The organism is Limnobacter sp. MED105, assembly GCF_000170915.1.
Classification (GTDB): domain Bacteria; phylum Pseudomonadota; class Gammaproteobacteria; order Burkholderiales; family Burkholderiaceae_B; genus Limnobacter.
The window spans coordinates 1-41,586 of sequence record NZ_ABCT01000020.1; the positions used below are offsets into that span (position 1 = coordinate 1).

31 protein-coding genes and 5 pseudogenes are annotated in these 41,586 nt (G+C 50.6%); 16 read left to right on the top strand and 20 right to left on the bottom strand.

What is annotated here, in order from left to right; translation table 11 throughout:
* The 9 genes from LMED105_RS14085 to rpsB all read right to left on the bottom strand — a co-directional run.
* Positions 1–421, bottom strand: a 421-nt coding sequence (locus LMED105_RS14085; protein ID WP_040513616.1) for a POTRA domain-containing protein, incomplete at its 3' end; no start/stop codon positions are given.
* A gap of 51 nt (positions 422–472) precedes the next feature.
* The gene (gene rseP / locus LMED105_RS14090) at positions 473–1,816 is read right to left on the bottom strand and encodes an RIP metalloprotease RseP (RefSeq protein WP_008252544.1); all 1,344 of its coding nucleotides are present in this window, start codon (positions 1,814–1,816) and stop codon (positions 473–475) included.
* Positions 1,817–1,829: 13 nt separating this feature from the next.
* Positions 1,830–3,023, bottom strand: a complete 1,194-nt coding sequence (dxr, locus tag LMED105_RS14095; RefSeq protein ID WP_156799713.1) for a 1-deoxy-D-xylulose-5-phosphate reductoisomerase — start codon at positions 3,021–3,023, stop codon at positions 1,830–1,832.
* Positions 3,024–3,037: 14 nt separating this feature from the next.
* Positions 3,038–3,880: a phosphatidate cytidylyltransferase gene (locus LMED105_RS14100; protein WP_008252548.1), complete on the bottom strand. Its 843-nt coding sequence runs from the start codon at positions 3,878–3,880 to the stop codon at positions 3,038–3,040.
* Positions 3,881–3,904: 24 nt separating this feature from the next.
* Positions 3,905–4,693: an isoprenyl transferase gene (locus tag LMED105_RS14105; RefSeq protein WP_008252551.1), complete on the bottom strand. Its 789-nt coding sequence runs from the start codon at positions 4,691–4,693 to the stop codon at positions 3,905–3,907.
* A gap of 7 nt (positions 4,694–4,700) precedes the next feature.
* Positions 4,701–5,261: a ribosome recycling factor gene (gene frr, locus LMED105_RS14110; RefSeq protein ID WP_008252553.1), complete on the bottom strand. Its 561-nt coding sequence runs from the start codon at positions 5,259–5,261 to the stop codon at positions 4,701–4,703.
* 66 nt (positions 5,262–5,327) lie between these two features.
* Positions 5,328–6,038 carry a UMP kinase gene (gene pyrH / locus LMED105_RS14115; protein ID WP_008252555.1) on the bottom strand — a complete coding sequence of 237 codons (711 nt, stop codon included), beginning with the start codon at positions 6,036–6,038 and terminating at the stop codon, positions 5,328–5,330.
* A 115-nt stretch (positions 6,039–6,153) separates the two neighbouring features.
* Positions 6,154–7,044: a translation elongation factor Ts gene (tsf, locus tag LMED105_RS14120; RefSeq protein ID WP_008252557.1), complete on the bottom strand. Its 891-nt coding sequence runs from the start codon at positions 7,042–7,044 to the stop codon at positions 6,154–6,156.
* 80 nt (positions 7,045–7,124) lie between these two features.
* On the bottom strand, positions 7,125–7,880 hold the full coding sequence (gene rpsB, locus LMED105_RS14125; protein WP_008252558.1) for a 30S ribosomal protein S2: 756 nt from the start codon (positions 7,878–7,880) through the stop codon (positions 7,125–7,127).
* Positions 7,881–8,075: 195 nt separating this feature from the next.
* Here rpsB and map point away from each other — a divergent pair.
* Positions 8,076–8,897, top strand: a pseudogene (gene map / locus LMED105_RS14130) (type I methionyl aminopeptidase); the annotation flags it as partial.
* A gap of 49 nt (positions 8,898–8,946) precedes the next feature.
* Positions 8,947–11,507, top strand: a pseudogene (locus tag LMED105_RS14135) ([protein-PII] uridylyltransferase).
* Positions 11,508–11,538: 31 nt separating this feature from the next.
* Here LMED105_RS14135 and LMED105_RS14140 read toward each other — a convergent pair.
* The 5 genes and pseudogenes from LMED105_RS14140 to smc form a co-directional block, all read right to left on the bottom strand.
* Positions 11,539–12,285, bottom strand: a complete 747-nt coding sequence (locus LMED105_RS14140; RefSeq protein WP_008252566.1) for an S-methyl-5'-thioinosine phosphorylase — start codon at positions 12,283–12,285, stop codon at positions 11,539–11,541.
* 3 nt (positions 12,286–12,288) lie between these two features.
* Positions 12,289–13,164, bottom strand: a complete 876-nt coding sequence (gene galU / locus LMED105_RS14145) for a UTP--glucose-1-phosphate uridylyltransferase GalU (protein ID WP_008252567.1) — start codon at positions 13,162–13,164, stop codon at positions 12,289–12,291.
* Positions 13,165–13,225: 61 nt separating this feature from the next.
* Positions 13,226–15,219: pseudogene (ligA, locus tag LMED105_RS14150) on the bottom strand (NAD-dependent DNA ligase LigA).
* Positions 15,220–15,293: 74 nt separating this feature from the next.
* Positions 15,294–16,376, bottom strand: a complete 1,083-nt coding sequence (locus LMED105_RS14155; RefSeq protein ID WP_008252572.1) for a hypothetical protein — start codon at positions 16,374–16,376, stop codon at positions 15,294–15,296.
* Positions 16,373–19,900 carry a chromosome segregation protein SMC gene (smc, locus tag LMED105_RS14160; RefSeq protein ID WP_040513618.1) on the bottom strand — a complete coding sequence of 1,176 codons (3,528 nt, stop codon included), beginning with the start codon at positions 19,898–19,900 and terminating at the stop codon, positions 16,373–16,375. Before smc ends, LMED105_RS14155 begins: the two co-directional genes overlap by 4 nt.
* A gap of 194 nt (positions 19,901–20,094) precedes the next feature.
* On the opposite strand from smc, the gene queF reads away from it, so the two are divergent.
* The 6 genes and pseudogenes from queF (at position 20,095) to LMED105_RS14190 (ending at position 25,801) form a co-directional block, all read left to right on the top strand.
* Entirely contained in the window at positions 20,095–20,514 is a 420-nt protein-coding gene (gene queF, locus LMED105_RS14165) for a preQ(1) synthase (protein WP_040513619.1), read from the top strand.
* A gap of 68 nt (positions 20,515–20,582) precedes the next feature.
* The gene (gene dapC / locus LMED105_RS14170; protein WP_008252576.1) at positions 20,583–21,767 is read left to right on the top strand and encodes a succinyldiaminopimelate transaminase; all 1,185 of its coding nucleotides are present in this window, start codon (positions 20,583–20,585) and stop codon (positions 21,765–21,767) included.
* A gap of 27 nt (positions 21,768–21,794) precedes the next feature.
* Positions 21,795–22,606, top strand: a pseudogene (gene dapD / locus LMED105_RS14175) (2,3,4,5-tetrahydropyridine-2,6-dicarboxylate N-succinyltransferase).
* Positions 22,607–22,622: 16 nt separating this feature from the next.
* A complete protein-coding gene (locus LMED105_RS14180; RefSeq protein ID WP_008252583.1) occupies positions 22,623–22,967 on the top strand; it encodes an ArsC/Spx/MgsR family protein in 345 nt (114 codons plus the stop codon).
* Entirely contained in the window at positions 22,964–23,878 is a 915-nt protein-coding gene (gene prmB, locus LMED105_RS14185) for a 50S ribosomal protein L3 N(5)-glutamine methyltransferase (protein WP_008252585.1), read from the top strand. The genes LMED105_RS14180 and prmB overlap by 4 nt, the downstream gene beginning before the upstream one ends.
* 9 nt (positions 23,879–23,887) lie before the next feature.
* Positions 23,888–25,801, top strand: a complete 1,914-nt coding sequence (locus LMED105_RS14190; protein WP_008252587.1) for an ABC-F family ATP-binding cassette domain-containing protein — start codon at positions 23,888–23,890, stop codon at positions 25,799–25,801.
* 15 nt (positions 25,802–25,816) lie between these two features.
* Here LMED105_RS14190 and LMED105_RS14195 read toward each other — a convergent pair whose 3' ends face one another.
* Positions 25,817–27,415 (bottom strand): hypothetical protein, encoded by a 1,599-nt coding sequence (locus LMED105_RS14195; RefSeq protein WP_156799710.1) that lies wholly within the window; start codon positions 27,413–27,415, stop codon positions 25,817–25,819.
* A gap of 122 nt (positions 27,416–27,537) precedes the next feature.
* Between LMED105_RS14195 and LMED105_RS14200 the strand changes: the two genes are divergently transcribed.
* Both LMED105_RS14200 and LMED105_RS14205 read left to right on the top strand, forming a co-directional pair.
* On the top strand, positions 27,538–28,182 hold the full coding sequence (locus tag LMED105_RS14200) for a glutathione binding-like protein (RefSeq protein ID WP_008252591.1): 645 nt from the start codon (positions 27,538–27,540) through the stop codon (positions 28,180–28,182).
* 76 nt (positions 28,183–28,258) lie between these two features.
* Complete coding sequence (locus LMED105_RS14205; RefSeq protein WP_008252593.1) at positions 28,259–29,938, top strand: long-chain fatty acid--CoA ligase; 1,680 nt, start codon at positions 28,259–28,261, stop codon at positions 29,936–29,938.
* Between the two features lie 57 nt (positions 29,939–29,995).
* Here the strand turns inward: LMED105_RS14205 and LMED105_RS14210 are convergent, their stop codons facing one another.
* Entirely contained in the window at positions 29,996–30,721 is a 726-nt protein-coding gene (locus LMED105_RS14210; RefSeq protein ID WP_083797220.1) for an NYN domain-containing protein, read from the bottom strand.
* 228 nt (positions 30,722–30,949) lie between these two features.
* Between LMED105_RS14210 and LMED105_RS16535 the strand changes: the two genes are divergently transcribed.
* The 3 genes from LMED105_RS16535 (at position 30,950) to LMED105_RS14225 (ending at position 33,521) form a co-directional block, all read left to right on the top strand.
* The gene (locus LMED105_RS16535; protein WP_198006865.1) at positions 30,950–31,342 is read left to right on the top strand and encodes a GIY-YIG nuclease family protein; all 393 of its coding nucleotides are present in this window, start codon (positions 30,950–30,952) and stop codon (positions 31,340–31,342) included.
* A 210-nt stretch (positions 31,343–31,552) separates the two neighbouring features.
* A complete protein-coding gene (locus LMED105_RS16850; protein WP_156799712.1) occupies positions 31,553–32,122 on the top strand; it encodes a hypothetical protein in 570 nt (189 codons plus the stop codon).
* A gap of 82 nt (positions 32,123–32,204) precedes the next feature.
* Positions 32,205–33,521 carry an MFS transporter gene (locus tag LMED105_RS14225; protein WP_008252601.1) on the top strand — a complete coding sequence of 439 codons (1,317 nt, stop codon included), beginning with the start codon at positions 32,205–32,207 and terminating at the stop codon, positions 33,519–33,521.
* Between the two features lie 22 nt (positions 33,522–33,543).
* Here LMED105_RS14225 and serS read toward each other — a convergent pair whose 3' ends face one another.
* The 4 genes from serS to LMED105_RS14245 all read right to left on the bottom strand — a co-directional run bounded on the left by serS (position 33,544) and on the right by LMED105_RS14245 (position 39,318).
* A complete protein-coding gene (gene serS / locus LMED105_RS14230) occupies positions 33,544–34,833 on the bottom strand; it encodes a serine--tRNA ligase (protein WP_008252602.1) in 1,290 nt (429 codons plus the stop codon).
* Positions 34,834–34,917: 84 nt separating this feature from the next.
* Complete coding sequence (locus tag LMED105_RS14235) at positions 34,918–36,270, bottom strand: replication-associated recombination protein A (protein WP_008252604.1); 1,353 nt, start codon at positions 36,268–36,270, stop codon at positions 34,918–34,920.
* Positions 36,267–36,869 carry an outer membrane lipoprotein chaperone LolA gene (gene lolA / locus LMED105_RS14240; RefSeq protein WP_198006866.1) on the bottom strand — a complete coding sequence of 201 codons (603 nt, stop codon included), beginning with the start codon at positions 36,867–36,869 and terminating at the stop codon, positions 36,267–36,269. Before lolA ends, LMED105_RS14235 begins: the two co-directional genes overlap by 4 nt.
* A gap of 136 nt (positions 36,870–37,005) precedes the next feature.
* A complete protein-coding gene (locus LMED105_RS14245) occupies positions 37,006–39,318 on the bottom strand; it encodes a DNA translocase FtsK (RefSeq protein ID WP_008252607.1) in 2,313 nt (770 codons plus the stop codon).
* Positions 39,319–39,426: 108 nt separating this feature from the next.
* Between LMED105_RS14245 and trxB the strand changes: the two are divergent.
* The 3 genes and pseudogenes from trxB to LMED105_RS14260 form a co-directional block, all read left to right on the top strand.
* A pseudogene (gene trxB / locus LMED105_RS14250) lies at positions 39,427–40,390 on the top strand (thioredoxin-disulfide reductase).
* 31 nt (positions 40,391–40,421) lie between these two features.
* Positions 40,422–41,063 carry a Smr/MutS family protein gene (locus tag LMED105_RS14255; RefSeq protein WP_008252614.1) on the top strand — a complete coding sequence of 214 codons (642 nt, stop codon included), beginning with the start codon at positions 40,422–40,424 and terminating at the stop codon, positions 41,061–41,063.
* Between the two features lie 26 nt (positions 41,064–41,089).
* Positions 41,090–41,586, top strand: a 497-nt coding sequence (locus LMED105_RS14260; RefSeq protein ID WP_008252616.1) for an alpha/beta fold hydrolase, incomplete at its 3' end; no start/stop codon positions are given.

Consider the following 41,586-nt stretch of genomic DNA (forward strand, 5'->3'; position numbering starts at 1 on the left):
CGAGTAGTGATTTGTCAAAAATAAGTGACTCACCGATACCCACGCCTTTCAGCGCCTCTTTCAAGGTTTCTTTGTCGAATTCCTTGGTGCCATTAATTTCTACGGAGGCGATCGCCGGGCGTTCTACCACGGTTACAACCAGCACGTCACCCTTCGCCGAAATTTTGACGTCTTCAAAAAAACCGGTTGCAAACAGTGAACGAATGGCCTGCAGAGCCTTTTCATCGGTAAATGTATCACCCACGCGAATGGGCAGGTAGCTAAATACCGTGCCCGCTTCAGTGCGGCGCAATCCTTCCACCTCAATGTCTTTCACCACAAACTGGGTTGCCTGGGCATGTACAACGCCCACCGACAAAGCACAGGTGGCCACGACTGGGTAAACCAAGCGCGCTGGAAACAGAGTACTTCTTATTGTCATTCAGATCGTTCCTACCAGCCCCGTCAGGCTGGAACCAATATATGAAGGCCTTTAGAAAATTAGCCTTTGAATATCATTAAAAAAAGCAACACTGGTCAATATGCCAATCAGCAAAATACCCAGTTTTTGACCTCGAATTTGCCAAACTTCATCAACTGGCTTGCCTCTGACGATTTCGGCCAAATAATACATCAAGTGCCCACCATCCAAGAGAGGGATTGGCAAAAGATTCAAAATGCCTAGGCTAACAGAAACCATGGCTAGAAAACCGAAAAAAGGAAGAATCCCAAGGCTTGATGATTCACCGGCAGCCGATGCAATGGACACTGGCCCGCTGAGGTGGTTCCAGGACAAATCGCCTGTCACCATTTTACCCAACGCGGCCAGCGAGAATACGCTGACTTCAATCATTCGGCCGGTACCCTCAACGATCGATTCAAACGGATTCAGGGGGTTATTCACGATCACCGACTCGCCGCCAATCGATAAACCCAATCTACCAATGGTTTCGCCATTTTCAAGCTGGGTTTTTTCAGGTAATGCCAACAGGCTGATGTCTTCATCATTCCGGCGAATGCGAACAGTGGTCTCCAGCGCCGGACGTTCTTTGATCAGGCTTGTAAATTGGGCCGATGTTTCAACAGGAATACCATCAACACTGAGCAACTGGTCATTGGCCATAAAACCGGCGACCGCAGCCGCACTGCCTTCACTCACTGCTCGAACCAATACGCTTTTCTCGACCGGAGAAAAACCAAGCTCACGCGTCAGGGCGGGCCCCAGCTCTGCATCTACCTCAGAGGATTGAACCGGCTCAAGGAATAACTCATATCCACCACGATTTACTTTAATCGAGAGGTCGTCGCGGAAGAGCCGAGCTTTGATCAACGCCCAAGACACTTCATTCCAGTTTTTGGTGCGATCGCCGTTTACCTCGGTAATTTCATCGCCGCCCATCAAGCCCGCATTTGCAGCAACTGAATTGGGGATTGGCTCTGAAACCTGGGTTGCAAGGCCCATGGGTTGCATGTAAGCCAAAAAGCCGTAAATAAGGGCAGCAAGGATAAGGTTGGCCAAGGGGCCAGCCAATACAATGGCAATGCGTTGACCAACTGGTTTGCGATTGAACGCCTCGGAAAGCTCAATGTCATGGCCTTTGAGACTGTCTGGGTCTCGCTCATCCAGCATTCGGACATAACCGCCCAAGGGAATCCATGAAACAGTCCATTCCACTTTGGTTTTGCGGTTAATCCACCTGAATATGGGTTTTCCAAAACCCACAGAAAACCGAATTACGCGCACGCCGTAGAAGCGGGCCACAGAGTAGTGGCCATATTCGTGAATGAAAACCAGAATGCCCAAGGCAATCAGGAATGAAACAATTGAATTCAGCATTTAAATCCTGTGTTTAAAACTTTTCAGCGCTTTCGGTTGCAAAAGCGCGCACTTCGCTGTCCAACGCAAAGGCGTCATCCAGATTCGCAATGGACGACAACGCAAAGCGGGACATACACATTTGCGTCAACTTCACAATGTCCATATAAGCAATCTTTTCATTCAAAAACAAGTCTACTGCCATTTCATTGGCCGCATTAAACACAGGGGCCATGGTGTCGGGTTTCTCAAGCACATCGAAAGCCAGTTTTAGCATCGGGAAACGACTTAAGTCGGGTTCCTCGAAGTCGAGCTTGCCCAAGGCAGCCAAATTCAAACGGGGTGAGCCTGATTCAATTCGGTCTGGTAAACCCAAAACGTGAGCGATCGGCGTTCTCATGTCAGGACACCCCAGTTGTGCCAGCATGCTACCGTCTTTGTACTCCACCAGTGAATGAACAATGGATTGAGGGTGAACCAGTACCGAAAGTTGTTTGGCGGGTAGACCAAACAGCCACAGCGCTTCGATCAATTCCAGTCCTTTGTTCGCCATGGTGGCGCTGTCTACTGAAATTTTACGCCCCATCACCCAGTTCGGATGCGCAATCGCTTGGGCAGGACTGACCTGAGAAAGTTCCGCGAGACTTTTGTTTCTGAAAGGGCCGCCAGACGCGGTTAAAACCAATCTTTCTATGCCGAATTCATTTGCTCTGCTGAGATCATAATTCGCGGGTAAGCACTGGTAAATCGCATTGTGTTCCGAATCGACCGGCAAAATTGTGGCGCCTGAACGCAAGCAAGCCTGGATCATGAACTGCCCTGCAAGTACCAAGGATTCCTTGTTGGCAAGCAGCACCCTTTTCCCGGCTTGTAATGCACTAAGCGTGGGTTTTAGCCCGGCAGAGCCAACTATTGCGGCGACAACAATATCAACTTGTGCGCTTTGACACAGCTCTTCAAGATCAGCCTGCCCCCCAATGTCGGGCATATAACCCAGTTTCTCGCGAAGTTTCGCGCTGAAACCCAAGGCGTGCCACTGTTCCAGTGCTGTGGTGTCACAGATAATCAAGGCCTTGGGGCGGTGCGCACAGGCCTGTGAGTACAACAATTCAATGTTTTTTCCTGCAGCCAGGCCGTACACCTGAAAACGATTCGGGTGCCTTGCGATCACGTCAAGGGTGTTGACACCAATGGTGCCAGTGGCACCCAAAATAAGTAACTTCTGCAAATTCATTGTTCGACTCAGGCCACCACTGCACTAACCAGTAAAATTGCAAGGGGCAGTACGGGCAACTGTGCATCAATCCGGTCTAGAACGCCACCATGGCCCGGCAATAATTGACTGCTGTCCTTTAGCCCAGCCCTGCGTTTAAGCATCGATTCAAACAAGTCGCCCACCACACTGTAAGCGCTCAATACCACCAGCCAGAATGTGAACACGATTGGGTGCCAACGTTCAAAGGCCATGGCCTGCCAAGTGTTCTTCAGTTCAGGATAGGAGGCTGCCAGCAAAACAACCAACCAACTGAGTGCCACCACACTGAACGCCCCTCCGATTGCACCTTCCCAGCTTTTGCCTGGAGAGATTCGGGGCGCAAGCTTGCGTTTGCCGAAGGTTTTACCGAAGAAGTAGGCAAAAATATCTGCAGCGAAGCAAATCGCGATGGTGCTGAGCAGGAAAACAATACCGTAGGTTTTTGTGATGACCAAGGCCAAACCCGCTGCGGCAACCAGAATGAAGCCAACCAGGCCGTAAAGCGTTTTGTTGGCCATAACACCCACGGATACATTTCTGAGGCACCAGGGGGCAAAAGCGACCCAGAATACGCTGGCCAAGGCAAGCAAAGGAAAGGCTTGGGTTTGTAGATTGACCGAGCGCTCTATTACGACACACAGAGCGCCCCCCGCAACTGCATAGGCGACGGCTTTTACTGGCTCATACAAACCAAGGCGAGCCCACTCCCAGAATGCACCCACAAGTACTGTCAAAACGAAAAGATTCCAGCCGATTTCGCCGCCATACAACAGAACCACAAGCAACACGATCAGCAGGATCACAGCCGTGATCACACGCGTTCTAAGCATGATATGTCTCGATTGAGAACTGAATCACTGGGCGGATTGCCGAACATTGGCCACTGGGGGCTGAATTTGCTCGGAGGTTCGACCAAAGCGTCGTTCTCTGTTGTTATAGGAATCAATGGCCTCAAGCAGCATCGGCTTGCCGAAATCAGGCCAAAATTTATCTGTGAAATAGAACTCAGTGTACGCCAACTGCCACAACAGGAAATTGGATACTCGTTGCTCGCCACCAGTACGGATGAAAAGGTCTGGCTCGGGGCTGCCTTGCAGGCACAAATGTCTGGAAAGATCAGTTTCCGAAATTTGATTCGGATTGTTGGCCAACTCAGGATTGCATTTCAGCATGCTTTTTGTCGCTTGGAGAATATCCCAGCGGCCGCCGTAATTGGCTGCAATGTTTAAAAACAGGCGGGTGTTGTTTTTGGTGAGTTCTTCGGCGGAGGAGATGGCCGCCTGCAGCTCGGGCTCAAACGCGGTGGTGTCGCCAATAATTCTCAGGCAAATATTTTCACGGTGCATGGCTTCCACGTCTTTGCGCAGCACTCGTATAAACAGGCGCATTAGCAGGCTGACCTCTTCTTCGGGCCGGCGCCAGTTCTCAGACGAAAAAGCAAAGAGTGTAAGGTGCTCAACGCCTAGTTCACAACAAGCCTGGACTGTGCGCTTGACAGCGTCTACGCCACGCTTGTGTCCCGCAAATCGGGGCATAAGGCGGCTTTTTGCCCAACGGCCATTTCCATCCATCACGATTGCAACGTGCTTTGGAATGTTGGATGTGCAGGGCACATCCAATGTTGAGCTAGTGTAGACGGTCATAACCGACTTAAACCGTCATGATTTCGGCTTCTTTGGACTGCAAAACCTGATCGACTTCGGATACGAACTTGTCGGTCAATTTTTGGATGTCTGCCTGCGCTCGACGCTCATCGTCCTCTGAAATTTCCTTGTCGTTCACCAAGCGCTTCAGCGCCTCGTTGGCATCACGGCGCAGGTTACGAATAGCAACTTTGGTTTGCTCACCTTCGCCTTTGATGAATTTGGTCAACTCTTTGCGCCGCTCTTCAGTCAAGGCAGGCATTGGAACACGAATGGTTTCACCCATTGACGCGGGGTTCAGACCAAGGTCTGATTCGCGAATGGCCTTTTCCACAGCATTGGCCATATTTTTTTCCCACGGCTGAACGACAATGGTCCGCGCATCAGCCAGACTCAGGTTTGCAACCTGCGATATTGGCACCATGGAGCCGTAATAATCGACTTGTACGTGATCCAAAATGCCTGTGTGGGCGCGTCCGGTGCGTACTTTCTGCAAATCGGTTTTCAGGGATTCGATGGATTTCACCATCTTTTCTTCGGTCGTTTTACGAATGTTTGCAACGCTCATGATTAAATTCTCACTGCCTTATTGGATTAATTAGTGGATTAATTAGTCGGTTGGATGGTCAGTTAGTTACATGTGCACCAAGGTGCCCTCGTTCTCACCAGCAACTGCGCGGTGCAATGCGCCGGGCTTGTTGATGGAAAATACTCGAATTGGAAGCTTCTGATCGCGGCACAAAGCGAATGCAGTGGCGTCCATGACTTCGAGGTTTTTTGAAATTGCTTCGTTGAACGAAATTCTCTCGTAACGGGTTGCAGTGGGATCTTTATTGGGGTCAGCGGTGTAAATGCCATCTACTTTCGTGGCTTTGAGCACAACCTCAGCGCCAATTTCAGAGCCGCGCAATGCCGCCGCGGTATCGGTTGTAAAGAACGGATTCCCGGTTCCTGCTGCAAATATAACAACTTTGCCTTCTTCAAGGTATCGAATGGCTTTGGGTCGGATGTAAGGCTCAACAACCTGCTCAATGTTGAGCGCAGATTGAACCCTTGCCTCAACGCCAGCACGCCGAAACGCGTCCTGCAATGCCAGTGCGTTCATTACAGTGGCCATCATGCCCATGTAGTCCGCTGTGGCCCTGTCCATCCCGGCTGCGCCAGGGGCTATTCCCCGGAAAATATTGCCGCCACCAATAACAACTGCCAATTCCACTCCTGATGCGGAGACTTCTGCAACTTCAGCAACCATTCTTTCAATGGTTTGACGGTTGATGCCGTAGGAGTCTTCACCCATCAGGGCTTCGCCTGACAATTTGAGTAACACACGTTTGTATGCTGACATTCAAGCCTCTTGTTGGATCATTGTCAGGATTCTATAACGTAAAGCACAGAACTTCGTAGACGTGCAAATAAAAAGGGGCTTCCCGAGTCGAGAAACCCCTCTTCAAATAAAGGAATTAACGGCCTGCGGCGGCGGCTGCAGCTTGTGCGGCAACTTCAGCGGCGAAATCGTTTACCTTCTTTTCAATGCCTTCACCGACGATGAACAGGTCGAAGCCATTTATTTCGCTACCCTTGCTCTTCAACATTGCTTCAACGGTCAGCTTGTCATCTTTAACAAAAGGCTGAGACAGCAGGGCAACTTCTTTCAAGAATTTCTTGATAGAACCTTCAACCATTTTCTCTGCGATGTCGGCTGGCTTGCCAGACTCTTCTGCTTTGGCTTTGGCCACTGAACGCTCGCGGTCAATGTCTTCCTGTGGCACGCCGCTTTCATGCAAGGCCTTTGGTTTTGTCGCAGCGATGTGCAAAGCAACGTCTTTACCCACGTTTTCATCGGGGCCAGTGTAGTCAACCAGCACGCCAATTTTGCCACCATGGATGTACGAGCTCAGGCTGCCTTTTGCTTCAACGCGCTTAAAACGACGTACGGACATGTTTTCGCCAATCTTGCCGATCAAGGCTGCACGAACCGTTTCAACTGTACCTTCGCCCAAAGGCAACGCTGACAGTGCTTCTACATCAGCCGGGTTGTGGTCAGCAATCAACTTGGACACATTGGCCACAAAAGCCAGGAAGTCGTCGTTTTTCGCCACGAAGTCAGTCTCGCAATTGACTTCAACAATCGTTCCCAAATTACTGGAATCATTGATATAAATGCCAACCAAGCCCTCAGCGGTCACTCGGGCGGCGGCCTTGCCGGCTTTGCTACCCAGCTTGACGCGCAAAATTTCTTCTGCCTTTTCCATGTCGCCAGCGGCTTCAGTCAGGGCTTTTTTGCATTCCATCATCGGCGCATCAGTTTTCTCGCGCAGTACTTTAACCATTGCTGCTGTAATTTCAGCCATTGATTTTCTCCTAAAGTCGGATTCTGAATTAGATAAAAAAAAGGGGCGACTGATCGCCCCATCGGAAGGCAAAGGCTTGGTTAGCCTTCAGCTCCCTCTTCAGACACTTCAACGAAATCGTCGCCGCCTTTGATGGCTTCAACCACATCGTTTACAGCCTGGTCACGGCCTGCCAATACGGCGTCGGCTACTGAACGGGCGTACAAACGGATGGCGCGGGCCGAGTCATCGTTACCAGGAATGATGTAGCTAACACCAGCTGGAGAGTGGTTGGTATCCACAATACCTACCACTGGAATGCCAAGCTTTTCGGCTTCAGTAATGGCAATTTTGTGGTAACCCACGTCGCACACGAAAATGGCGTCAGGCAGTGTAGGCATGTCTTTAATGCCACCAATTGACTGGTTCAGCTTTTCAAGTTCACGGGCGAACATCAAGGCTTCTTTCTTGGACATGCGCTCAGTACCGCCGTCGGCGATGATGGCTTCCATGTCTTTCAGGCGCTTGATGGATGTTTTTACTGTTTTGAAGTTGGTCAACATGCCACCCAGCCAGCGCTGGTCAACATAAGGCATGCCACAACGCTGTGCTTCTTCAGCGATGATTTCTTTGGCCTGACGCTTGGTACACACAAACAGGATGTTGCCGCGGTTGGCTGACAGGCGCTTTACGAATTTCAGCGCGTCGTCGAGCATAACAACGGTTTTTTCCAGGTTGATAATGTGAATTTTGTTACGATGGCCGTAAATGTAAGGGGCCATTTTTGGGTTCCAGAAGCGAGTTTGGTGGCCAAAGTGGCAACCAGCTTCCAGCATTTCGCGCATTGATGCTGCCATGAATTTCTCCAGTATAGACAGGGTTAAATGGGTTTGTACTGGGCCAACATCGGGTTAATAAACCAACAATTGCTAGCACCCTGTCGCACAAACCATTAAATTTACTCTTAAGCGTCAACTAACTAAGTCAGTTAGCCATAGCGCCAGAGCAGCCCGAGATTATACTCGGTTAAAATACGTTAGCTCAAGCAGGAATTAAACAAAACCATGGATATTGTGATTAAAAACGAGCACGACATTGAAAAAATGCGTGTTGCCGGCCGTTTGGCCTCAGAAGTGCTGGATTTTATCGGCCCACACGTGGTCGCCGGCATTACTACCGAAGAACTCGATAAACTTTGCCACGATTACATGGTGAATGTGCAGGGAACCATTCCCGCGCCATTGAATTATGCGCCGCCAGGTTACACGCCCTACCCCAAATCAATTTGTACATCGGTCAATCATCAAATTTGTCACGGCGTACCTGGACCCAAAAAACTTAAAAACGGCGACATCATCAACATAGACATCACGGTCATCAAAGACGGTTACCACGGTGATACCAGTCGCATGTTTATCGTGGGCGAAGGTTCACTGGCGGCGCGGCGTTTGTGCGAGATCACCTTCGAGGCCATGTGGATTGGCATTGAGCAGGTGCGGCCAGGTGCCACGCTGGGCGATGTGGGCGCAGCCATTCAAAAATTTGCAGAAGGTTTCGGTTATTCAGTAGTTCGGGAGTTTTGTGGCCATGGAATTGGCACCAAGTTTCATGAGGAACCGCAGGTGTTGCACTATGGTAAACCCGGTACCGGTGTAAAACTGCAAGAAGGCATGATTTTCACAATTGAACCCATGCTGAATGCGGGTCGACGGGAAATTAAGGAAATGCCCGATGGCTGGACCATTGTGACCAAAGACCACAGTTTGTCAGCGCAGTGGGAGCACACGGTTTTGGTTACAGCCGATGGCTACGAAATTTTGACTCAGTCGGCTGGCACACCAGCCAATCCACGTTTGAAAACACAGGCGGCTTGACTTGAGCGAAAAACCGGCGACCACGGTGAATAAATCGGCTGCACTTGACTTGAATGTGGTGCGAGTGAGTATCAAAACCCATTTGAAAAACCAAGCCCATCAATGGCTCACGCCTTTTGATCAAAACACGCCTGCATCTGCGGTGGAAGCAGTTTTGAAAAAGCGTTGCGAGAGTGTGGATGAGGCTTTGGTCTCTCTATGGAACGCCATCGGTATGCCGAAGCAATACAGCCTGGTCGCCGTGGGTGGCTACGGAAGGGGTGAATTGTTTCCTTTTTCTGATGTGGACGTGTTGATCCTGATCGATAAGGAACCCGATGAAATCAACACCGAGAAGCTTGAAACCTTTTGTGGCTCAGGCTGGGACATTGGTCTTGAAATCGGGCACAGCGTCAGAACAACGGCACAATGTGTTGAGGAAGCTGGCAAGGACATCACTGTTCAAACCGCACTCGTAGAATCTCGATTACTTGCTGGAAACAGTAGCAACTTCAAATCTTTGAATTCTAGTCTTAAGAATTTACTTGAAGTAAAAACTTTTTTTCGCAAGAAAACTCTTGAACTTCGGCAGCGACATGCCAAGTACCAGGAAACGCCCTATAGCCTTGAGCCCAACTGCAAGGAAAGTCCTGGCGGGCTCCGCGATCTTCATGTCATTTTGTGGGTTTGCCGGGCTGCCAATTTGGGTAATAGTTGGGCTGAAATGGCCAAAAAGGGTTTAATTACCCCCTTTGAAGCCGCCAAATTAAGAAATAACGAGCGAACGCTCAAGAAAATTCGATATCAACTGCATGTAACCACTGGTCGCCGGGAAGACAGACTTGTGTACGATGTGCAAACCCAGCTAGCGGAGTCTTTGGGTTATCGTCCCACTTCTGCAAAACGATCAAGCGAACAGCTGATGCAACAGTATTATTTGGCTGCCAAGGCGGTAATGCAGCTGAACACTATATTGCTTCAAAATATTGAGCTGTCGATTTTCGGTGCCAATGCGGAGCCGGTCGTGATCGACAACGAGTTTCAGGAAACAGATTCTCTGCTGGACATTCGGGACGATGACGTGTTCGCGCGAAACCCCTCTGCAATGCTTCGCGCTTTTATCGTGATGCAACAAAACCCACGCTTGAAAGGCATGAGTGCGCGAATGCTGCGACAGCTGTGGCACAGCCGGGTAAAAATCAACAGCGAATTCAGGAAAAATCCAGTCAACAAGGCTTTGTTTATCGAGTTTTTCAAGCAACCGCAAGGCATTGTTCATGAGTTACGGCGCATGAATGAGACCAGTGTATTGGGAAGGTACCTGCCGGTCTTTCGGAAAATTGTGGGACAAATGCAGCATGATTTGTTTCACGTGTATACGGTTGATCAGCATATCTTGACGGTTGTTCGTAACTTGCGTCGATTTACGATGGCCGAACACGCACACGAGTACCCCTACTGCAGCCAATTAATGGCCAATTTTGACGACCATTGGTTGTTGTACGTTGCTGCCTTGTTTCACGATGTGGCCAAAGGCCGGGGTGGTGACCACAGTGTGTTGGGCGAAGTAGACGCCCGCAAGTTCTGTAAAGATCATGGCTTGAATCAGGAAAACACTGATTTGGTGGCTTTTCTGGTGAAGCACCACTTGACCATGTCGAATACAGCGCAAAAGAAAGATTTGTCCGATGTCGAAGTACTCAAGGAGTTTGCTGCGCTGGTTAAACTCCCCGCAACCTGACAGCCCTTTATCTGCTCACTGTTGCCGATATTCGCGGTACCAGTCCAAAAGTATGGAACGCATGGAAAGGCAAACTGCTGGAAGACCTCTATCGCCTGACATTAAAGTATTTGGGTGGCGAGGCGCCCAACCGGAGACAAATGCTCGCTGAACAGCAAGCAGAGGCTCGCCGAATTCTGCGACTGTATGCGCTTTCAGATGATGTTCAGGACAAACTTTGGGCCCAGCTTGATGTGTCGTACTTTCTCAGACAAGGGCCCAGCGATATTGCCTGGCATACGCGGCACCTGTACTGGCGTGTAGATGCTGAACAGCCGATCGTAAAGGCGCGACTATCTCCGATTGGCGAAGGCTTGGAACTGCTGGTGTATACCCGCGATGAAATGGATCTTTTTGCCCGAATTTGTGGCTATTTTGACTCCAAGAATTTGAGCATTCTGGATGCGAAAATTCACACGACTTCGCACGGCTATGCACTTGATTCTTTTCTGATTCAGCACGACAGTCATCATGAGTTTTACCGGGAAACCCTCTCGCTGCTCGAAGCAGAGCTTCAAGACCGACTCGTCAAACGTCAACCGTTGGAACCACCCGTGTTCGGGCGAATGTCCAGACAATCCAGACACTTTCCAGTGCGCCCTTCTGTCGATTTGAAACCAGATGAAAAAGGGAATCAATATTTATTGACAGTGTCGGCCACTGACCGTACGGGCCTGCTTTACTCGATTACAAGGCTTCTGGCGCAATACAAAGTCAACGTACAAACCGCCAAAATCATGACTTTGGGTGAACGGGCTGAGGATACCTTTTTGCTGTACGGGCAGTCTTTGAATTCAGGAAAGCTTCAAATTCAACTGGAAGCCGAGCTTCTCGAGTTGTTGTCAATTTAGGAACAATGAGGGTGCACAATCCACTGCCCTTTCATTCGTCATGCAGTTGCACCATTGATTTGATGATGCCCATCACTCTACCCATTCCTTCGTGGACAGTTTTGCTGATTTGGGCGTGAGAAATTTCCTGCGCGCTCTCTCCGACTCCTGCAGCCTGATTTACCACCAACGCAAGGTGTGCGTAAGGTATTTCAAGTTCTCGGGCCAAGCAGGCTTCAGGCATCCCGGTCATACCGACAATATCTGCTCCATCGCGTGCCAAGCGCTTCACTTCCGCTGCGGTTTCCAAACGGGGGCCTTGTGTACAGGCATAACAACCGCCCTGCACCACCTGTTCACCGACAGAGTCGGCCGCAAGACACAATGACGTACGAAGCGCCTGATCGTAAGGCCATGTGAAGTCGATGTGTTGCACCGCCTGGTTGTCGCCTTCAAAAAATGTGGCGTTACGCCCATGGGTATAGTCCAGGATTTGATCAGGAACCACCAATTGCCCGGGCTTTAAATCGGGGCGAATTCCACCCACTGAGGCCACCGACAAAATACCGTCAATATTCAGTTGTGACAAAGCCCAGATGTTGGCCCGGTAATTAATTTGATGGGGGGCGATGGTGTGCCCATAGCCGTGGCGTGCCAAAAAAACGATTTCATGGCCTGCAAGCATGCCAATCGTGAGTGCGCCTGATGGTTCACCATAGGGGGTTCGTTGAACCTTTCGCATGGTAATTTCAAAACCTGGCAATTGGCTTAGACCACTTCCTCCCAACACTGCATACATGGTTTACTTCCTGTCTTTGAGGTACTGAGCGAATTCAGCAGCCACCTCGTGGTGTTTCAGTCCGAGTTCCACAGTCGCTTTCAGGTAACCCATTTTCGAGCCGCAGTCGAAACGGGTTCCGGTGAAGCGGTAGGCCAATACTGGTTGATCTTCCAGTAGTGAGGCAATACCGTCAGTCAGCTGAATTTCTCCGCCAGCACCCTTACCCGTTTTACGGATGTGATCAAAAATTTGAGAATTCAGCACGTAACGTCCCACCACAGCGAGATTGGTCGGTGCATCTTTGGGATCTGGTTTTTCAACGATGGCGTTGACACGCTCGGAACGATTGTTCCAGGGGGTGCTGGAGACGATACCATACGACTTCGTCTCAGAAGGATCCACTTCCTGCACAGCCAATACGCTTGCATGTTCCCGCTCAAAAACCTTCACCATTTGATGAGTGACCGAGGGCGTGCCTTTGTCCACGTCCATCAAGTCGTCGGCCAACAAAACTGCAAAAGGCTCGGTGCCGACAACTGGTTCTGCACAAAGCACGGCATGGCCTAGACCCAAAGGCTCCATCTGGCGAATGTAAATACAGTTCACATGGCTGGGTACAATATTCTTTACTATTTCAAGCAAGGCAGTTTTGCCGCGAGCCTGCAACTCCGCCTCAAGCTCATAGGCTTTGTCGAAATGATCTTCGATAGAACGCTTGCTTCGACCCGTAATAAAAACAAGCTCGCTCAAACCCGCTTCTAGTGCCTCTTCAACGGCATATTGAATAAGTGGCTTGTCGACCACGGGCATCATTTCTTTGGGACTTGCTTTGGTGGCAGGCAAAAATCGGGTGCCCATACCCGCAACAGGAAATACAGCTTTTCTAACTCGGGTCATGATTGTTCGCTCAGTGGTCGTTCAATGGAAATAAAAAAATAAACGCAATAATATTATTTATCTAAAGCATACCTTGAAATGTACTTTCATCAAGCACCGCAACGCCCAAGGCTGTGGCCTTCTCCAGTTTGCTGCCGGCTGCTTCCCCGGCCAACAAATAATCGGTTTTTTTAGACACAGAGCCGGTCACCTTTCCACCCCGAGCAACGATTAACGCGCCAGCCTCGTCTCGACTGTATTGACTCAGTGTGCCAGTCAGCACAAATGTTTTTCCAAAAAAAGGATGGGATTCATCCGTAGTCTGAGTTTCCTCGGCTGGCCAGGAGAGCCCAAGCGAAATCAATTCACGAACAACTTGCTGATTGGCTGGTTCATCAAAAAATTGCCGTATGGATGCAGCCACCACAGGCCCAACATCGTGACCTCAAGCAACTCCTCTTCCGAGGCGTTCATCAGCCGTTCAACATTCTTGAAGTATGCTGCCAAATCACGAGCTGTGGCCTCTCCAACATGTCGTATTCCCAAGCCGAATAAAAACCTGCCAAATGTGGTTTGTTTGGCCTTATCAATGCTGTCGAGCAGATTCCGTGCCGATTTGTCGCCCATGCGCTCAAGCTGAACCAGAGCGTCAAATTCAAGGCGAAAAAGGTCGGCTGGTGTTTTCACCCATTCTTTGTCGACCAACACTTCAACCAGCTTACTACCCAAGCCTTCGATGTCAATGGCACGCCGGTGCGCAAAATGAATTATGGACTGCGTGAGTTGCGCTTTGCAGACCAAACCACCCGTGCATCTGAAGGCCGCCTCACCTTCTTCTTTTCTAACCAATGAGTTGCATATTGGGCAATGTGTCGGCATGACAAAAGCAGAGCTGACTGGGCTGCGTTGGTTGCCCGGGAAAGGTAAAACCTCTGGAATAACGTCGCCTGCGCGGCGAACCAAAACCTGGTCACCCACCCGCAAATCTTTGCGCTGAATTTCATCCAGATTGTGCAAAGTGGCAGACGACACCACAACGCCACCGACCTTTACTGGCTCCAGTTTTGCAACCGGAGTGATTGACCCTGTGCGCCCCACCTGAACTTCAATGTTCAGCAATCGGCTAAGCACTTCATCGGGAGGAAACTTGTGAGCTACCGCAAATCGAGGTGCTTTGGCGACATAACCAAGTTGATCCTGAAGGTCAAAGGAATCAACCTTGTAAACCACACCGTCTATTTCAAAAGGCAATGTGCTGCGACGCCCGCCTACGCTGCGATAAAAACTTAAAAGGCCCTCGGCACCCGTGGCCGTCTGGCTAAGTTCTGAAACAGGCAACCCCAAGGCCGCCAACCATTTCATCATGGCGGATTGACTTTTCAGTTCTCGCAGCTGCTCACGTTCAAGGGCTGCACCATAGCAGTAAAACCGCAGTGGTCGACTGGCGGCTACTTTGGGATCGAGTTGTCGAATGGTACCGGCCGCAGCATTGCGCGGGTTTGCAAATACTTTTAAACCAAGTTCAGCCTGTCGCTGATTCATTTGAAGGAAATCTTTTTTAGTCATAAAGATTTCACCCCGAATTTCAAGGTGTGCAGGTACTACACTGCCTTTCAATTTCAGGGGTAAGCTTCGAATGGTTTTCACATTGGCGGACACGTCTTCACCCACGGTTCCATCGCCACGGGTAATGGCCTGGTCAAACATTCCATTGGTGTAGTGTATTGAAATCGCCAAGCCGTCAAACTTTGGATCGACTGCGTACGCAATCGTGGTGTCGATCGGTAGGTCGGCCAGTTCTTTGACGCGTCGGTCAAAGGCAAGCACATCGCTGTCCTCAAATGCATTTCCAAGTGACAGCATGGGCACGCGGTGCCTGACCTGCTCGAAGCCATCTGCGGGTTTGCCACCGACGCGTTGCGTGGGGGAGTCATTCTGAATCAGCTCGGGGTGATTGTTCTCGATTTGTTGAAGAGACCGATACACCTTGTCATATTCAGAGTCCGGTACTTCAGGTGCATCGAGCACATAGTAGGCATACTCCCAGCGGTTTAACAGATCAATCAAGCGACGCATGGCCACAGTTGGCGACTCGCCCCTGGAATCGGAATTGTCGCCACTGCCCTTGCTGTCAAACAGATCCAGATTGGTCATGAAAACAAAATGCGAGCCACGGGTGCGCCCGGTTTGAAGCCAGAGTCGGTCAGATTGCGCACTCGTTCAATCAACTGGTTGTAAATACCCTCAATCGCCTGCGTACTCAAGGTTCTACCCGAGTCATCCATCAACGGTGCGCCAAACTTTTCATTCATGCCATGACACACAGTAACAATATCTCCCAAGGCTTTGATGGGTTCCGCTGAATTTGGTACGTCAATACTGAAACTCAGCAGACGTTTACCGGGTGCGTTGTGAATCACCATGCTGGCCAAAGTACCCGACTCATCGCTGAGAAACCATTGATGACCTTTTTGTACCCACCCCGCCACTGCAAGCATGTCCACAGCGGTACTTTCCTGCACGGTCTCCGGTAACAGGCAATGTAGACCCAACAGCGTATCCAGGGCAGCAGCAGCTTGGTCTAGCGTTTCGGCTTTGGCCACGACCTCTTTCATTTCGGGGAATTCAATGTCTGCATTCTGGTCTTCGGCAAATCGCTTGAATTTTCCAAGCACTTCAGAAAACTCGATCGAACTCAGCGGCCCCTTGCGATTGGCAATTTGCACGCTGGCCTTCAAGGATTTCGCTGTGCCGCTATAGGGGCTGGCCTTAAACCAGAGTATTTCAGCGCTTTCCGCGGTGTCGGGGCTTGCAGAATAAATAATGCGCTTGCGATTGATTTGCTCCAGGCCGTCGACTAGCGTTTTCCAGGTATTGGCATCTTTCTCTTCGTCAAAACGGATGATGAAATCTGCAAACAAACGTTTGTCGATCGTCATTTGTGGTTCATTTTGCAAATGACTGTCATTTTGGGGCGCATCAAAATTCGCCTCTAAACTTGATTCATCAAATTCAGTGGAAGGGGCAAAGTCTTGCGAGCCCGAGAATCCGGGTTCTGTACGCTCAAATCCGGACTTGACTGAACCTGTATTCAACAGCGGGTCCTGGTCCGTTTCGCCAAACCGTTCGCTGGCCTGTTTGCGCAGTCGATAATCTTGCCACCAGTTGTAAGCGATCATGGCAGCAATGCCGCCACCGCCAACAATCAGCAGGGTAAGTTGTAGGTCGTTCATACGGTTTCCGTTGCCATTTTTTCTGCAGCCGCCAAATCAACGGCAACAATGCGGGAAACACCTTTCTCCTGCATCGTGACGCCGATCAGCTGCTGTGCCATTTCCATGGCGATTTTATTGTGGGAAATGAACAAAAACTGGGTTTGTTCAGACATTTGTTTGACCAGGCGCGTAAAGCGCTCGGTGTTTGCGTCGTCCAGCGGCGCATCGACTTCGTCGAGCAAGCAGAACGGTGCAGGATTCAATTCGAAGATCGCGAAAACAAGCGCTGTTGCAGTCAGTGCCTTCTCTCCACCCGACAACAAATGAATGGTGCCGTTTTTCTTGCCCGGCGGTTGAGCAAATACCTGTACCCCAGCATCCAGAATTTCGTCGCCAGTCATGACCAAGCGTGCTTCTCCACCACCAAACAACTTGGGAAACAGGCGCGAGAAATGTCCGTTAACCACACCGAAAGTTTCAGAAAGAAGGTCGCGTGTTTCTTTGTCAATTTTGCGGATTGCATCCTCAAGGGTTTCCATGGCTTCGATCAGGTCGCCAGCCTGTTGGTCAAGGAATGATTTTCTTTCTGTTGCTGCAGCCAGTTCATCCAGTGCCGCCAAATTCACGGCCCCCAACTCTTGCATGCCGTTGGTAAGGCGCGTGACCTCCGCCTGAAGCACAGACGCTTTGGGAGGCACCTCCATGGCAACGAATTGCTGGCCCAATTCGTTTACATCGGCTTGCACTTCATCCATCAAGTTTTTGTACTGTTCAATCGTGAGTTCGGCAGCCTGGATTTTCAAGGCAAGGTCTTGAACCGCATCCCGCAAGGGATCTGCCTGTTTGTCACTTTCTTTTTCTGCTCGTTCAAGCTCTGAAACCTTTGCCATAATCTGTTCGAGCGCATCGCGAGAAACTGCTACTCTTTCTTCTGCGATGACCCGTTCTTCGAGCGCAGCCTGCAAAGCCTCTTGACCTTCGGTTTCAGAAAGCCCTTCAAGTTCCGCCAGTGCAAGTTGTTTGCGTTGCTGAATTTGCTGAATTTGACTGTTGGCAAATGCAAGGTCGCGTTCACATTCTTTCTGGCGCGATTCCTGATTGCGAATATTGAATTCGGCATCCTGCTTTCTACGCAATGCATTTTGAACTTGCGCCTGTTTGTCACGCAGTGCCTGCTCCGCTTGCGTCACTTTGTCTTTCTGACTTTCCAGTGCATCGCTGGCCACCGCAAGCTGCTCGTCCAGTTCGGCGTATTTGTCTTCGGATTCAAGCAAAATGGCCCGCTGTTCTTCCAGTTCACTTTGCAGCAAAGCGAGATCCAAACCAATTTGCTCCCGGCGGCTGTCTGCCCTGCTTTGCTGTTCTTGCAAGCGAATCAGCTGAACCTGGGCTTCATGTAATCGCTTGGTCAAACTTTCAACCAAATTACGCGCTTGCACCACATTGGCTTTCATTTCGCCGGTACGCAATTGCAATTGATCACGCTTGGCCATGGATTCATTTTTCAACATGTCGAGCGCACGCACCTCAGTGCGCAAGGCTTCAATTTGCTGCTGGCGCTCAAGCCGACCACTTTGGGCATTGTCGGCTGCGTAAAAAGATACCCCAGTTGCGCTCACGCAATGTCCCTGTGGCGTAAAGATTCGCTGGCCTGGTTTCAGGCTTTTTCTTTTTGCCAATGCAGCTTGCAAATCGGGGGCCAGAAGGTAACCAGCCAACGATTGAATCAAGGATTGCTGAATGGCCGAATCTGAACTGCGCACCAAACTGGCCAGGTCTTCCGGGCCAACCGATAGATTGGTACCGGCGCTGTTACCCGATGATTCAATAAAGGCAACACGCGCTGGTGGCGGCTGTTTGGCGAATCCTTCAACCATGTCCAGCGTTCGTACCTGAAAACTGTCCAGCGATTCCCGCAATGCCGACTCCAGCGCTCGTTCCCAGCCACGCTCCACCTGTAGTTTGCCGAGCAACCGAGGGGTGTCACTCAGGCCGCTGCTTTCTACCCAAGGCTTCAACTCGGCGCTTTCTGCAAGTTGTTCATTTAATTTTTCAAGTGCCTGCAATTGCGCTTGCGCGTTGGCGTGTTTGTCGCGCTCGGCATTGAATGCGGCTTGCACATGGTCAAGCTCGGAACTACCTGCCGCCAACCTGCTTTCAACGTCTGCAAGGTTGTTGGTGGCCACGCCAAGCTCGTGTTCAAGCGACTGAACTCTGGCTTGCACTTCATCCAACTCATGCACAGACGGGGCAGCAATTTGCTGCTTTTCGCTTTCAAGCCTGTCCAGCTTCACTTGAATGGTGTTTTCTGCCCGGCTGGCTGATTCTTGTTGAGAAGACACTTGACTCAGCGCCTGCTGAATCTGCATCACGCCTGCCCGTTTTTGATCAACCGCAGATCGCGCTGCCTGCAAGGCCAACTCCACAGGCTCAACTGCCAGTTCAGCTTCCTCAAGCGCGATGATTCTCTCTTCCAGTTCGGCTTGCTGTTCCTCAGAAGAACCACTGATTTCTTCCAGTCGGGCCTTGGCATCTTCCTCGCGAACAGCCCAATTCTGAATTTCAAGTTCAAGCTCGGCCACACGGGCACCCAAGCGGGCACGCGATTCTGCCATCACGCGCAAATCCGCTTCCAGGCGACTGACCTGTCGGTTGGCTTCTATCCATTGGGTTTGCTCGTTTTCAAGTTGCTGCTGTGCATCTACTTGTTTTTCACGCACGGCGAACAGCTCGGTTTGAGTGCTGATCGATTTGCTTTGAATGGCCTCAAGATCGGCTTTGGCACGCTCTAGCTTGGCTTGGCCGGTGTTTTTCTGTTCCAGCGCCTCAGAGTACCGAATGTACCAAAGCAAACGCTGCTTGGTATTCTTGGCCTCTTCAAGTTCCTTGAACTGGCGGGCCACGGTGGCCTGCTGTTCCAGTCGCTCAATTTGGCTGGTCAATTCGCGAAGAATGTCTTCGATTCGGGTCAGGTTGTCGCGGGTATCGGCCAGGCGATTGCCTGTTTCGCGGCGACGTTCCTTGTATTTGGATACCCCCGCAGCTTCTTCCAGGAAAATTCGCAGTTCTTCCGGGCGAGCCTCAATAATTCGGGCAATCATACCCTGCCCAATGATGGCGTAAGCGCGTGGCCCCAAGCCCGTACCCAGGAAAATGTCCTGAACATCACGGCGACGAACCGCCTGCTGATTGATGTAGTAGGTTGAGGCGCCATCTCGTGTCAGGACGCGCTTCACTGAAATTTCCGAGTACTGGTTCCAGCTTCCGCCCGCGCGGCCTTCGGCATTGTCGAATACCAGTTCCACGCTGGCGCGTGAGGCTGCCTTTCGGTTAGTCGAGCCGTTAAAGATCACGTCTTGCATCGACTCACCCCGCAACTCGGAAGCCTTGGATTCGCCCAAAACCCAACGCACCGCATCGATGATATTGGATTTGCCACAGCCGTTCGGCCCTACTACGCCAACCAGATTACTGGGCACGGCAAAGGACGTCGGTTCAACAAATGACTTAAAGCCAGCTAAACGAATGTGAGTTAATCGCACGATGAAGTGGAAATGAGACCAATAGAACGAATAAAAACTTCAACCCACGGGAACATGAAAACCCGCTGACCTTATAATAGCAAAGCCTTTGAGCTTTACGCCGGGCCCTCGCCCTTAGTTGGCAGGATGATTGAGTTGTTTAACGCCACACTGGCCAAAGGCCCCAACAGGCGCAAGAGGCCCACGAGAGAATTATGAGTAACAAACCCAGCCGTGATTTACAGACTTTCCCGAACCCAAACCCGGATCGGCCTTATCACGTTCACATCGAAGTGCCTGAATTCACTTGCCTTTGTCCGTTGACAGGTCAGCCCGATTTCGCCACTTTGGTGATCGACTACCTGCCCAACCAGAAGAATGTTGAGCTGAAAAGCCTGAAAATGTACATGTGGAGCTATCGCGAAGAAGGTGCATTCCACGAAGCAGTCACCAACAAGATTCTGGACGATCTGGTGGCCGCAACCGACCCCCGTTACATGAAACTGACCGCAAAATGGTACGTTAGGGGCGGCGTGTACACCACCGTGGTGGCTGAACACCGCCATGCCAGCTTTCAGCCTTTGCCGAAAGTTGAACTGGACTCCATTTCAACCATGAACCCGACTCGCGGCTAAATGCGAGGGGCTGGAAGCGCACGCGTAGTAGCGCTTGGCTCAACACGATTGGTTAAACAGCAATTCCGGTGAACTCCTTGAAAAACCTCGACAAACTTCAGCCTTATCCATTTGAACGCCTTCGGGCATTGTTCGCGGGCAGCCAGCACACAGGTGGCCTGGCCCACGTCAATCTGTCCATTGGTGAGCCCAAGCACCCTACGCCTGCGCTGATCAAGCAGGCATTGGTCGACAATCTGGACGGCTTGTCGGTTTACCCGGGCACGCAAGGTTTGCCGGTGTTGAGAAAAGCAATTTCTGACTGGATACTGCGGCGATTTGATGCCTTGGTAGACCCTGAAACTCAGGTTTTGCCGATTTTAGGCTCGCGTGAGGCGTTATTTTCTTTTGCTCAGGTTGTTTTGGACGGGTGTGAAGTCGACACCCATGTCGTTTTTCCAAACCCCTTCTATCAAATTTACGAAGGAGCCACATTTCTTGGTGGCGCAAGCCCAGTCTTCGTCAACATCGATCCCGCAACAGGTTTATCGGACTTTCATGCACTCAGCCCCGACATACTGGCCAAGACAAAGCTGATGTACGTGTGTTCCCCGAACAACCCTACAGGTGCGGTCTATTCACTTGAGGATTGGCAAAAGCTGTTTGATTTGGCTGACGAGTACAACATTGTCATCGCCTCGGACGAGTGTTATTCAGAAATTTACCTTGATGGCACCGCAGCTCCTATCGGCGGGCTTGAAGCAGCAAGCCGGCTTGGCCGATCGGATTACAACAACTTGATTGTGTTCTCCAGCCTCTCCAAGCGCTCAAACGCACCGGGGTTACGTTCGGGCTATGTGGCAGGCGATGCAGATCTGATCAAGGCATTTCTTCGTTACCGCACCTACCACGGCTCGGCCATGTCGACCACCATTCAAATGGCCAGCGTGGCGGCCTGGAACGATGAAGAACACGTCGCCGAGAATCGTCGCCTGTATACCGACAAGTTCAAAGCGTTCAGCGCTATTCTTGAGGGCAAGCTTGATCTACACATTCCACCTGCCGGCTTTTACTTTTGGGCCGATGTGGGACAAAGCGACACAGCTTTCGCCAAAAGGCTGTTCGAGCAAGCGCATGTTACCCTGTTGCCCGGAAGCTTTTTGGGTCGCGAGGTGAATGGATTTAACCCCGGCAGCAACCATGTGCGGATTGCACTGGTGGCCAGCCTGGCCGAATGCAATGAAGCCGCCAATCGAATCGCACAACAAATTTAAAAACAATCTCTGACACAGGAAATCACCATGACAACAAACCATCAATCCATTATCGAAGCCGCTTGGGAAAACCGTGCAGACATTTCTCCATCCTCAGCGCCAGCCGATGTTCGTGCTGCTGTTGGCGACGTACTGGAAAAACTGAATACCGGTGAGTTGCGTGTTTGCTCCAAAGAAAGTGGCGAGTGGGTTACCCACCAGTGGATCAAAAAGCCGTGCTGCTTTCTTTCCGCCTGGAAGACACAAGCCCATGGCTGCCGGTGGCTTCACACAGTTTATGACAGTACCACGAAGTTTGTCGATACACCGAGAGACTTCAGAAAGCGGCTCCGTGTAGTGCCCCTGCAGTGCTCGCCGCGGCAGTTTATTGCAAAAATGTGGTGCTGATGCCCAGCTACGTCAATATTGGCGCCTATGTGACGAAGGCACGATGTCGACACTTGGGCGACTGTGGGTTCATGTGCACAAATCGGTAAAAACGTACACTGAGTGGCGGCGTGGGTATTGGCGGCGTGTTGGAACCCCTGCAGGCCAACCCAACCATCATTGAAGACAACTGCTTCATTGGCGCACGTTCTGAAGTTGTAGAAGGCGTGATTGTGGAAGAAAACTCTGTGATTTCAATGGGCGTTTACATCGGCCAGAGTACAAAAATTTACAACCGCGAAACAGGTGAAGTGACCTACGGCCGAATTCCAGCCGGCTCGGTTGTGGTCAGCGGTTCACTGCCAAGTGCCTGTGGCAAGTACAGCCTGTACTGCGCAGTCATTGTGAAGCGCGTCGACGCAAAAACACGTGCCAAAACCGGCATCAACGAATTGCTGCGCAACGCAGAATAAGGGAGAAACCAACAGGATGACAGCCAAGGTATACGGAATTCCGAATTGCGACAGCGTGAAAAAGGCCATCGCTTCACTGAAAAACAATGACGTTGAAATTGTTTTTCACGATTTCAAGAAGCACGGTGTGCCCGCTCAGTTACTTGACGAATGGATCGGTACTTTCGGGTTGGAAAAAGTCATCAACAGGAGAGGCACCACTTGGCGTGGTCTGGATGAAAGCCTGCAAGGCAAAGCCCAGTCACCCGAGGGTGCCAAAGCCCTTCTATTGGAATACCCCAGCATCATCAAACGCCCGGTCGTCGAATTAAACGGCGTACTCACCATCGGGCAAACCGATTTCAGCAAAGGCAATTCATGAATCAGGATCACACCGCACATATCGCCGTAGACCCCAAAGAACTGCATACAGTTCGCGACTGGGTGCGGTTTTATGTCAGTGAAATGCGCCGTGGCCAGGTATTTTTTGGTCACGGGTCGAGCAATGCATTTGATGAAGCGGTTTACATGGTGCAGTCTGCGCTCAGTTTGCCAGTTGGTGATGTGGGACCATTCTGGGATGCACGAGTCACCGCGCACGAGACCAATCGATTGATCCGTTTTATTACGCAGCGTGTGGTTGACCGCAAGCCTGCCAGTTACATCACTGGCGAAGCCTGGTTGCAAGGGCACGCCTTCAAGGTCGATGAAAGGGTCATTATTCCGCGCTCTTTCATCGCCGAATTATTGGCCGACCAGTTAACGCCATGGGTAAATGCCCCTGAAATGCCATTCGAGATTCTGGACATGTGCACAGGCTCAGGCTGCCTTGCGATTCTGGCTGCATACGTGTTTGAAAATGCGCAGGTTGATGCAGTTGATTTATCGACTGAGGCCTTGAGTATTGCTCGTGAAAACATTCAACTCCACGACATGAAGCAGCGTGTTCATGCCATTGAATCCGATTTGTTTTCGAATCTGAATGGCAAACAATACGATTTCATTTTGACCAATCCGCCTTATGTGAATGAGGCTTCCATGAAAAAGCTGCCCCCGGAGTACCTGCACGAGCCGCGGATGGCTTTGGCCGGTGGTGACAGTGGCATGGACTTGATTCAGGACATTCTTGAGCAGGCTCCCAAACACCTGAAAGACGGCGGTTTTCTGGTGGTTGAACTTGGCAATGAAAAACTGCATTTCGAAGCCGCTTTTCCGCATTTAAATCCCATTTGGCTTGAAACCTCGGCAGGTGACGAACAAGTGTTTTTGCTTAACAAAGAAGACTTGGTCTAAACCCATTCAATGATTCAAATTAACAACCTCAGCATTGCGCGGGGCAGCAAGCCCATTCTAACCAATGCTGAGCTCACGCTGTTTCCCGGTGAAAAGGTCGGCCTGATTGGCCACAATGGCGCTGGTAAATCCAGTTTTCTAAGCGCACTTCTTGGCGAACTTCACATTGACCAAGGCAGTATTGACTTACCCAAGGTGTGGCGCCTTTCCTGGATTGACCAAGAGGTTACAGCCAATCATCTCAGCGTGATTGATTTCGCGCTGGAAGGCGACCGCGCTCTGCACGAGGTTCGCCAAAAAATTCAAGCAGTTGAAGAAAGTGGCGACATGGAACAACTGGGCCACTTGTACGAAGAACTGGAAAACCTGGACGGCTACACCGCAGAAGCACGAGTGGCCACCATTCTTCACGGCCTGGGTTTTAAAACTGAAGACCTGCAACGAAAGGTGGGCGAGTTTTCCGGTGGCTGGAAAATGCGTTTGAACCTGGCCAAAGTATTGGGCTCCAGGGCCGACCTGATCTTGTTGGATGAACCCACCAACCACTTGGATATTGAAGCTGTGGTGTGGCTCGAGCAGTGGATCAAACAGGTTAACAGCACGGTTATTCTGGTTTCTCACGATCGGGATTTTCTCGACGAGGTATGTACTCACACTGTGCACTTGAACAATGAAAAACTGACCAAGTACACAGGCGGATACTCAGCGTTTGAACGTGCGTTTGCAGAGCGTGCAGACCAAGTCAGCCAGGCCAACAAAAAAGCCGCTGGCGAAATGGAGAAACTGCAAAAATTTGTAGATCGCTTCAAGGCCAAGGCCAGCAAGGCGAAGCAGGCACAAAGCCGGGTTAAACGTCTTGAAAAAATCAAGCTGATTGAAACTTTGCAAGTGGAACCCCATGTGGCAATTCCGTTCATGGAGCCCCACAAAAGCCCCGATCCATTGGTGGTACTGAACCGCAGCGATTGCGGCTATGAAGGCGCCGCCCCCATTCTAAAAAGCATCAGTCTGGAGCTTCGCCCAGGTGATCGCATCGGGCTGCTCGGGGCCAATGGCAATGGCAAAACCACCTTGGTTAAAACCTTGGTGGGAGAACTCAACATGTTGGGAGGTGACCGGGTGGAGGGTAAAGGGCTGGTGTATGGCTACTTCGCGCAAGACCAGATTGAGTCGCTCGACATGAACGCCACGCCTTTGCAGCACATGTCCCGCCTGGAGCGACAAATTTCTGAACAAAAGGCACGAGAATTCCTAGCGCGCTATCATTTTCGAGATGACAAAGTTCGCCAATTGGTTGGCAGTTTTTCAGGCGGGGAAAAGTCGCGCCTGGCCTTGGCTCTTTTGGCCTACAAACGCCCCAACCTGCTCTTGCTTGATGAACCCACCAACCACCTGGACATTGCCACTCGCCAGGCCTTGGCAAGCAGCCTGCTGGAATTTGAGGGGGCCTTGGTCATGGTTTCCCACGATCGGCATTTGCTGGAATCAATCACTGATCGCTTCTGGCGCGTGCACCAAGGTGCAGTGACCGAATTTGATGGCGACCTGGATGACTATGCAGAGCTGTTGCGCAAAGAAACCAGTGCAGAAAACCGCAATGCAAAACAGGGCAATTCAAACAACAAACCCGTTGTGGTAGTGGCTGCACCTGTAGACAGGCAGGCAGTGAACCAGCGGATCAAACAACTGGGTAATCAGGTTAAAAAGCTTGAGAAGCAAATTGAGACCGACCAGCCGAGACTGGCCAGGCTTGATGAATCCCTGGCGCAATGCGATTACAGCAAAGCCGACGATTCTAGAAAAGCAGCAGAGCTTCACAATGAACGTCACTTGATTGCCACTCGCCTTGAGATCGCCGAAAATGAACTGCTTGAATTGATGCTTGAGATTGAGCAATTGGAGGAGTCTTCGGGCGTTGCCTGACTAGCCATGTGATCGCTAATCGAGAATGCCCTCTTCGCTTAAGAATTCACGCCATGCATTCGAATCGAAACAAAGTGCGGGGCTAACAACCTGGGTGTGCAAGTTCACCAGGTTCTCTCGAAGTAGCTGGCGCTTCTGGGCGCCCGCGATTTCGCACATTTTGGCTCTCACATGACTTTTGACGACATCGGGCACGCATAGTGTCGGCTTGAGTTCTATCTCATGCAGCTGATCGCCTAGTACCTGTTCCAGCAATTCCTGCGAAGACTGTGGCGGGGTAAGCTGGTCTTGTTTGGCATCCTGAAAAGCCAATTCAATCAATCCAATTTGACTTCTCAACAACAAAGCATCAAGCGTTCTGTGCAGTTCAAGTGATCTGTTTCTTGATTCCACCAAACCCAGATAGGACACTGGCAGATTCCAGCTTGGAATGTCTGCCCGATTAATCAATTCAAGACTGATTTTTAGAGACGATCGATAAGCAGGATTCATTGAACCCGATGTCATGGTGTGAGCAGATGAATTCAATTCATCATCAAAGTCCTGCTCATCATTGCCAATTAATGACTCCAAAACCCGGTGACTACCGACTGACACCGATGCGGGTTCAGAGGAAAACGCGATCACATGTTCACGACTCATGGCGGCTACATCCTGAGGCTCTGGACATGTGGTTTGTTCACTGTCGTAACCTTGAGGATTAAGCGATGACTGAATGGCTGCTTTGCGAACGGAATATCGTCGGTAAAGAAATAAAGCAATCATTAGTAAAGCTGATATTGCCAATGACACCGGCAGCATGAATTCTTGAATTGCGTTGTAACTGTCTGTTTTTGAGGTGTATTCATCCAAACCAAGCCCACCAGACACATCGGTGGTTTGCCTTCGACTCTCGATGAGACCAGCGCCAAACAAATCTGGATTGAGTGAGGCCACCTTCAGCACTGGATTGTCGCCTTCCTCAATATTTTCCGCCGTTGTTAAAATATTCGTGCTTGTTTCATCCTCTATTGGCTTCGGCTTTGCTGCATTTCGCTCGTCTTGACTCAACCACGCTGGTTTTGTGTCAAACCGTGGTTTTGGTGGTTTACGGGAGCTGGCCAACAGAGAAGAGGTTTCGGGGTCAAACGCAGATGCTATGCCGACATGGCCTGAAATGACCGCTCCGCTTCGCTCGGCCACGCCCTGTTTCATGATGAGCGTCCACTTGGTGTTGAACACAATTAATGGGCACTCTGACACCAACTCCATTTCAATCACAGCATCGTTGACCGGTGAAACAGATCGGAACTCTATCACCCCCCCACGACGTATCGTGGGGTCAAAGTTAACCAATACTTCCCGTGAAACGGCGCCTTCAAAGCCGCCTGGCATGCTTTCCAGCGTATTTATCCGAGCCCTTAAACATGTAGATCGCAATTGAGATTCAACACCTTGTGGGACATTACTCAAAGTACTTTTCAAGTCGAGGATTTGGCCAATTTGCTGGGTTCCGACTGGCGTAGAAATTTCGAGACTAAAAACAGACAGCGGCAAAAGCGTGATCAACGCTCCTAGAACTGAAAGCATCGGCAGGCGAATCATTTGAGCGGCTTTAGTCCAGAAAATCGGCATGTCAACTCTCAGTTCAATTGTTACAGTAAGCGTTAGCATACGCATGCCAACATTGAGTGAGGTATCCTTGAAATGACCTAACACGAACGTGTTAGCCCACTTGTATCACTGGAGAGCTTTGATTGAATACTCCGCAAAATGAACCGATCGAGGTTTACACCTGGACAACCCCCAATGGCTACAAAATTCACATCGCCTGCGAGGAAATGGGACTTTCCTGGAAACCGATTGCAGTGGATATCGGCAAGGGCGATCAATTCAAGCCTGATTTCCTGAAATTCAGTCCCAACAATAAAATACCCGCAATCATCGACCCGAATGGCCCCGACGGAAAACCACTCGCGCTCTTTGAAAGTGGTGCCATTCTGATTTATCTAGCCGAGAAAACAGGCAAGTTTTTCGGTAATAGTCACCGAGAACGCCTCTCAATCATTCAATGGCTAATGTTTCAAATGGGCGGCGTGGGTCCTATGCTGGGGCAGGCCCATCATTTTCGGATTTACGCGCCTGAACCAATTGAATATGCTATCAATCGATACACCAATGAAGCCAAAAGACTTTACGAAGTAATCAACAAACAGCTCAGTGAATATTCTTATATTGCGGGTGATGATTATTCGATTGCAGACATGGCTTTGTATCCTTGGGTTTATCGTTGGCAACGCCAGGGGATTGAGCTAAGTGATTATCCTGCAGTGCACAAATGGTATGAGGCGTTAAGTGCCCGTCCAGCCGTCATCAAGGCCTTGAATACAAATCTAGAATGAGTGTTCTTATCAATCCTTAAACTGTTCAGTACACTACGGTCAATTTTATAAAAACAGAAATTTGGGAGACCTCCTTATGGCGAACATCGCCACATTCTTGTTTCAACACGATGACACCCCCAATCGCGTGTTATACCGTCAGTTCATAGACAACGAGTGGGTTGATTTCAAAGCACGGGAAATGATCGACTTTGCACGTTCCTGGCAAGCCTTTTTCCGATCCATGGGTTTGCAGCCCGGCGACAGGGTCGCCATTTGCTTGAAAAACAGTGTGCACTGGGTGGCGTTTGACCAAGGTGCCGTGGCGATGGGCTTGGTGTCAGTGCCGCTTTATGTGGACGACAATGCCAGCAATATCGCGTATTGCATTCAAGATTCGGGTTCGCGTGCCGTGGTGGTTGAAAACGACCGTATCGCCCGTAATCTGTTGAAAGAAAACCTGAAAGACGTTCGCGTGTTGTCGATCAAGTCAGACATCGAAAAAGAAGCCGATGGCGTGGAAAATGCGAACCATGTGCTGAAAAGTCTGGATAAAAAACTGGAGCCTTTTGAACTTCTCGATCTTGAACAAAACACGCTGGCTACAATTTGCTACACCTCGGGCACATCGGGGCGCCCCAAAGGTGTCATGTTGTCGCACAAAAACGTGATTGCCAATGTGGACAGCTGCTTCCAGCTGGACATCGCAAAACCAGAAGACGTGTTTCTGTCCTTCCTGCCCATGTCGCACATGTTCGAGCGCACCGGTGGTTACTACCTGCCCTTGCGTGTAGGTGCAAAAGTCATTTACGCACGTGGTATTAACCAGTTACCCGAAGACCTTGCAACCCAGGCACCCACTGTGCTGTTTGCAGTTCCGCGTATTTTTGAAAAGTTTTACGGCCGTATTCAGGCCTCCGTCAAAGACTCGCGTTTCAAGCGAAAAGCATTCGAAAAACTGGTGGATGTGGGCTGGCGAATGGAACAAGGCAAAGGTGGCATTGTTGATCACTTTCAACTCCCCTTGTTGCGTGCGAAAGTGGCACAACCTATTCTAGAAAGGTTGGGTGGACGCTTGCGTTTGGCCGTGGTGGGTGGTGCTGCACTGGACAGCACCATTGCCAAAGCGTTTATTGCCATGGGACTTCCGATTCTTCACGGCTATGGCATGACAGAAGCCTGCCCGGTAATTTCGGTTAATCGTCCCGAGGGCAATGTGCCTGAATCGGTGGGTCCTGCTTTACCGAATGTGGAGGTCATGCTCGGTGAAAATGACGAATTGCTGGCACGCGGCCCCAATATCATGTTGGGGTATTGGCAAAATGAGGAAGCCACCAAAACTGCGATCGATTCAGACGGTTGGTTGCACACCGGTGATGTGGCTGAAATCAAGGACAAACGAATTTATATTCGAGGTCGAATCAAAGACATCATGGTTTTGTCCAATGGAGAGAAGTTTTCTCCTCAAGACGCAGAAATGGCCATTATTGGTGACGATGTTTTTGAACAAATCGTTTTGATCGGCGAGGGGCGCCCATTTATCGGCATGATTGCTGTGACTGCCAACTCCAATGAAAAAGAGTTGATTAAACGCGCCAATGAGCGTTTGCAGCACCTGCCACGCTATATTCGCGTGCGCCGCATTATCACCACCAAAGAACCTTGGACGGTAGACAATGGTCTTTTGACACCCACCCTCAAGGTAAAACGCGTGAAGGTAATTGAAGCTTTCAAGGATCGAATTAATGATCTTTATGCGGAGGGGATGGGGGATTAATTTAATTTGCCCAACCTCGTGATGAATGAAAAAAGCCCACTTTCAAGTGGGCTTTTTTTACTCCGCGGGCAGATCATCGTGATCGTAGTTATCGGATCCGATTCGGGCCAAAAAGTCGGCTGCCCTGTCGGGTGGGGGGCAGGTTGACCGCAACCCATCAATGTAGGAGAACAAATCCTCAGAAATGTTTTGCCACATCGGGTCTAGCACCACATCAACACCTTCGTGGCGCAACAGTTCTGCTGCACTTGAAAAAGCGCCATCTCCAGTCAATAACACCACCTGTTGAACCTGACGTTTGTAAGCCAAGGTTGCAAGATCTACACCCATTCTCAATTCAATCCCCTTGGGGTGCGAATCGGGTGTGAAATCCTCATCAGCCAGATCATCTACAGTAATCCTTTTGCCCAGCAAATCGGCCAGGGCATCCTCATTCAATTTCCAGGTGTCCGCCTCACGTGCCTCACCTAGTTTGACTGCCAATTTCCGCTTTCTTTGCAATTGCCGCTGAAACGCGACCCGAAATTGCCCCTCTTTTGATTTGGACAAATCTATTTGTTGCCTGGACACCGGCAGGGTTACGCGCTGCGTGAATACAGGTGTGTCGTAGAAAAAAATTCGGAACAAATGGCGCTTCGGTTGATTGCGTTCAAACAAATGAGCAGCAGACAAGCGCCACACCAGATCAGCCATGACTTTTGCATCATGGTGTACCGAACTAGGGAAAATTTGGCGAATTCTGCGAATGAAGAACGGACCATCCACGAGGATAGCTGTAAGCATATAAGCCTTTGATAAATATATAAATAATCAAACTGCCAAATTTATTTCGGCATTAAGAAATAATTGTCCACAAATATATTACCACCGAATATCCGTCAAAAATAGCGATGGCAGCACCCATTAAGAGGGAGAAACTCGCACAGCAAAATCAGCAATACACATACAATCAATAAGTATTGTACTTACAACCACTTATTGCCCCTACAGCCCGATGGTGCGGAGGATGAATTGAGCAAAAATCTGGACAGTGGCTTAAACGAGACCGCGAGAAAGCAAGACAAATACTGGCTATACATTTTGTCGAACAGCAAGCCCAACGGCCCGCTTTATCTGGGGGACACCAACTGTCTGCTTACCCGCATGGACGAGCACATTCAGGGGCTTCGCCGAGACTATGCACACTACCATCGCCTCGATCGTCTTGTTTACTTCGAAGTTTGGACTGACCACGACAAATTTGTGGCCCGACTTCGCCGCGTACGGAACTGGCCACGCGATATGCGCTTGTTGTTGATTGAATCCTTGAATCCCGATTGGGACAATTTGTTACCCCAATTTTTAAACGAATATTCAGTTAAAAGAGTGGGAGAACCCTCGAAAGATCAAGAAAAAGCAGCGTAAGCAAATTATTTGAAAAATTGGTATTCCAATTTCAGGTTTCAGCGTTAACAATAATTGAACCTTTCCTTGCAAATCACAGACAAAACAACAGGACGTTCAATTGTTGATTGTTCGTAAAGTCAAGGGAAATTGGTTAGAGCCTCGGTATGAATCTGAAAAACTCCGAGCCCAGTACCAATAACGTTGCAGCATGTTTTTCAGGAGTTCACCATGAGTTCGATTGCAGAGCGTTTGACTCGGTCTTATTGCCTGTTCCACTGGTTACAGGTTAAGCCTATTCCGGATCAAATTCGATCGAGCATAGCCTATAGTACGCTTGAGCAAGAACTCCTGGCACTTAAAGTAAAACCTGAAGATCTGGCTGCAGTTGGTTCAGACGTCACTGATAACTTTGAAGAGTCCAGATTGGCATTTATGGTTCGTTATAGTGGGTTGACTTGGTCGACCTGCTCTATTTTCTGTGACGCCATTGAAAATAACAGTTGGCTTCAGAATGGGACTCCCCTACTGGTTCAATTCAACGGGGTGGATGCCAGCGGTCAGGTTGGCCTGCCAAAAGTGGCTTTGGGCGACTTCATGTTCCTCAAACCAAGCAATGTCTGGATTGACAACAACCGGGTTGTCTCATTCACGGTTCGTTGGAATAAACACGAAACCCGCCGCATGGAGCGATTTATTCGCCTTGCATCTGCTCGCCACGGCCTTGAAGCCACGGTCAGCAACATCACCCAAAGCGAGAAGTTTATAGCCGCCATCAAAGCCACCGTTGGCGCGCAGTAAGTTGCTCATTCAGTGACCGACCACATCAAGTTTTGATTAAAAAGGCACCTTAGGGTGCCTTTTTAGTTGATAAAGTATCGCCATGCAAAAATCCAAACCTGCCGCCACGGCTTTGTACGATCTGATTACCGGCGATGAAGATGCACGTGTTTGTAAGGACATTCCTGATGAGTCCTGCAAACACCAACCTGTCAATTTTTTTCTTCACTTGCTAAGTAACTTTTTCACCAAACTGGCCGATGAGATAGCCAGTGCACGCCTGGTTTTTCCGTGGGTGCTTGGTCTATTGGGGGCACCATTGCTGCTGGTGTCTTTGGCAGTACCTATCCGCGAGTCAGGCGTGTTGCTCCCCCAGTTGTTTATCGCCGCAAAAATAAGAGCGAAGGCCTTAAGAAAATATGTTTGGATGCTCGGGGGTTTGCTCAGCGGTTTTTCGCTTTGGGCATGCGCATTTACCTTGTTTTTAGATTTGTCAGCGGAAAGTGCAAGCTGGCTGGTGTTCAGTGCCCTGATAGTTTTCAGCTTTTCACGGGGTATATGCTCCGTTGCGGCAAAAGACGTACTTGGAAAAACCGTGTCGAAGTCAAGGCGTGGCACGTTGATGGGGTTGGCGACCAGCGTTTCAGGCCTGTTTACCCTGCTGTTGGGGCTTAATCTGGGTTTCTACAATCAAATCAAGAACAATGAACTGATCTTGGCCAGTCTCTTTGGTATTGCCGGGCTGTGTTGGATAGTTGCCTCCTTGGCCATTTGGGCTATTCGGGAAGAGCCCGGCGCAACTGAAGGCGGCGGTAATGCAGGCATAGAGGCCTTGAAATCCCTGCGCTTGCTGAAAGAAGACAAACCTTTCCGCAATTTTGTGATTGTTCGTACCCTGCTGTTGAGTGTGTCGCTGGGTGCGCCCATTTTGATCATCATTGCCCAGAATACATTGGGCAACGCCGCGTTGATCGGCCTGTTTTTAATTGTTTCCGGGCTGGCCAATACGGTATCGGGTTATGTGTGGGGGCGTTTGGCCGATTATTCAAGCCGCACTTTGATGGCAATCGCCAGTGGAGTCAATGCCTTGGTTGGGGTAGTCGTATTGCTGATGTTGCAATTGAAAATTGAATTTAATGCCTTGTTGCTGTTTGTTACTGCTTATTTCCTGACCTCCGTGTGCCTGGCCGGCGTACGGTTGGGTAGAAAAACCTTGCTGGTGGACATGGCCACTGCCGAAACCCGTTCAGCCTATGTAGCGGTCAGCAACACATCGATCGGATTCCTGATTTTGATTGTAGGTGCGGTGGTAAGTCTGATTGCCGGGCAAAATACACAGGGCATGTTGTGGGCTTTCAGCGGCTTATCAGCAGTTGCTTGCGCACTGTGCCCCCTGCTTCTACCGGCACAGCGCGCTTAAAACCGTTCTTAAACCACCAACATCAAGGTTTGAGCACGGTTTTTCCACCCATGTAGGGCTGCAGCGCCTCAGGCACTTTTACAGAACCATCAGCTTGCTGGTAATTCTCAAGCACCGCCACCAAGGTGCGCCCAACTGCCAAGCCTGAGCCATTCAATGTGTGTACGAATTCGGACTTGCCAGCCTCGTTTTTAAAGCGGGCTTTCATGCGGCGTGCCTGAAAAGTTTCGCAATTCGAGCAAGAGGAAATTTCACGGTAGGTGTTCTGAGCAGGCAACCACACTTCAATGTCGTGCGTGCGGGTCGACCCAAAACCCATGTCGCCAGTGCACAGAACGATGACCCGGTAGGGCAAACCCAGTTTTTGCAGAATGTTTTCTGCATGCTGGGTCATTTCATCCAGCGCTGCGTAGGAGTTCTCAGGGTTTTCAATGCGCACCATTTCAACCTTGTCGAATTGGTGCTGGCGGATCAGGCCACGGGTGTCACGGCCATAGCTGCCGGCCTCGGAACGGAAACAGGGTGAATGCGCCGTCATTTTGATGGGCAGATCGCTTGCTTTCAAAATTTGATCGGCCACCAGATTGGTCAAAGTCACTTCGGCGGTTGGAATCAGGTACAAAGGCTCTGAAGTGCCCTCTTCTCCACCCTTCTTCACCGAAAATAGATCATCCGCAAACTTTGGAAGCTGACCAGTGCCCTTTAGCGTTTCGCCACGCACAATATACGGCGTGTAGTGTTCGGTGTAGCCATGCTGTTCGGTGTGGGTATCAAGCATGAACTGCGCCAAAGCACGGTGTAGCTTGGCAATTTGCCCCTTCAGTACAGCAAAACGTGAACCTGACAAATTGGCGGCAGTCTCGAAATCGAGTCCAAGCTTCTCGCCTAGATCCACATGGTCTTTGACTTCAAAGTCGAACTGGGCAGGCGTCCCCCATCGGCGCAATTCAATATTGTCTTCTTCCGATTTACCTGCAGGTACCGACTCATGCGGCAAATTGGGAATGTTCAATAAAAATGCGTTGACCTCTTCTTGCAAGGCCGCCAAATCTGTCTCGTTGCGCTTCAATTCATCGCCCAGACCGGCCACTTCAGCCATGACCGCCGACACATCTTCACCTTTGGCTTTTAACTGCCCAATCTGCTTGGACATGCTGTTTCGCTTGGCCTGCAATTCTTCAGTGCTGGTTTGCAGCTGCTTGCGTTTGCCTTCCAGCGCGTTGAATTGCTCGATGTCGAGGCTATAGCCACGTTGAGCCAGTCGTTCTGCCACATTGGTCAGGTCTTTGCGAAGCAATTGAATGTCTAGCATGAAAATTTCTCGAAATGCGGTTGGTGTGAATAGCGGTGATGGTACTAAAACTTCAAGCCCGGTGTGGGCCGATGTGGGCGCTTCTTACTTTTTTTGGCGGGCATCCGCGTTGCGTTGGGCGAGCCAATTCAACTTTTCAGCAATTTTACTCTCCAGCCCCCGGTCTGTCGGCTCATAAAACTTTGGTACTTGCATGCCTTCGGGCCAATAGTTTTCTCCAGCAGCATGCCCTGCTTCCTCGTCGTGTGCATAGCGATAAGCACTGCCATGCCCCAGTTCCTTCATCAACTTGGTGGGTGCATTGCGTAGGTGCATGGGCACCGGCATGGTACTGCTTTGCTTCACATGCGCCATGGCTTGTTTGTAGGCGTTGTAACCGGCATTGCTTTTTGCAGCAATGGCCAGGTATAGCACGCATTGGGCCAAAGCCAATTCACCCTCTGGGCTACCCAGCCGTTCATAGGTCTGCGCCGCTTCATTCGCGATAGTAAAAGCGCGGGGATCGGCCAGGCCAATGTCTTCCCAAGCCATGCGCACAATTCGGCGGGCCATGTAGCGCGGGTCTGCCCCGCCATCCAGCATGCGGCAGAACCAGTAAAGCGCTGCATCGGGGTCGGAACCGCGCACCGATTTGTGAAGAGCTGAGATTTGATCGTAAAAAGCATCGCCCCCTTTGTCGAAACGACGAATCTGTGAGGGTGCAATTTGCTTTAAGGCTGGCAAATCGAGCTTGTTCAAGCCCTGTGCTTTGGTTTGAAGCAGTGTAATTTCCACCAAATTCAGAAAACGGCGAGCGTCTCCGTCGGCGTAACTGCACAGTGCCTCGAATGCATCGTTGTCTACAGCAATTTCGGTGCCCAATTCAGCCTGTGCCCGTTTCAGTAAATGCGTGAAATCGTTTGAATTCAAGCTGTTCAGCACATAAACCTGCGAGCGCGACAGCAAGGCTGAATTCACTTCAAAAGAAGGGTTTTCAGTGGTGGCGCCAATAAAGGTCACCAGCCCCGATTCCACAAACGGCAGCAAGGCATCTTGCTGCGATTTGTTGAAGCGGTGAATTTCATCGATGAACAAAATGGTGGACTTGCCAGCCCGGGCGTACTCACTGGCTTGGTCGATTGCAGCGCGAATTTCCTTCACGCCCGAAAGCACCGCGGACAATGCAATAAACTGCGCTTTTGCCGCACCTGCCAACAAGCGTGCCAAGGTGGTTTTACCCACCCCGGGTGGGCCCCACAATATCAGGGAGTGAACATGCTGTTGTTCGAACAGCAAGGTAAGAGGTTTACCCGCACCCAACAAGTGGGTTTGCCCCACCACCTCGGCCAAGGTGCTTGGCCGAATGCGCTCGGCGAGCGGCACTGAACCCGCAACCCCGCCCTGATTCACAGGTGAGGCAGGTTTATCAGTGCTGTCGCCAAACAGATCGGGGGTCATTGCGTTTTGATAAGGTCCACACCGGCTGGGGCTTTGAAGTCAAAAAAACCGGCAGGCCTTTGTTTGGAAAAATCCCAATTGCTTAATTCAAGTTGGGTAACTTGCCCCAAGGCATCGTGAATTTCAAGGTTCACAGGCAAGCCGTCTTTCCAGCCAATACGCGCATAGTCAAACAGGCTGTCTTTGTCCTTGGGGCGAATGACCAACCACTCCTTGCCGTCTTTCATGCCTTCATCTTTCAGATTAAACAGTTTGTCGACGTCTTTGCTACCAAACAACAAAGCCACTGGTGTTGAATCCATCGCATTACCGATCGGTTTCTGTGTGGCATGACCCATGTCTTCGTCGTAAGAAACCACGCTGCTACCGTTGGACAACAGCAGCAAGGGATAAGGTTTCTTGATTTCCCAGCGGAATTTTCCCGGCCGTGAAAAAGTAAATTCGCCGGTGCCACGTTGCTTCACCGCGCCGCTGGGAGAAATAACAACCTGAGAAAACTGCCCTTCTGCGAAACCCCGGTTTTTGACAAAGTTGTTCAAGGCATCCTGGGCAGAGGCCCAAGCCGAACCCACTGCACCCGTGCTGATCAGTAGTGCCATCAAGGATTGTGAAAAAAACTTGTGAATTCGCATCTTTATGTACTTCCTGTGAGTTGCCCTACCCCGAATAACGCGCGCACACGCGAGGGGTAAACAGGCTTTACCAAACTTGATGATTCATCCAGGCGCGACGCGCTTAGTCATCATCCTGGCCAGCTTCTGCGCGCGCCAAAATCTCGCGGTTGCCGTTGGACTGCATGGCTGACACTAGTCCAGCCTGTTCCATGCTTTCAAGCAGACGTGCCGCGCGGTTATAACCAATCCGCAAATGGCGCTGAACGAATGAAATGGATGCCCTTCGATGCTTCAGAACGATGCCCACGGCTTGATCATACAAGGCGTCTTTTTCACCATCAAAACTGCCGGCGGTCGCATCCATGCTGGCGTTACCACCTTCTTCCGTGGTGCCACCCTCCAGAATGCCTTCAATATAATTGGGCTCGCCGCCCTTCTCTTTGAGGTATTCAACCACGCGGTGCACTTCTTCATCAGATACAAAGGCACCATGAACACGCTGTGGAACGCCCGAACCTGGTGGCAGGTACAACATATCACCCTGCCCCAAAAGCGCTTCAGCGCCCATTTGGTCGAGAATGGTACGTGAATCGATTTTCGATGAAACTTGAAACGCGATTCGGGTTGGAATATTGGCTTTGATCAAGCCGGTAATTACATCAACCGAGGGCCGTTGCGTGGCCAAAATCAGATGAATACCTGCAGCGCGGGCTTTTTGGGCCAAACGTGCAATCAGTTCTTCAATTTTCTTGCCCACAACCATCATCAGGTCGGCGAGCTCGTCAATCACAATCACCAGCATCGGCAAGGTGTCCAATGGCTCTGGCGCATCGGGCGTCAGGCTGAACGGGTTTGGAATGCTGGTGCCGTTTTTCTTCGCCTCGGCAATTTTAACGTTGTAGCCTGCCAGGTTACGCACACCCATTTTGCTCATCAGTCGGTAGCGCTTTTCCATTTCACCCACAGCCCAATTCAGGGCGTTGGCGGCTTGGCGCATGTCGGTGACCACCGGGCACAGCAGGTGTGGAATCCCTTCGTAAACGCTCATTTCAAGCATTTTTGGATCAATCAGAATCAAGCGCACATCTTCGGCACCGCTTTTGTAGAGCAGCGACAGGATCATGGCGTTAATACCCACCGATTTACCGGAACCTGTAGTACCTGCCACCAACAGGTGTGGCATCTTGGCCAAATCGGCCACCACCGGCTTGCCTGCAATGTCTTTACCCAAAGCCATGGTCACTGGCGATTTGTTGGTGCTGTACACCTGTGAACCCAAAATTTCAGTCAGTTTCACCACCTGGCGCCGCGGGTTTGGCAATTCCAGCCCCATCAGGTTCTTGCCATAAATGGTTTCAACCACGCGAATGGACACCAAGCTCAGTGCGCGGGCCAGATCTTTGGCCAGGTTGACAACCTGCGATCCCTTCACACCGGCTGCGGGCTCCACTTCAAAGCGCGTAATCACCGGGCCGGGCTGTGCCGCCATCACCTGTACTTGCACGCCAAAGTCACTTAACTTCTTCTCAATCAGTCGGGAGGTGTATTCCAGGGTATCGGCAGAAACCGTCTCAATGGCCGCAGGCGCATCGTCGAGCAAACCCAGGGGCGGCAACTCGGTCTCGGTCAGCTCAGCAAACAAGGGCTGTTGCTTTTCTTTAATGGCTTGTACTGACGGTTCGACTGGCACTGCCACTGGTTCGATGCGAATGGGTTTGTGTTCTTCAAACTTTTCGCGTTTTTGTTCTACTTTTTCCACGCGGGCCAAAGCGACTTTTTTGCCTTCTTTGCGGTCAAAGTAAGCAGTAACCAGCTCTTTGGTTTTGAATACCAAACCTTCAAGAAAGCCGCCTACGCGTTCGGCCATGACTGCCCAACTCAAGCCCAGCAAACCGCTAAGGCCTGCTGCTGTGCACAGCAGCAGCAACATGACTGCGCCCGATAGGCCCAGCAACTGCTGAAAAATGCTTGAAATGGTTTGCCCAACAACACCACCAGCACCCGCGGGCAAGCCCTCGCCTTTGAAGATAGACAAAGACTCAAGCCCCATTAGCCCCACCCACAACGCGATAAAGCCGATTGGCCGAACCCACGCAATCCACTTGGGCAAAGGCTCGCTGAAGCCTGGCAGCTCAATGGCATCGACCATTTTTCTGGCACGCCACAACATGAAGAAAGACAAGCCCAGTAAAGCGTAGGCGGAATAACCCGCGATGAAGAACAACAAATCAGACAGATGGGCCCCCACGGCCCCGCCAAAATTGCTGACAACGTTGCTGCCTGATTCGTGAGAAAAGCTGTCGTCGCTGCTGCTGTGCGACACCAGAATCAGAAACAGGTAGATGGAAAAAACAAGCAGGCACAGCCAGCGGATTTCCAGCAACAACTTGCTGATCCGAAGGGTGCCTGTATTTTGTGTGGTCCTGGAATTCACTGTAATAAGAGTAGCCCGCAATGCAGCATATAATTGAAGTCTGTATTCTGACAAAGTTCGAGAGAAATATCTTGAACAGACACCATTTGAAGCACAAAAGAGGTAGCAATGACCAGTTCTAACACGCCACGCCACGCCAAAGTACTGATTTTGGGGTCTGGCCCCGCCGGATACACTGCTGCAGTGTACGCCGCCCGCGCCAATTTGAACCCTGTTTTGATCACTGGCATGGCCCAGGGCGGCCAACTAATGACGATCCCAGATGTGGACAATGGGCCCGCGACGCAGAAGGCGTGCAAGGCCCCGACTGATGAGCCGCTTCCTGGCCCATGCCGAGCGTTTCAATACTGAAATCATTTTCGACCACATTCACACGGTTGAACTGCAACAACGTCCATTCACGCTAAAAGGTGACTCGGGCGTGTACACCTGCGATGCCTTGATTATTGCAACCGGTGCCAGTGCCATGTACTTGGGGCTACCTTCTGAGGAAGAGTTTGCCGGCAAAGGCGTATCGGCCTGTGCCACTTGCGATGGTTTTTTCTACCGCAACCAGGAAGTTTGCGTGGTGGGTGGTGGCAATACCGCCGTTGAGGAAGCGCTGTACCTGAGTAATATCGCCAAGAAGGTCACCGTGATTCACCGACGCGACAAATTCAAGGCCGAGGCCATTTTGATCGACAAGATGATGGACAAGGTAAAAGAGGGAAAAATCGAACTGAAAACCGATTTCACACTCGATGAAGTGCTGGGCAATGAAATGGGCGTGAATGGTGCTCGCATTAAATCCACAAAAACCGGCGAAACCCAGGACTTGGCGCTTCAAGGAGTGTTTATTGCAATTGGCCACAAACCCAACACCGACATCTTCGAAGGTCAGATCGAGATGAAGAACGGCTACATCACGACCCGCAGTGGCTTGAACGGCTTGGCCACCATGACCACCATTGAGGGCGTTTTTGCCGCAGGCGACGTACAAGACCATGTGTATCGCCAAGCGATTACCAGTGCCGGCACCGGCTGCATGGCAGCACTGGACGCACAGCGCTGGCTTGAGGCTCAGGAAGGCTAAATTCCTCCCTTCTTTCTTCGGTAGAAATGGATTGAAAAAGCTGACCTCCATGGCCGATCTTGAAGGCGTCAGGCGCTCGCTCAAAGAGCAGCGCCTGGAAGCTGAGCGTCAAGAGAAAATGAAGGCAGCTGAACTCAAGAAACTGCAAGACGAAGCGAATCTATTCAAAAAACTGGTTCGCGATGTCACCCCGCTTTCCAACACCAACCTTAAAATTCACGAACTGGAAAAACCGGCCCCAATTGCCCGGCAACGTGAGCTCGATGACGAAGCGGTACTGTGGGAAAGTATTTCCGACGAAATGGATGTTGAGCGGTTTCTGGAAACGGACGACAAACTCTCGTATCGGCGCAATGGTGTTGGCATAGAGGCCTTGAAAAAACTTCGGAAAGGGCAATGGGTTATACGGGCCCAAATAGACTTGCATGGGTTGCGCTCGGATGAAGCACGCACTGCCGTGGGTGAGTTTCTGCGGTCCAGTGTAAAACATGACATTCGTTGTGTCAGAATCATTCACGGCAAGGGCTTGGGTTCGATTGGCAAAGAACCCGTGCTGAAAGAAAAAGTAAAACGCTGGCTGGTGCAAAAAGACGAGGTTCTCGCTTTTTGCCAGGCTCCACCGCGTGACGGCGGCGCCGGCGCCTTGCTGGTCATACTCAAAGCCCGACAATAACAAGACACACCACGGAGACAGCACACATGAAAGCGGCCAGTAACCCCATTGAATGGCAACAGGGTTTTGCCAAATCCAGCACCACTGGCCTGAATATGGCCTGGGAAAGCGCAGGGCCCACTGACGGCGAGACTATTTTTATGGTGGCCGGTCTGGGCTGTCAACTCACCATGTGGAATGATGAGTTTTGCGCACCTTTGCTGCAGCGAGGCTATCGGCTGGTTCGGTTTGACAACCGCGACATTGGTTTGACTGATCAACACCCGACCAGCATGAAAGTGAATGTGCCAGCCACTTTCATTCGCAACAAACTGGGCCTGCCAACGCCGACCAATTACAAGCTAGATACCATGGCCAACGATGCAATTGGCCTGATTGATGCACTTGAATTGAAGCGCCCTCACCTGCTCGGTATTTCAATGGGCGGCATGATCTCGCAAATTGTGGCTGCCAAGGCGCCCGAGAAAATCGGAAAACTGGTCACTTTGATGTCGAGCACCAACAACCCGAAGCTGCCAATGCC

What these genes read in the sequence shown, in the direction of transcription:
- rseP (WP_008252544.1), bottom strand. Translation starts at nt 1,816, where the DNA reads ATGCTGAATTCAATTGTTTCATTCCTGATTGCCTTGGGCATTCTGGTT.
- LMED105_RS14100 (WP_008252548.1), bottom strand. Translation starts at nt 3,880, where the DNA reads ATGCTTAGAACGCGTGTGATCACGGCTGTGATCCTGCTGATCGTGTTG.
- LMED105_RS14105 (WP_008252551.1), bottom strand. Translation starts at nt 4,693, where the DNA reads ATGACCGTCTACACTAGCTCAACATTGGATGTGCCCTGCACATCCAAC.
- frr (WP_008252553.1), bottom strand. Translation starts at nt 5,261, where the DNA reads ATGAGCGTTGCAAACATTCGTAAAACGACCGAAGAAAAGATGGTGAAA.
- pyrH (WP_008252555.1), bottom strand. Translation starts at nt 6,038, where the DNA reads ATGTCAGCATACAAACGTGTGTTACTCAAATTGTCAGGCGAAGCCCTG.
- tsf (WP_008252557.1), bottom strand. Translation starts at nt 7,044, where the DNA reads ATGGCTGAAATTACAGCAGCAATGGTTAAAGTACTGCGCGAGAAAACT.
- rpsB (WP_008252558.1), bottom strand. Translation starts at nt 7,880, where the DNA reads ATGGCAGCATCAATGCGCGAAATGCTGGAAGCTGGTTGCCACTTTGGC.
- LMED105_RS14140 (WP_008252566.1), bottom strand. Translation starts at nt 12,285, where the DNA reads ATGTATGCAGTGTTGGGAGGAAGTGGTCTAAGCCAATTGCCAGGTTTT.
- galU (WP_008252567.1), bottom strand. Translation starts at nt 13,164, where the DNA reads ATGACCCGAGTTAGAAAAGCTGTATTTCCTGTTGCGGGTATGGGCACC.
- LMED105_RS14155 (WP_008252572.1), bottom strand. Translation starts at nt 16,376, where the DNA reads ATGAACGACCTACAACTTACCCTGCTGATTGTTGGCGGTGGCGGCATT.
- queF (WP_040513619.1), top strand. Translation starts at nt 20,095, where the DNA reads ATGAGTAACAAACCCAGCCGTGATTTACAGACTTTCCCGAACCCAAAC.
- LMED105_RS14180 (WP_008252583.1), top strand. Translation starts at nt 22,623, where the DNA reads ATGACAGCCAAGGTATACGGAATTCCGAATTGCGACAGCGTGAAAAAG.
- prmB (WP_008252585.1), top strand. Translation starts at nt 22,964, where the DNA reads ATGAATCAGGATCACACCGCACATATCGCCGTAGACCCCAAAGAACTG.
- LMED105_RS14190 (WP_008252587.1), top strand. Translation starts at nt 23,888, where the DNA reads ATGATTCAAATTAACAACCTCAGCATTGCGCGGGGCAGCAAGCCCATT.
- LMED105_RS14195 (WP_156799710.1), bottom strand. Translation starts at nt 27,415, where the DNA reads ATGCCGATTTTCTGGACTAAAGCCGCTCAAATGATTCGCCTGCCGATG.
- LMED105_RS14205 (WP_008252593.1), top strand. Translation starts at nt 28,259, where the DNA reads ATGGCGAACATCGCCACATTCTTGTTTCAACACGATGACACCCCCAAT.
- LMED105_RS14210 (WP_083797220.1), bottom strand. Translation starts at nt 30,721, where the DNA reads ATGCTTACAGCTATCCTCGTGGATGGTCCGTTCTTCATTCGCAGAATT.
- LMED105_RS16850 (WP_156799712.1), top strand. Translation starts at nt 31,553, where the DNA reads ATGAGTTCGATTGCAGAGCGTTTGACTCGGTCTTATTGCCTGTTCCAC.
- LMED105_RS14225 (WP_008252601.1), top strand. Translation starts at nt 32,205, where the DNA reads ATGCAAAAATCCAAACCTGCCGCCACGGCTTTGTACGATCTGATTACC.
- serS (WP_008252602.1), bottom strand. Translation starts at nt 34,833, where the DNA reads ATGCTAGACATTCAATTGCTTCGCAAAGACCTGACCAATGTGGCAGAA.
- LMED105_RS14235 (WP_008252604.1), bottom strand. Translation starts at nt 36,270, where the DNA reads ATGACCCCCGATCTGTTTGGCGACAGCACTGATAAACCTGCCTCACCT.
- lolA (WP_198006866.1), bottom strand. Translation starts at nt 36,869, where the DNA reads ATGGCACTACTGATCAGCACGGGTGCAGTGGGTTCGGCTTGGGCCTCT.